Source organism: Streptomyces sp. NPDC046122 (assembly GCF_056429965.1).
Genome location: NZ_JBWKLQ010000019.1, coordinates 1 through 54726 on the forward strand (window position 1 = coordinate 1; position 54726 = coordinate 54726).

Here is a 54726-nt window from a genome sequence, read left to right on the forward strand (position 1 = left end):
GGCAGATCTTCCGCAGATCCCGCATCAGCCCGAACCGCATGACCGTCATCACCAAAGCCGTCCTCACCCTGGAGCGGCAACACTGAAAACGCTCACTACTTGCATCAATGAACGGCCTAGGAGGCGGGACATGCATGTGCTCTTCGTGAAGCTCGCATGGGTAGCGGGAGCTGCATTGGTCGGCGAAATGATCAAAGCGGGCGTCGAGATTGCTGAGGATTGCGGGAAAGAGGTTCCCGGGTGGCTCAGCCGACTGCCCGGCCAGATTGAGGAGCACGCTCCTGGCGTGGTTGGCACGTTGGTGGGCAGGGGGCCGGAGCTTCGTGAGGCATACCGCTCTGCGCAGGGTCGCAAATAGGTGTGTGCAGGGAGGTTGCCTACTGGCTTGTTGAGTGGTCGGTAGCCATCCCCGTGAGCTGGAAAAGGCCCGTCCCTTCAAACCTTCGTCTCGATACTTGGCGCCTAGATCTTTTGGCCAACTGAGACGGGAACTGAGACGGAAAGGGCATAGGGCGGCGCCCCGAAAAGGGTGCCGCCCTATGTCTTGCCTGGTCAGGCGAGGGAGGCCGTGGCGGGAATCGAACCCGCGTAACTCGCTTTGCAGGCGAGTCCCTGAACCACTCGGGCACACGGCCGTGTGCTGATGTCACGACCGTAGGGCGGCCCGGGACGGCTCATCAAGGGATCCGTCCGCGCCGCAACGCGACTGCCACACCGCGTTCACAGGCCGCCTGCGGTCGTACGACCAAAGGCCGACCGCACGGTGGACCGAAGACAGGGTTCAAGAGCCGGTATGCCCCTTACTCTGGGCCAATGACCGCCCTGGAGCCACGCGACGCCGAGGTCGCGCCCGAAGCCGACGAGATACCCGGCGATCCCGCGGAGCGGAGCGGCGTCCTCGGCCGAGCCCATCGCGCGCTCAGCATCGGCATCATCGCCGTGGTGCTGCTCATCGCGTTCGAGGCGACCGCCGTCGGTACGGCGATGCCGGTCGCGGCGCGCGAGCTGAACGGCGTCTCGCTCTACGCGTTCGCCTTCTCCTCGTACTTCACCACCAGCCTCTTCGCCATGGTCCTGTCCGGGCAGTGGGCCGACCGCCGCGGTCCCCTCGCCCCGCTCGCCGCCGGCATCAGCGCCTTCGGGGCCGGGCTGCTGCTCTCCGGCACCGCGGACGCGATGTGGCTGTTCATCCTCGGCCGGGCGGTCCAGGGACTCGGCGGCGGACTGGTGATCGTCGCGCTGTACGTCGTCGTCAGCCGCGCGTACCCCTCCCGGCTCCAGCCCGCGATCCTGGCCGCCTTCGCCGCGAGCTGGGTGGTGCCGTCCGTCGTCGGCCCGCTCGTGTCCGGGACGGTCACCGAGCACCTCGGCTGGCGGTGGGTGTTCGTCGGCATCCCCGTCCTGGTCGTCTTCCCGCTCGCCATCGCCCTGCCCGCGATACGCCGCACGGCGGCGGGCCCCACCGACCCGGACGCCCCCGTCCCGGCCTTCGACCGCCGCCGCATCCGCCTCGCGCTCGGCATCTCGCTGGGCGCGGGCCTGCTCCAGTACGCGGGCCAGGACCTGCGGTGGCTATCGCTGCTCCCGGCGGCCGTGGGCGGTGCGCTGCTGGTGCCGGCCGTGCTCGGGCTGCTGCCGCGCGGCACGTACGTCGCGGCGCGCGGGCTGCCGTCGGTGGTGCTGCTGCGCGGGATCGCGGCGGGGGCGTTCGTCGCCGCCGAGTCCTTCGTACCGCTGATGCTGGTCACCCAGCGCGGGCTGTCGCCGACGCTGGCCGGGTTCTCGCTCGCGGCCGGCGGGGCGACGTGGGCGCTGGGTTCGTACGTACAGTCCCGGCCGCGCGTGGAGCCGTACCGCGAGCGGCTGGTGCCCGCCGGGATGGCGCTGGTAGCGGCGGCCATCGCGGCCGCGCCCAGCGTCCTGATCGCCGCCGTGCCGGTGTGGGTGGTCGCGGTCGCCTGGGGCGTCGGCTGCTTCGGCATGGGTCTGGTCATCGCCTCGACGAGCGTGCTGCTGCTCAAGCTGTCGGCCCCGCACGAGGCCGGATCGAACTCCGCCGCCCTGCAGATCTCGGACGGGCTGTCCAACGTCATGCTGCTGGCCGTCGGCGGCGCGGTCTTCGCGGCGCTGGGCGGGGGTGCGGTGGGCCACACCGTAGCTGCCCCCGGGGCGTCCGGGTCCCACCCGGCGGCCTTCGCGGCGGTGTTCCTGCCCATGGCCGGGGTGGCGCTGGTGGGGGCCTGGGTGGCCACGCGGCTGAGCGTGCGCGACGCCTGAGACACGGCGCGGGCCGGCCCGCGCGCAGGCCCGCGTGCCGGGGTGTGAGGTGGGTCCCACCAGGGGGTGGCCCGGGAGCGTTCAGCCGGATCGCGACCGGGCCACCGGTAGGGTGGCCCGGTTGTCTTACGTACCCCTGTGACCCAGAGAGCCCACCCGCCGCCCGCCGCCGCCCTGTCCGACGCGCTGCGCGCGGCCCCGAGGATTCCACCGGAGACCGTGACTACTACCGCCTCCCACCACCTCTCACCCGCCTTCCCCGGCCGCGCCCCCTGGGGCACCGCCAACAAGCTGCGTGCCTGGCAGCAGGGGGCGCTGGAGAAGTACATCCAGGAACAGCCGCGCGACTTCCTCGCCGTCGCGACGCCCGGCGCCGGCAAGACGACGTTCGCGCTGACGCTCGCCTCGTGGCTGCTGCACCACCACGTCGTGCAGCAGATCACCGTCGTCGCGCCGACCGAGCACCTCAAGAAGCAGTGGGCCGAGGCGGCGGCCCGCATAGGCATCAAGCTCGACCCGGACTACAGCGCCGGACCGCTCAGCAAGGAGTACCACGGGGTCGCCGTCACCTACGCCGGTGTCGGCGTGCGCCCGATGCTCCACCGCAACCGGTGCGAGCAGCGCAAGACGCTGGTCATCCTCGACGAGATCCACCACGCCGGCGACTCCAAGTCCTGGGGCGAGGCGTGCCAGGAGGCGTTCGACCCGGCGACCCGGCGCCTGGCCCTGACCGGTACGCCGTTCCGGTCCGACACCAACCCCATCCCCTTCGTCGCGTACGAGGAGGGGAACGACGGGATCCGGCGGTCCTCCGCCGACTACACCTACGGCTACGGGAACGCCCTGGCCGACGGCGTCGTGCGGCCGGTCATATTCCTCTCCTACAGCGGCAACATGCGCTGGCGCACCAAGGCCGGTGACGAGATCGCCGCCCGGCTCGGCGAGCCGATGACCAAGGACGCCATCGGCCAGGCGTGGCGCACGGCGCTCGCGCCGACGGGGGAGTGGATCCCCAACGTGCTCGCGGCCGCCGACACCCGGCTGACCGAGGTGCGAAAGGGAATCCCGGACGCCGGCGGGCTCGTCATCGCCTCGGACCAGGACACCGCCCGCGAGTACGCCAAGATCCTCAAGAAGATCACCGGCGACCGGCCGACCGTCGTCCTGTCCGACGAGAAGGCCGCCTCGAAGAAGATCGACCAGTTCAGCGCGGACGACTCCCGGTGGATGGTCGCGGTCCGCATGGTGTCCGAGGGCGTCGACGTGCCGAGGCTCGCCGTCGGCGTGTACGCCACGACCATCTCCACGCCGCTGTTCTTCGCCCAGGCCGTCGGGCGCTTCGTGCGATCGCGCAGACGCGGCGAGACCGCGTCGGTGTTCGTTCCCACGATTCCGATGCTCCTCGAGTTCGCCAACGAGATGGAGGTCGAGCGGGACCACGTCCTCGACAAGCCCAAGAAGGGCAGCGACGAGGAGAATCCCTTCGCGGAGGAGGACAAGCTCCTCGCCGACGCGGAGAAGCTGGAGGACGAGGAGACCGAGGACCAGCTGCCCTTCGAGGCCCTCGAATCCGACGCCGTCTTCGACCGCGTGCTCTACGACGGCGCGGAATTCGGCATGCAGGCCCACCCGGGCAGCGAGGAGGAGCAGGACTACCTCGGCATCCCGGGTCTGCTCGAGCCCGACCAGGTGCAGCTCCTGCTCCAGAAGCGCCAGACCCGGCAGATCGCGCACAGCCGCCAGAAACCGGCCGCCGAGGCGGATCTGCTGGAGAAGCCCGCCGAGTCGCGGCCCGTGGTCACGCACAAGCAGCTGCTGGAACTGCGCAAGTCGCTCAACACCATGGTCGGGGCGTACGTCCACCAGACCGGCAAGCCGCACGGCGTGATCCACACCGAGCTGCGGCGCGTCTGCGGCGGCCCGCCGAGCGCCGAGGCCACGGCCGGGCAGCTCCAGGAGCGGATCAAGAAGGTCCAGGAGTGGGCCACCCGGATGCGGTGAATTCCGTACGGGAGAAGTGCGAGCGGGGCCTGGAGGATCGTCTCCGGGCCCCGCTTCCGCGTGGAGGCGGAACCTCCAGATCCACGCCCGTCCCGATTCGGGGCCGAATGTGGATCAACTCCGCAGGCGCGCCCGGATTCTGGACGAGGTCTTCCGCTGAGCGGAGTCGATCGCTACCTTTCCCGCAACGCATACGCCCCGTGGCAGAGCCGCCCCGGAGCGCAGCCGGTGCCATGGCCTGCCGGCGGCCTCTGCGCGCGACGCCGATGGGACCGGCGACGCACAGCGTGAGAGAGCCGCCGCACTCACCACAGAGGAGTGGGCGTCGTGACCGCGGAAACCTCCCAGACGCTCGACCGGGGACTTCGTGTCCTCAAACTGCTTTCCGACACGGACCACGGTCTGACCGTCACCGAGCTGTCCAACAAGCTCGGTGTGAACCGCACCGTCGTCTACCGGCTGCTCGCCACCCTGGAGCAGCACGCGCTCGTACGCCGTGACCTGGGCGGACGTGCCCGCGTCGGCCTCGGCGTCCTGCGCCTGGGCCGGCAGGTCCACCCGCTCGTACGGGAGGCCGCCCTGCCCGCGCTGCGCTCGCTCGCCGAGGACATAGGCGCCACGGCACACCTGACGCTGGTCGACGGCACGGAGGCGCTCGCGGTCGCGGTCGTCGAACCGACGTGGACCGACTACCACGTGGCGTACCGCACCGGGTTCCGCCACCCCCTCGACCGGGGTGCGGCCGGCAAGGCCATTCTGGCCGCCCGCCAGGGCGCCCTCGCGGCTGACGGTTTCACCCTCACCCACGGCGAGCTGGAGGCGGGCGCCAGCGGCGCCGCGGCTCCGCTGGTCGGCATCACCGGTCTCGAGGGCAGCGTCGGCGTCGTCATGCTCGCCGACTCCGTGCCCGAGCGCGTCGGACCGCGTGTGGTCGACGCGGCCCGGGAGGTCGCCGACGCCCTGCGGTGAGGCAGGGCCCGGCGGCCGGCCCGCGAAGCGGTGCGGGAGGCGCACGGGGGGGAAAGTGCGGGCGCCCACTAGATTGGGGGCGTGCTCACACGCCTCTCCCGCCCCCGTGTCCTCGCCCTGTGCGCGGCCCCCGTGCTCGCGCTGTTCGCCGTGGCCGTCTTCGCGCCGCTGCCGTACGTCCTGGCACAGCCCGGCAGTACCGCGAACGTCCTGGGTGACGACAAGGGCAAGCCGGTGATCACCATCACCGGGGCGCCGGTCCGCAAGACCACCGGGCAGCTGCGGATGACGACGATCGTGGCGACCGGGCCGTCGGTCGACGTCGACCTGGGGCAGGTCGTCGACGCCTGGTTCCGCACCGACCGGGCCGTCCTGCCCAAGGAGGCGGTCTACCCGACCGGCGGCACCGACGCCGAGATCGAGAAGCACAACGTCGCCGAGATGGAACAGTCGCAGGAGACCGCCGTAGACGCGGCGCTCGGTTACCTCGGCAAGAGCCCCGACCAGGTGGAGGTCGACCTCAACCTCGCCGACATCGGCGGCCCCAGCGCCGGCCTCCTCTTCTCGCTGGGCATCGTGAACAAGCTCGACGGCGACGGCGCGGGCGGCGACCTCACCGACGGCCGCACCATCGCCGGTACGGGCACGATCACCTCGGACGGCGAGGTGGGCCCCGTCGGCGGCGTACCGCTCAAGACGCAGGCGGCCCGGCGCGACGGGGCGACGGTCTTCCTCGTACCGGAGGACGAGTGCGGGCAGGCTCAGGCCGAGCTGCCCGACGGGCTGCGGCTGGTGCCGGTGACCACCCTCAAGGACGCGGTGCGGGCTCTGGACGCCCTGGGGACGAAGGGCGCGAAGGTTCCGAGCTGCTGACCGACGCGGCGGCCGGTACGGTGTCCATCGCCCGCCAGGACGGGAAGAGCGCCGGGCTCAGCGTCGCCAGGAAGTACGCTCCGCCCATCACCAGCAGCGCCGTGACGAGCCCCGCCTCCTCGACGAGCAGCCCCGCCGCGAGACCGCCCAGCGGCATCGTCAGCTCGCAGCCGGCCGTGGACACGCCGCCGACGCGGCTGCGCAGCTCCTGGGGAACGCGCTCGTACGTCACCGTCGTCAGGATGGGGTTGAGCATCCCGGCGGCCAGGCCGCCCGCCGCCATCGTGACGGCCAGCGCCAGCGTCCCGTCCGCCAGCGCGGCGACGACGAAGCGCGGCAGCCCGCAGATCAGGAACGCGACGGTGAAGACGGCCCGGCGAGGGAAGCGCTCGCCGACCGCGCCGTAGAGCAGGGCGCCGAGCAGCGCGGACCCGCCGAAGACGGCGGCGAGCAGGCCGAGGTCGGTCGCGCCCCCCAGGTTGTCCTTGGCGTGGACGGGCAGGAGGACCGAACTCCAGCCCTGGTCGAGACCGTTGGTGAGCATCACCATCAGGACGACGGCGAGCAGGAGACGGTGGCGCAGCAGGAAGACGTACCCCTCGCGCAGTTCCGCGCGGTAGGTCGCGAACGACACCGGCGCCGCCGCCTTCTGCGGCTCGGCCGCCCGTACGCCGCGTACTCCGCCCGCGACCAACAGCGCCGACACGGCGAACGTGGCCGCGTCGAGCAGCAGCACCGCCTCCGCTCCGAGCACCGCGATCAGTACGCCCGCGAGGGCGGCGCCGATCATGCGGGCCCCGCGCGAGACGCCCTCGAAGAGGCTGGCGGCGCGGGCGAGGGTGGTGCCGGCGTGGGCGGCGAGGTCGGGGACCAGGACGTAACGGGCGGTCATGCCGGGCGTGTGGGCGAGGCCGCCCAGTGCCATCAGGGCGCAGAGCATCCAGAACTCCAGCACCCCGGCCCAGTGCAGCAGCGGGATCGTGCCGACGGCGAGCCCGCACACCAGGTCGGAGGCGACGGAGACCCGGCGGCGGCCGATCCGGTCGATCAGCGGGCCGCCGACGAGCGCGGCGACGACGACCGGCAGCGTCGCGCAGAAGGCGACGACGCCTGCGCGCCCCGCGCTGCCCGTGGTGTCGAGCACGAACCACGGGACGCCGATCATCGTGAGTGAGGTGCCGGCTGTGGAGATGGTGTGGGCGGCCAGTACGGACGCGAACGGTTTTCGTCCCCCCGGGGCGGTCATGCGATACGGGCCGACCGGGCGGGAGGGTGCTGGGCGAGGCGCAGGCCCAGCTCGACCATGGTCCAGCCGAGGCGGGCGCGCAGGACGCGGCGGGGTGCGGGGCGGGGACCACGGCTGTACTCGGCGGCCTGCGCGTGCAGTTCGGCGGCGCGCTGGTGGTGGAGGCGCAGGTGGGTGTCGGGGTGCATGACGGGTGGGTTCCTCTCAGTCCGTGGAGCGGCGGGGGAACGAGTGTGTGTGCAGGCGGACTTGGGCTGATCCCTCGTCGGACAGCCCGTGGTAGCCGACGATGAGCTCGTGGATCTTCTCGTTCAGCTCCCTCAGCTGCTCAGGGGTGAGCTGGAGCGTGAAGTCGCTCATGTCGGAGCTGGCGGCCCATTCCTCGGGCCATTCGCGCGAGGTGGCGAGCCAGGTGCCGAGCTCCTGGGTGTGGATGTTCGCGATCTCGTGCAGGAAGAGGTCGGCGGCTCCGCGTACGGCGGGATCGGGGCTGCGGTGCAGCTCCCTGCTGAAGGTGGTCCCTTCCTGGGCCGCCTTCCACCACCGCTCGCGGCCCTTGCCGCGCTCGGGGTCGTCCTCGACGAACCCGTGGGCGGCGAGCTGGCGCAGGTGGTAGCTGGTGGCGCCACTGGATTCGCCGAGGCGCTCGCCGAGTTGGGAGGCGGTGGCGGGACCGTCGTGCCGGAGGGACTTCAGGAGCTGGATGCGCAGGGGGTGGGCGAGGCCGCGCAGGGAACGGGCGTCCAGGACGCGGGACTTGGCCGCCTCGGGGTCGGGGTGCGGGGCGGGCTCGGGCTCGGGCTCGGTGGGCATGCTCCGACCCTAGGCTTGCAAAGACAGCTTTGCAAGCACTCCATTGCAAGCTTTTCTTTGCATGCCTCGGCGATGTCTGCGATGTCGGTGGTGTGGCGATCCCGGTGATCCCGGTGACGCTGGTGATGCCCGTGCCGCCCGTCCCGCGCGTCAGCCCGTCCCGTCCGCCGCGGCCTGTTCCACCAGCGGGATGATCCGCAGGGGCACCGGGTTCTCCATGACGATCGCCGTGGACGCCCGCACGATGCCCTCGAACCCGACGACCCGGTCGATCACCCGCTGCAGATCGGCGTTCGAGCGGGCGACCAGGCGGCAGAGCATGTCGCCGTGCCCGGTGGTGGTGTGCAGTTCCAGCACCTCGGGGACCGTCGCCAGGTGCGCCCGTACGTCCGCCCCCTGGCCCTGTTTGATCTCCAGTGTCGCGAACGCCGTCACCGGGTAGCCGAGGGCGGCCGGATCGACGTCCGGTCCGAAGCCGCGGATCACCCCTTTGGACTGAAGCCGGTCCATCCGTGCCTGGACCGTCCCGCGCGCCACGCCGAGGCGGCGCGAAGCCTCCAGGACGCCGATGCGCGGCTCGCGTGCGAGCAGCACGATGAGCCGGCCGTCGAGTTCGTCGATACCGTCGGTGGACATGGGCGCCGCCTGCTTCCCGAACCTCGCGATGACCCTGGTCATCCTGTACAGATCGCCCCTCCATTCTGGCGTTCCGCTGGTCAGATTGCCCAGCGTTTCAACGAACTATTGCGCAGCTTGCGATACGGAGAGACTCTGCCGCCATGACTGAGACCACGCAGCACACCACCCCCAGCACCGCGCGCGAGGCCGACCCCTTCCCGGTCAAGGGAATGGACGCGGTCGTCTTCGCCGTCGGCAACGCCAAGCAGGCCGCGCACTACTACTCGACCGCCTTCGGCATGAAGCTCGTCGCCTACTCCGGACCGGAGAACGGCAGCCGCGAGACGGCCAGTTACGTACTGACCAACGGCGCCGCGCGCTTCGTCCTCACGTCCGTCATCAAGCCCTCCACCGACCGGGGCCGCTTCCTGGCCGACCACGTCGCCGAGCACGGCGACGGCGTCGTCGACCTGGCCATCGAGGTCCCGGACGCCCGTGCGGCGTACGCCTACGCCGTGGAGCACGGGGCGCGCGGCATCGAGGAGCCGCACGAGGTCAAGGACGAGCACGGCGTCGTCGTGCTGGCCGCGATCGCGACGTACGGCAAGACCCGGCACACCCTGGTCGACCGCTCCGGTTACGACGGCCCGTACCTCCCCGGCTTCGTCGCCGCCGACCCGATGGTCGAGCCGCCGGCCAAGCGCACCTTCCAGGCGATCGACCACTGCGTCGGCAACGTCGAGCTCGGCAAGATGAACGAGTGGGTCGCCTTCTACAACAAGGTCATGGGCTTCACCAACATGAAGGAGTTCGTGGGCGACGACATCGCCACCGAGTACTCCGCCCTCATGTCGAAGGTCGTCGCGGACGGCACCCTGAAGGTGAAGTTCCCGATCAACGAGCCCGCGATCGCGAAGAAGAAGTCGCAGATCGACGAGTACCTGGAGTTCTACGGCGGCGCCGGCGTCCAGCACATCGCGCTCGCCACGAACGACATCGTCGCCACCGTGCGCAGCATGCGGGCGAATGGCGTCCGGTTCCTCGACACCCCCGACTCGTACTACGACACCCTCGGCGAGTGGGCCGGCGAGACCCGCGTCCCCGTCGAGACGCTGCGCGAGCTGAAGATCCTCGTCGACCGTGACGAGGACGGCTACCTGCTCCAGATCTTCACCAAGCCGGTCCAGGACCGTCCGACCGTCTTCTTCGAGATGATCGAGCGCCACGGTTCGATGGGCTTCGGCAAGGGCAACTTCAAGGCGCTCTTCGAGGCGATCGAGCGCGAGCAGGAGAAGCGCGGCAACCTCTAGCGGAAACCGCCACCCGGCCGCCACGACACGGCATTCGGGGCATCCGTCACCGCCTTCCGGGCCTGGTGGATGCCCCTGTCGGGCTCCGATGATCTCCCCGGTACTCTGGCCGCTCGCACGAGTCACGGGGGAGCCGCGATGCCGGGGAGCGGAAGCATAAATGTCGAGCCGTCGGAGCTGCGGGCCTCCGCCGGCGCCGCCGACGCGGTGGGCAACGGCCTGCGCGCGCCGGTGCGGAAGGCCGAGACCGACGCCAGGTCGGCGTCCGTCTCCATGAACAAGTGGTCGATAGCCGCCGAACTTGAACGCGTGGCGAACGACTGGGGCACGGCCCTGAACGATCTGCGCAAGAGCATCGGCGGCGAGGGTGGCGACAGCGAGGCCGAGCGGCTGCGGCGCACCGCCGACGGCCACGAGTTCAACGAGGACCTGACCGCCCGTTCCTTCGCGGCGGTGTGACGTGGCCGCCCGGTTCAGCGTTCTCATGAAGCAGGACTTCTCCGACCTCGAAGCGGCTGCTGACTCCTGGCGGGCCCTGGCCGAGAAGCTGGAGGCCGCCCAGGTCCAGCACCGGCGCCAGGTCACCGGGCCGCTGCACGCGTCCGGCTGGGAGGGCACCGACGCCACGTACGGCTTCATGATGATGGAGGACAACGAGCGCAAGCTCGGCAACTCCCAGTCGCAGGCCGGTTCCATCGCCACGGTCCTCAAGGGCACGCACGAGAAGATGCAGCTCGCGCAGCAGAATCTGCGCAAGGCGGTCCGAGAGGCCGAGGCCGACCGGTACGCCGTCGACGACGACGGCTGGGTCTCGGACCCCACCGACGACAACATGTCCTCGGCGGAGCGGCACGACCCCGACTACCAGCAGTCCCGGCAGGGGCGCAGCGGTCCGCTCGGCGAGTACCGGGCCCGTATCGAACAGGCGGTCGCCGACGCCGAAGCCGCCTCGAACGAGGGCAAGGCGCTGCTCCATCAGATCGACACCTTCGACCTCGACAAGGTGTACGGCTCCAAGAGCGCCCAGGACGACGCGAAGCTGGTGGCCGGCTCGTACGGGATCGACGAGAAGGACATCCCGAGCGACAAGGACCCCAAGAAGAACGCCGCCTGGTGGAAGAGCCTCACCCCCGAGCAGCGGCAGATGTACATGGACGCCTACCCGCAGAAGGTCGGGTGGCTCGACGGCATCCCTTCGGCGGACCGCGACGAGGCCAACCGCAAGTCCATCGAGCTCTCGCTGGGCGCCTACCGCGAGAAGGAGCAGGCCGGCCAACTGGGCATCCACGACGACCGCCAGTACTCGGGCCTGCTCAAGCTCCAGGACGAACTCGACAAGGCGGACGGCGCCACCCGCCCGAGCGACGAGCTCTACGTGCTGGGCATCGACGCCGAGAAGGGCGACGGCCGGGCGCTGGTGGCCCGGGGCAACCCGGACACCGCCGACAACACGGCAATCCAGGTGCCGGGGACCGGCAACGACCTGACGAACATCGACGACCAGATCAACCGTGCCGGCCGCCTCCAGGGAGCGGCTATGAAGGCCGATCCCGCTGCCAGCACTTCCGTCGTTGCCTGGCTCGGTTACGACGCCCCCGAAGCCGACGGCAGTGTGGTGACCACCGGGCGTGCCGAGGACGGTGCCCAGGATCTGCGCGGCTTCACCCACGGGCTGCGCGAGTCCCACCAGGGCGAGCCCACCCATATGACGGTGCTCGGGCACAGCTACGGTTCGACGATGGTGGGCGCGGCGGCGTCGGGCGGCGGGGGCCTCGGCGCGGACGACGTCGTGGTCGTCGGAAGCCCGGGTATGACGGTCGACCACGCGTCGGACCTCAACATGGACGCCGACCATGTGTGGGCCGGGTACGCGGAGGACGACCCGGTCACCGAGGAATTCTCCGACCTTACGCTCGGGGAGAACCCGGCGCAGGAGGAGTTCGGGGGCCGGGTGTTCGACGTCGACACCGAAGGCCACAGCGGTTACTGGGACGAGGGCAGCGAAAGCCTCCGCAATCAGGGAAGGATCATCGTGGGGCAGCCGCCCAGCGAGGGTCAGCACCGGGAGAACGACTAGCGTGCCCGGGTACTCGCCCCGGCCGGGAGCCTGCTGAACATGCCCATACACATGAAGCGCCGCCGTACCGTCCTGCCCGGACTGACACTCCTGGCGCTGCTCGCTACTGGAGGATGCATGACCGACAACGGCAAGAACGCTCCGCTCCCCGTGAAGAGCCAGCAGAAGGCCGAGTACGAGGTCCGGGCCCTGATTGATCTGCTGGCCGAGGAGATCGGGTCCGAGGTCGATGCCAAGTCGGTCGACAAGCGATTCCGGGACTGCATCGGCAAGAACAACGAAACCGCCAACGACGGGCGGTTCGACCTGGACTACACGGCTCAGGCTCCGCTGCCCCGCCCGCAGTACAACACCGCGCTCGGCAAGCTGAAGAAGAGGCTGAAGGCCGAGGGGTACAAGGTCACCAGCTACCGCGAGGGCGACTGGCGGCACATCCTGCTGTACGCGAAGGGCGGTGACACCAACTTCTTCGTGTCGGTCGGTGCGATGAAACCCCCGTACGACCGGATGATCCTCAGCGTCACCACCCCCTGCTTCCTTCCGCCGGAAACGGAGCAGGAAGTGGTGTCCGCCCCGCTTCCGCGCCCGCAGCGCGAGTCTGTGCCGATTGCCGCTCAGGCTCCGGCTCAGAAACGGCCCGCGATCCAGCGCCCCACGGGAGCCGGTGACTTCGGCTGAGTACGGGCGTGGCGCGAGGGGCTGCTTGTGCTGCGTGCGCGGGGTCGCGCGCCCCTGCCCTGTGGGGCCGATGCTCGCTACCGTGAGTCATGGCCATGACTAGCGTCAGTGCGAGTACGAGTGACGAGCGCATCGACTTGGCGGTGCCGTCCAGAAGATGGCACTGGAAGAGGCAGCTCGCGCACACCACCGTTCTGCAGTCCTTCGCCTTCGACGAATCCCGGCAGCGCCTGTACGTCCTCCAGGTCATGCAGGGGGGCATCAGACTCCCGGGCGAGTCCCGCGCGTACAGCGGCACGGAGCGGCGGCAGCGCGGCGACATGTGCCTGAACCGGCTCGACCTCAAGGGCGCCCGGCTGGGTCGCATGTTCCTGCTGGGGCACGGGCACGGCGTCGGCATGGGCGTCGAGCGCGACGCCTCCGGTGCGGCCTGGATCTGGACCGAGTCGGACGGGCGGACCGCGCAGAGCGGGGCGTTCGGGCGCGGCATCACGCGCTTCCGGTTCGTGGACCGCACGGTGCGCCGCAGTTCGGCCGAGTCCACCCGCTACCCGGTCGCCGGCTCCACCGCGAACCAGCCGTCCGTCGACATGAGCCGCAAGCGGATCGCCGTCCGCCACCGCCTCGACGGCGAGATCCGCTACCGCGTCTTCTCGCTCGCCCACGCCGTCGCCGGCGACTTCTCCAAGCCCCTGCACGACTTTCCGCAGGCCCCCGCGCACCCCGACCCGGACATCGACTTCCAGGGCTTCGCGCTGTACGGCAACTACCTCTACCAGCTCGCCGGGGAGCCGTACGGGACCGGCAATCCGCGCTCCGGCCGGGGCAACACGTACGTCTCCTGCATCGACGTCCGCACCGGCGACATGGTCCAGCGCACCCGTACCAAGGCCGGTTACTCCCTCGACTACCGGGAGCCGGAAGGTCTCGCCGTGCGGCGCGCCGGCAAGCCGCGGCTGTGCATGGGCTTCGCGTCGGGAGAAGCGGGCGCGCGCAGGTACTCGATCTACTACAAGCAGCACGGGGGATCCGCATAGGCTGCCGTGCATGGCCAGGATGAACGACGTGGGCGGCATGCAGGGCTTCGGGCCCGTCGACACCACCGACGACACAGCGCCCTTCCACGCCGACTGGGAGGCCCGCGTCTTCGCCCTGAACGGCGCCCTCATCGCCCAGAAGGTCTACAACCTCGACGAGTTCCGCGACGCCGTCGAGTCGATGCCGCCCGCGGAGTACCTCGCGGCCTCCTACTACGAGCGGTGGCTCTTCGCGATCCGCACGCTGCTGGAGCGCAAGGGCGTCGTCGCGGCGGGCGAGCTCGATGACTGACGACCGTTACGCACCGGGCGCGCGCGTCCGCACCGTCGACCACGACCCGCCGCACCACACCCGGCTGCCCCGGTACGCCCGGGGCAAGCGCGGCACGGTCGTCGAGGCGGAGGGGCACGCGCCGCTCGCCGACGTACGGGCTCAAGGGCGCACGGACTGCCCCGTGGAACAGGTGTACGCCGTGCGGTTCGCGGCGCGGGACCTGTGGGGCGAGGGTGAGCATCACGTGGTCCTGGACCTGTTCGAAAGCTATCTGGAGGACGACGAACTGTGAGCGCAGCCCATTCCGACGCGCTGATCTCCCGCCGGGTCCGGCGGCTGGAGACGCTGCTGGAGGAGCGCGGCATCGTCACCGGCGCGGCGGTCGACGAGGCCGTCGACGCGTTCCTCAGGGGCGCCTCGCCGGCCGGGGGCGCGCGCGTCGTCGCCCGGGCCTGGACCGACGCGGGGTTCCGGGAGCGACTGCTGGCCGACGGGACCGCGGCCGTCGCGGAGCTGGGGCTCTCGGCGGGGGGCGTGCAGCCGCAGCGGCTGCGGGTCGTCGAGAACACGGCCGGCACGCACAACGTGGTGGTCTGCACGCTCTGTTCCTGCTACCCGGTCCGGCTGCTCGGGCCGTCGCCCAGCTGGTACAAGAGCGAGGCGTACCGGTCCCGGGTGGTGCGGGAGCCCCGGGCGGTGCTGGCGGAGTTCGGCCTGACACTGGCGCAGGACGTCGCCGTGACGGTGTGGGACTCCACGTCGGAGACCCGATACATGGTCCTGCCGCGCCGGCCCGCGGGCACGGAGGGCCTGGACGAACCGGCCCTGGCCGCCCTGGTCACCCGCAACGCCCTGATCGGCACGGCGGCGCTGTAGCCGGTGCGGCGTCCCGGCCGCGAGCCGGTCCGCGGGCCGGGGGCCTCCCCGGGCGTCGGAGGCCGCGTCACGGGCCCGGTGCGCGGGGCCTTCGCTCACCGGCGGGGGCCCCGGTGCGCGGGCTCGCCCAGGGCGTGGAGGGTTTCGCGGGCCTTCGGCGCCAGGAGCGGCGAGAACGCCGGGTTGATCCGCAGCGCCTCCTCGACGTGGCGCCGTGCCGCGCCGTACTTGCGCACGCCCCGCTCGATCTCGGCCAGATGGTAGAAGAACTGCGCGTCGCGCAGGCCCTGTTCCGTGGCCTTGCGGGCGTACTTCAGTGCCTCGGCGCCGTTCTTCGCGCCGCCCCGGCGGTGCAGGGCCCACGCCAGCCCGTCCGCGACGTACGCGTTCGGATGGCGCCGCCACTCCGCCCGCAGCCGCCGCACCGCCGCCGCCGGATCGCCGTGGTCCGCGTCGAGCCGCCCGAGGATCACCTCGTCGCGCGCGCCGCCGCGCTCGCGGTTGAGCGACACCGCTTCGCGCACGAGCGCGTACTGCTCCTTCGCCTCGCCCGCGCGCCCCAGGGACTCCAGCAGCTCGCCGTACTCCAGGTGGAACTCCGGCAGGGGCACGTCGGCGAGCGCCGCGCGGTAGTCGACCTCCGCGTCGGCCGGCCGGCCCAGCGCCGCCATCACGCGGGCGCGTCCCGCCCGGGCCCTGCCGTAGCCGGGGTCGGTGCGCAGGGCCGCCTCGTAGTGGCGCAGGGCCTCCTCCGGCTCGCCGCGCTCCCACGCCAGCTCACCCATGCCGTGCAGGCCCGTCACCCTCTCCGCGGGCGAGCCCGCGAGCGCCGTCGCGTCGGCCAGGGTCGCCGCCGCGTCCTCCCGCCAGCCCCGGCTGCGGTAGACCTCCGCCGCCAGCCGCCGCGTCGCCGCGCCGGGGCGCAGCGCCTCCAGCTTCTCCACCGCCCGGGTGGCCGCCGCCTGCTCGCCGAGCCGCGTGTACGCGCCGATCAGGACCGGGTACACCGTCCAGCGCCTCGGTGACCGCTCGCGCACCGCCTCGGCCCACTTCTTCGCGGCGCGGTGGTCGCCACGGGCGTGCGCGAGCGCGGCGAGACCGACGAGGGCGTCCGGGTTCGCCTGCGGCCGTACGGACAGCGAGTGGCGCAGCGCCATCTCCGCCCGGGGGAAGTCGGCGGCGTCGGCCGTCCAGCGGCCCCGCTCCAGGTACGCCGAGCCGAGCACGGACCAGGAGCGCTCGTCGTCCGGGTGCGCGCGCAGCCAGGACTCGCGTTCGCCGATGAGCGCGGTCAGGTCGGCGGGAGACGCGGGCACCCCGGCCCCCACGGCCTCCACCGCGGCCATCGCACGCCCGACGGGGCCGGGCGCCGGCGCCGGGCGTCCGTTCAGCCACTCCGCGGTGAGGACCCCCGCGACGACCAGCACCGCCACGCCCGCGAGCACCGCGCGGGGCCACCGCCGCTTCGCCTGCTGTTCGGTCTCCATGCCGCTCACTGTGCGCCAGTGCTCCGAGCGGGTCGCCGGTCGCGAAGCGGATCGGCGACGGGTTCACACCGATGGCCCCGAGTGACACGCTGGGACCATGGACGATCTTCTCGAACGGCTGCGCGCGGGCCTCCCGGCAGAGGCGTTGATCACCGATCCGGACATCACGGCCTCGTACGCCCACGACATGGCAGGGTTCTGCGCGGCGGGAGTCCCGGCCGTCGTCGCCCTGCCCCGCACGGTCGAGCAGGTCCAGCACGTCATGCGCACCGCGACCGCGCTGCGCGTGCCGGTGGTGCCGCAGGGCGCGCGCACGGGGCTCTCGGGCGCGGCGAACGCCACCGACGGCTGCGTCGTGCTGTCCCTGGTGCGGATGGACCGGATCCTGGAGATCAGCGCGGTCGACCGGATCGCCGTGGTCGAGCCCGGCGTGATCAACGCCGTGCTGTCGCGGGCGGTCGCCGAACAGGGGCTGTACTACCCGCCGGACCCGTCGAGTTGGGAGATGTGCACCATCGGCGGCAACATCGGCACCGCCGCGGGCGGCCTGTGCTGCGTGAAGTACGGCGTGACCGCCGAGTACGTGCTGGGCCTGGACGTCGTACTGGCCGACGGCCGACTCCTGCGCACCGGGCGGCGCACGGCCAAGGGTGTCGCCGGGTACGACCTCACCAGGCTGTTCGTCGGCGCCGAGGGCACGCTCGGAATCGTGGTCGGGGCGGTGCTCGCGCTCAAGCCCGCCCCGCCGCGCCAACTCGTCCTCGCCGCCGAGTTCCCGTCGGCGGCGGCCGCCTGCGACGCGGTGTGCGAGATCATGGCGCGCGGCCACGCCCCCTCGCTGCTGGAGCTCATGGACCGTACGACCCTGCGCGCCGTGAACAAGATGGCCGGCATGGGCCTTCCCGAGTCCACCGAGGCGCTCCTGCTCGCCGCCTTCGACACCCCGGACCCGGCCGCCGACCTGGCCGCCGTCGGTGAACTGTGCACCGCCGCCGGCGCCGCCGCGGTGGTCCCCGCCGACGACGTCGCCGAGTCCGAACTTCTGTTGCACGCAAGGCGGTTGTCCCTGACGGCGCTGGAGGCGGTGAAGTCCGCGACGATGATCGACGACGTGTGCGTGCCGCGGTCGAAGCTCGGCGCGATGCTGGAGGGCACCGCCGTCATCGCGGAGAAGTACGACCTCGTCATCGGCGTCTGCGCGCACGCCGGCGACGGCAACACGCACCCGGTGGTGTGCTTCGACCACCTGGACGAGGACGAGTCGAGGCGCGCCCGCGAGTCCTTCGACGAGATCATGGCGCTCGGCCTCGAGCTCGGCGGCACGATCACCGGCGAGCACGGAGTCGGCGTACTGAAGAGGGAATGGCTCGCACGGGAACTGGGGCCGGTGGGACTGGAGTTGCAGCGCGCGGTGAAGGCGGCCTTCGACCCGCTCGGCCTGCTCAATCCGGGCAAGGTCCTCTGAGGCCCGTGCGGGGGCGTGCCGCCTCACACCTCGCCCTCGGCGGACTCGTCGGACGGCCAGGGGGCGCGCAGCCACAGGTCGTCCGGGGTCGGGGCCAGCAGCCGGGCCAGCGCCTCGTCCATGCCGAGCCGCGCGGACTCCGTCCCCGGCGGGACCACCACCAGCGTCCGCTCCAGCCAGGCGGACACCAACGGCGACGGGGCCTCCAGGAGGGCGTCCCCGTCGGGCGACGTCAGTGCCACGCAGACCACGCCGCGCGAGTCGATCTTGGTGGGCCAGACCCGCACGTCACCGTGGCCGCACGGCCGGAAGACGCCCTCGACCAGCAGTTCGCGGGCGAAGGTCCAGGTGACCGGGGCGTCCGAGCCGACGTGGAAGGTGATGTGCACGGCGTACGGGTCGTCCGTGCGGTAGGCCAGCAGGGCCGGCACGGGGACACTGCGCTCGGGCGAGAGCACCAGGTTGAGTTCGAGTTCGCGTTCCACCACGGTGTGCATGACGTTTCCTCTCCGGCCGGGCGGCCCTTCGCGCGGGCCTCACCCCCAGAGAGGGGGTTCGGGCGCGTTCATTACGCGACTTCGGGCAATTCGTCGGGGAGATGCGGGGGATGGGGCGGGGATACCACGAACAGGCACTGGGGATGCCCGGAAAGAAGTGCTTACCTTGGGAGAGGCCCGGCGCGTCGCGGCGGTCTGATAGATGTGGACCTCGATAACGAGGCCATCGACTAGATACGGGACACGGTGATGAGCGCCCCCACCCCGGCCAGCGGCGACAGCAGCCCCACTCCTGGCTACTATCCCGACCCGTCCATCCCCGGCTACGTCCGGTTCTGGAACGGGGCCTCATGGGTGCCCGGAACCAGTCGCCCTGCCCCGGCGGACGGCGAGGGGGTGCCTGCCGCACCGGCGGGCGCGGCCGCGCCCGCCCCTGCCCCGGCCCCCGTTCCCTCCGTCGAGGAGACCGGTCCCCTCTTCTTCGACGAGGAACCCGAGGGCGCGCACCTGCACGGCAGCACCCCGGAACCGGCGTCGGCCTGGCAGGCGGACACGTCCCGTCAGACCGGCTTCGGCGGCGACCTCGACCGCCGCGTCTCCTGGGGCTCCCCGGCCGCCGACGCCACCGGGCCGTCCGCCTCCGGCGCCGCGTCCGCCCCCGGTCACGGCGGTACGCCGGCCTCCGGCGCGGCGTCCGCCCCCGCTTCCGGCACTCCCGGCGGTACGCCGGGTTCCGCTACCGGCGGGTCGGCGGACCCCCGGCGCACAGGGGGGAACCAGCGCCGCGGGGCCGGCGGAGTCGACTTCCGGCGTACGGGCGCCGCCGCGCCGGAAGCCGCCCCGGAAGCCGCCCCGGACGCGGCGCCCGGCGTGGCGCCGGGTGCCGGCGAGCGCGACCCGCGCGGGGCCGGGGACGACCCCAGCGGGGGTGCGCTGCCCGGCGTCCGCAAGCCCGGCCGGGCGTCGCCTCCCGACGACGGCACGGTCACCATCCGCGCCCTGCGCCGGGGTGGGGCGGAGTCTGCGCGCACGGCCCAGGCCGACGGCACGATGGCCATCAGGACCATGACTCCGGGTGCCGGCCGCCCCCAACTCCCGGACCAGAACCGCACGCAGCCGCCCGCCCAGGGCCGCGAGCCGGCGGGGCAGGCCCCCGCCCAGGGCAACGTCCCGGGCCAGGCGCAGTCCTCCGGTCCGGGGCGTGCTCCCGGCCAGTTCCAGGCCCCCGGCCAGGGGCACGCCCCCGCGCAGGGCCAGGCTCCCGGACCGGTCGGTGCGGCGGGGCAGGCGGGCGGCCAGGGGCCCGTCGCAGGCCAGGGCGGCGCGGGCGTCGCTCCCGTCTCGGCGGGGGCAGGCGGCGGGGCCGCCTCCTGGGCGCAGCAGGTGCACCAGCTGGCGCAGCCGGACCAGGACGAGGCGGGCGCGCCGCCCGTCGTGCCGTGGAAGCCACCGGTCAGCGACCCGTTCCTGCAGGCCGCCCAGGCCCAGGCCGCGGCCCGGCCCGCCGGGCTCGCCAAGCGGCTGACGGCACGGCTGATCGACACCGTCGTCCTCGGCGGCGCCGTCGCCGCGGTCGCCGTACCGCTCGTGTCGGCGGCGCTCGCCCACATCGACGACAAGATCCAGGCGGCGAAGCTCTCCGGCGAGACCGTGACCGTGTGGCTGCTCGACGGAACGACCGCCGGCTACCTCGGCATCGTCCTCGGCGCGTACCTCCTCGCCGGAGTGCTGTACGAGGTGCTGCCCACCGTCAAGTGGGGCCGTACGCTCGGCAAGAAGCTGTGCCGCATGCACGTACGGGACATCGAGGCGCACGAGCCGCCGACGTTCGGCGCCGCGCTGCGCCGCTGGCTCGTGTACGGCGTGCTCGGCGTGCTGGCGATCGGGATCGTCAACGCCGCGTGGTGCCTCTTCGACCGCCCGTGGCGCCAGTGCTGGCACGACAAGGCGGCCCGCACGTTCGTCGCGGGGGACTGACGGGCAGCCAGGTCCCCCGAACGGCACCCGACCGGATGCGGGCGGCGGGCGGGCGCGGTCGACTGCCGTTATGAGCACCGACCAGCCGCCGCCCGGCCAGCCGTCCGATGACGACCCGTTCCGCAAGAAGCCCCCGCCGGACCAGCCGCCGTCGACGCCGCCCCCGCCACCGCCCCCGTCCGGCGGCGGCCCGTACGACACGGGGGGCCCGTACGGCACAGGCGGGGCAGGCGGAGAAGGGGGCCCGGGAGGCCCGGGTGGTCCGGGTGGTCCGGGTCCCGGCGGCGGATCGCCGTACGGTGACTCCCCCTACGGCGGCACCCCGTACGGCACCCCGCCCCCGCCCTACAGCGGCGGCGCCGCCGATCCGCTCGCCGGAATGCCGCCACTCGCCCCCACCGGCAAGCGCATCGCGGCCCGTGTCGTCGACGTGCTCATCGTGGGCGTGCCGCTGGCGCTCATCGGCTGGCTGCTCGGCATGTTCGACAGCTACAACAGCGACGACTGGGACGAAGTCACCACCATGTCCGACGGCAAGTCGCTGATCTGGCAGCTCGTCACGATGGTCGTCTACGTCGGCTACGACACCTACCTGACGGCGAAGGACGGCCGGACCGTCGGCAAGCGGCTGATGAACATGCGCGTGGCGATGCTCAACAACGGCATGGTGCCGCAGACGAACGCGTCGCTGCTGCGCGCCATCGTCCTGTGGGTGCCGGCCCTGATCTGCTGCTTCTGCCTGTGGTGGCTCATCAACCTGGTGATGATCCTGGTCGACAAGCCCTACAGGCAGGGTCTGCACGACAAGGCGGCCAAGACGGTGGTGGTGTCAACCGCGTAGCGAGGAGTGCCCGCCGACCGCCGAGTGGGCGCGTGAGGACCGCGCGGAGACGGAGCGGGGGCCGGGCACCCGCGCCCCGGCGGCGTGCTGGTCCGTGGATCCGGCGGGCTCGGCGGAGCCGGTGACCGTCCCGGAGGCGGCCGCATCGTTCGCACCGCGAACCGTGCGCGCCGCCTTCGCCGTAGGCACCCTGAGCGAGACCAGCAGGCCGAGGGCCAGCGCCGCGAGGACGATGACGACCACGCCGGCGACCGAGGCCGTGCCGGACAGCAGCAGCAGGACGAGGGCCGAGAAGACGACGGTGGCTGAACCGTATGCGAACTGTGCGGCAGTCGGACGCGGCATGGCGTTTTCCGTCCTCGGAGCAGCGGTAGGGGGTCTGTCTCAACCGGGTCGCACTTCGGGCGACTCTACGACGGTGAGTGCCCGCACGGAACCGGCAGTAAGCGTGACCTAACCCACGGTGCCGGTGCATCGGGGGCGCACGGAGTCATTTCGCGTCCCAAGGAATGGGATCGACGCGCCCTGAGGCCGGATCGCAACGAATCCATAACGTCCGGTATCCGGATCTGGACACCTGCATAGTGCACTTGAGCTGTCCAAGTCAAGATCTGTCTTTTCTTCCCCAACTCCGGTCGAATGTCGTCACTTGAGACGCGCGCCGCGCCCGGAATACCCCTCACCCTCTTCCGTGCTGACGCGGCCCGCGGGGGAGGACATCATCAAGTGACCACCAACCGAGGGCGGATCAGAGCCGCCGCCGTAGTCGTCGCCATGGCCGCGACCGCCGCGACGGCCTCTGCTTTCGCCACCGCCCAGGCTGACGAGAAGCCTGCGGGCACGGCGGACAGTGCCGGGATCGAGCGCCGTGACCCGGCGCCCGCCAAGGGCCATGTCGAGCACGACCTCGAAGGACCGTTCAGCAAGCAGCAGGAGCTGGAGCGCAAGGCGGCGCTGGAGCAGGTCATCGCCGGGGACGCCACCGTCCAGAAGCGCGGCGCCTCCAAGGTCGTCAAGCTGGACGACAAGAAGTACGTCGAGCTGGGGCGCGAGAAGACCGACAAGATCTTCACGATCCTCGTGGAGTTCGGCGACAAGGTCGACGACACGACCATGTTCGACCCGGACGGCGACGGCCCCGAGCCGCCCGTCAAGAAGTACGGCGGCGAGCCCGGCCCCGCGCACAACGAGATAGCCGAGCCGGACCGTTCCGAGGACAACTCGACGGCCTGGCAGAAGGACTACGACCAGAAGCACTTCCAGGAGCTGTACTTCGGCGAGGGCAAGGGCAAGGACTCCCTCAAGACGTACTACGAGAAGACCTCCTCCGGCCGCTACTCGGTCGACGGCGAGGTCTCCGACTGGGTCAAGGTCGACTACAACGAGGCCCGTTACGGCTCCAACTACTGCGGCGACAGCAACTGCGCCAACGTGTGGGACACCGTCCGCGACGGTGTGAGCGCCTGGGCCGCCGACCAGAAGGTCAAGGGCAGGACGGACGCCGAGATCAAGGCGCAGCTCGCCGGTTACGACCAGTGGGACCGCTACGACTTCGACGCCGACGGCAACTTCAACGAGTCCGACGGCTACATCGACCACTTCCAGATCGTCCACGCGGGCGAGGACGAGTCGGCGGGCGGCGGCGCGCAGGGCGAGAACGCCCTGTGGGCGCACCGCTGGTACGCGTACGGCACGAACGCCGGCAAGACCGGCCCGGCGAACAACCCGGCCGGCGGCACCGAGATCGGCAAGACCGGCATCTGGGTCGGCGACTACACCATGCAGCCGGAGAACGGCGGCCTCGGCGTCTTCGCCCACGAGTACGGCCACGACCTCGGCCTGCCCGACCTGTACGACACCTCGGGCAAGGGCGAGAACGGCGTCGGCTTCTGGTCGCTGATGTCGGCCGGTTCCTGGCTCGGCAAGGGCAAGACCGAGATCGGCGACCTGCCCGGCGACATGACCGCCTGGGACAAGTTCCAGCTGGGCTGGCTCGACTACGACAAGGCCAAGGCCGCGACGAAGTCGAAGCACAAGCTGGGCGTCTCGGCGTACAACACCAAGAACCCGCAGGCGCTCGTCGTCGAGCTGCCGAAGAAGGCCGTCACCACCTCTGTCGTGAAGCCCGCCGAGGGCTCCAAGCAGTGGTGGAGCGACATGGGCGACGACCTCAAGAACACCCTGACCCGGTCGGTCGACCTGACCGGCAAGGCCAAGGCCGAGCTGTCGCTGCAGGGCTGGTGGGACATCGAGGCGAACTACGACTGGCTGTACGCCGAGGTCTCGACCGACGCGGGCAAGACGTGGACCGCCGTGGACGGCACCGCCGACGGCAAGGCGCTGCCGCGCGACGCCGCCGACAAGCCGGGCCTGACGGGCGTGGGCGGCGCGTACAAGAAGCTCGCCTTCCCGCTGGACGCGTACGCCGGCAAGAAGTTCGAGCTCCGGTTCCGCTACCAGACGGACGGCGGCGCGGGCGGCAAGGGCTTCACGGCCGACGCCATCACGCTGACCGCCGACGGCAAGCCGGTGTTCACGGACAACGCCGAGGGCGACGACAACGGCTGGACCGCCAAGGGCTTCACCCGCGTCGGCGAGTCCTTCACCAAGGAGTACGAGCAGTACTACCTGGCCGAGAACCGCCAGTACGTGTCGTACGACAAGACCCTCAAGGTCGGCCCGTACAACTTCGGGTTCGCTCCCACCCGGCCGAGCTGGGTCGAGCACTACCCGTACCAGAACGGCCTGCTGATCTGGCTGTGGGACACCTCGCAGAAGGACAACAACACCAGCGCCCATCCGGGCAAGGGTCTGATCCTTCCGGTGGACGCGCACGCCAAGCCGCTGAAGTGGGCGGACGGCAAGCTGCTGCGGAACAAGATCCAGTCCTTCGACGCGACCTTCGGCAAGTACCGCACCGACGGCTTCACGCTGCACAACGCCAACGTGCCGCAGAAGCTGGCGTCGCAGAAGGGCGTACCGGTCTTCGACGACCGCAAGGGGACGTACTGGTACAAGGAGAACGGGACCGGTGGGGTGGACGTTCCTGACACCAACACCCGGATCTCGATCATCAGTGAGCCCAAGAGCGGCTCGACGATCACCGTGAAGGTCGGTCCCTCGACCAAGTAATTCGTAACATCGCAGGTCAGAGCATGATCGGCCGTCGCCCTCTAGCGGGCGGCGGCCGATCACGTTTAGATGCCTCTTGACCAGCTCTTGTTGACACGACGTCTTATGGGGGATTGATCGGCATGTCCGGTGGAGGTTTCGTACGGCTGCCCGGCGGCAGCGTGGTGGTGGCGCTCACGCTGCCCAGCCCGGAGACGGAGGGCCGCAAGGTCCGCGTCCTGGTGCACTCGGCCAATCGCGCCCGCGCCCTGACCAGGCTGCGGAACCACGGTCTGCGCGCCGTCTACCTGCGGGGCAACGCCCACCCGCCGACGCCGGACGAGATCACCGCCGTCCTGCACCACCCGGACGGCCTGCTGTGGCGTACGGCGCCGCAGGAGACGGTCGAGCTCTGGCACCCCATACGGGCGCTGCTCAGGCCCGTACGCCCGGCGTAGGGCGGCCGGGGCGGGCGAGGGCGCCCCCGAGGGGCAGCCGGCCCGGTCCGCGGGGCGGGCCGGCTAGACCACCGGCTTCCCCGACAGCTCCACGCCCGCCCCGCGCATCTCCTCCAGGGCCCGCTCCGTCGTCGCCTCGGAGACGCCCGCCGTCAGGTCGAGCAGGACGTGCGTGGTGAAGCCCTCGCGGACCGCGTCCAGGGCCGTCGCCCGTACGCAGTGGTCCGTGGCGATGCCGACCACGTCGACCTCGGTCACCCCGCGCTCCCGCAGCCAGTCGGCCAGCCCGGCGCCGTTCTCGTCGCCGCCCTCGAAGCCGCTGTACGCCGCCGCGTGGGCGCCCTTGTCGAAGACCGCGGCGACGGCGCCCGAGGCGACCGCCGGCGCGAAGTTCGGGTGGAAGCCCACACCCTCCGTACCGGCGACGCAGTGCACCGGCCAGGAGTGGACGTAGTCCGGGTTGGCGGAGAAGTGGTCGCCGGGGTCGACGTGGTGGTCGCGGGTGGCCACGACGTGGCGGTACCCGGCCGGGGCCGCCCCGATCAGCTCGGTGATGGCGGCGGCGACGTCGGCGCCGCCCGCCACCGCGAGGCTGCCACCCTCGCAGAAGTCGTTCTGAACGTCCACGACGATCAAGGCGCGGTGCATGGCGGGGCCCTTCGGTGGGGGTGCGGCGGCGGGGGGTTGAGTGTGCTGTTGTGCGGGCGATGGTTCGAGAGTAGAGATTCCAACGGCCTTGCGGCAGGGGGCATTTGGCTGCTAGAAGGCCGACGGTGCCCGGAGCGCCCGGCCTCTGGCCTGCCGCTGCCCGCTCATGCCGCGTTCATGCGTACTCGGTGGGGATCACCGGCTCGCCCCGGGACAGCTGCACCGCCGACATCGGCAGGCTCCCGCGGGCGGCGATGTGCCGCTGCCGTACGTCGTCCAGTGGCTCGCGCGCCACCACCTCGCCGCCCTTGACCAGCTCGATCTGCAGCTGCCGGCCCGCCAGCCCGGGCGGTACGGGCCCGGTGCCCACGACCTCGGCCTCCGCGACGCCGTGCGCGTCCGGGCGGCGGGCCGCCCACTTGCGGCCGCCGATCGAGGTCTTCCCGCCGGTCGACTTCTTGGCCACCGGGTGGAGCGGGGCCTGCGGGTCCGCCGAGGCGGCCCGGGCGACCAGCTTGTAGACCATGGAGCAGGTGGGGTGCCCGCTGCCCGTGACGAGCTGGGTGCCGACGCCGTACGCGTCCACCGGGGCCGCCGCGAGCGAGGCGATGGCGTACTCGTCCAGATCGCTGGTCACCACGATCCTCGTGCCGGTGGCGCCCAGCTCGTCGAGCTGGTCGCGCACCCGGTGTGCGACGAGGAGCAGGTCCCCGGAGTCGATGCGCACCGCCCCGAGGCCCGTCCCGGCCACCTCGACGGCGGTACGGACCGCCTCCTCGACGTCGTACGTGTCGACCAGGAGCGTCGTTGCGCTGCCGAGGGAGGCGACCTGGGCCCGGAAGGCGTCGCGCTCGGTGTCGTGGAGCAGCGTGAAGGCGTGCGCGCTGGTGCCGACGGTGGGGATGTTGTAGCGGAACCCGGCCGCCAGGTCCGAGGTGGAGGTGAAGCCGCCGACGTACGCGGCGCGCGCCGAGGCGACGGCGGACAGCTCGTGCGTACGGCGGGCGCCCATCTCGATCAGCGGCCGGCCGCCCGCCGCGGAGGCCATCCGGGAGGCGGCCGCCGCGATGGCGGAGTCGTGGTTGAGGATCGAGAGGATCACGGTCTCCAGCAGCACGCACTCGGCGAAGCTGCCCTCGACGCGCAGGATCGGCGACCCCGGGAAGTAGACCTCGCCCTCGGGGTAGCCCCAGATGTCGCCCGTGAAGCGGTACGACGCGAGCCACTCCAGCGTCGGCTCGTCGACGATCGCGTGCTCGCGCAGGAAGCCGAGCACGCCGGCGTCGAAGCGGAAGTTCTCCACGGCGTCCAGAACGCGCCCGGTGCCCGCCACGACGCCGTAGCGGCGCCCCTCGGGCAGCCTGCGGGTGAAGACCTCGAAGACGGAGCGCCGGTCGGCGGTGCCCGCCTTGAGGGCGGCCTGCAGCATCGTGAACTCGTACTGGTCGGTGAAGAGCGCCGTCGACGGAACGTCCACCGGCAGCCCAAGGTCCGCAGTGTTCATGGCAAAGATGCTACCTCCTAATCTCGTCAGAGTGACGATTTCTAAGTGGCCGTTTGTGCGACGGCACGTCACGGGTGGCACCATGGGACGAGTGAGTACGGCTCCCGCAGAGATCGAACGCCCGGAATCGGCCGAGGAAACCTCCGCCGTCCCCGAACCCGACGTCCCCTGGGTGACGCTGGTCCACAACGACCCCGTCAATCTCATGAGCTACGTCGCGTATGTCTTCCAGACGTACTTCGGCTACTCCAAGGACAAGGCGCACAAGCTGATGCTGGACGTTCACCACAAGGGCCGCGCGGTCGTCTCCAGCGGCAGCCGCGAGGAGATGGAGCGCGACGTGCAGGCGATGCACGGTTACGGACTCTGGGCGACGCTCACGCAGGACCGCGGCTGATGGCCGGGCTCTTCGAGGGGATCCCCGGGGGCGGCGCGGCCGTCGCGCTCGACGAGGTCGAGATCTCCATCCTGCGCAGCCTGGCCGTACAACTGCTCGAACTGGTCGGACCGGGCGACCAGCCGGCGGCGGGCGAGGACCCGCTGGCCGCGCTGTTCGCCGAGGGCCCCAGCGAGGCGCCGTCCGACCCCGCCCTCGCCCGGCTCTTCCCCGACGCGTACGGCGACCCGCAGGCGCACCCCGACGACCCGCGGGAGCAGGAGGTGCGCGCCAACTCCGCCGAGTTCCGCCGTTTCACGGAGAACGACCTGCGCGAGCGCAAGCGCGAGGACGCGCTCGCCGTCGTACGCAGCCTCGACGCGCTCGCCACCGGGGGCGAGGGGGGCGCCGTGCTCAAGCTGGCGGACGACGAATGCAGGCGCTGGCTCGGCACGCTCAACGACCTGCGGCTGACCATCGGCACACGCCTGGAGGTCACGGACGACGACGACGGTGGGGGGACCGGCGAGCTGTACCGGCTGCCGGACTCCGACCCGCGCAAGCCGATGGTGATGGCCTATCTGTGGCTCGGCGCCCTCCAGGAGAGCCTCGTCGAGACGCTCATGCCCTGACTGTGCCCTGACCTGTCCGGACATGTCGAACCATGGCGTTCGCTCAACGGACACTCAAATCCGGATAACGATCGCATTAACGCCTGGGGCTCCTTTGCTGCCCCAGGCGTCTTTTGTCCCTTTTCTCCGTGGCGCGCGCCACATGGGGCGCAGTGGATCAGCGGTGTGTGCGTGATAGATCTTCACGACCGCCCGGGGACGCCACCCCTGTACCCCGGGGGCGCTGAAGCCGGCTGACCGCCGGTACGCACTCCATTCCACATCCGGGGGCTCGCCCCTAAAGGATCGTCACAGTCGATCCGAGCCGTTCGAGGCCGGGTCGGCATGGAGAAAGGCGCGACACACCATGACCTCAGTGCAGGTCGACAAGCAGCACGACGGCAGTGAGGCCGAAGGCGCGACATCCGGCGAGGGTTACCAGCGCGGACTCGGGGCCCGTCAGATCCAGATGATCGCGATCGGCGGCGCCATCGGCACCGGCCTCTTCCTCGGCGCGGGCAAGGGCATCTCCATCGCGGGACCCAGCCTGATCCTGGCCTACGCCATGGCCGGCCTCGTCATCTTCTTCATCATGCGGGCGCTCGGCGAGCTCCTCATGTACCGCCCGGTCTCCGGTTCCTTCTCGGAGTACGCCCGCGAGTTCGTCGGCCCCTTCGCCGGCTTCGTGACCGGCTGGACGTACTGGCTCTTCTGGGTCGTCACCGGCATCACCGAGGTCACCGCGGCCTCCGAGTACATGCAGTACTGGACCAAGGGCACGGACGGCTGGACCGACCAGCCGCAGTGGGTCTTCGCCCTGGTCTTCACGGTCCTCCTCTTCTGCGTGAACCTGATCTCCGTGAAGCTCTTCGGCGAGCTGGAGTTCTGGTTCTCGATGATCAAGGTGACCGCGATCGTCGGCATGATCCTGATCTGCGCCGGCATCCTCACCCTCGGCTTCTCCGACGCCGGCGACACGGCCTCGGTGACCATGCTCTGGGACCAGGGCGGCTTCTTCCCCAACGGCATCGGCCAGACGCTGATGACCCTCCAGCTGGTCATGTTCGCCTTCCTCGCCGTCGAGCTGGTCGGCGTCACCGCGGGCGAGGCCAAGGACCCGGAGACGGTCCTGCCCAAGGCCATCAACACCGTCCCGTGGCGCATCGCCGTCTTCTACGTCGGCGCGCTGATCATGATCCTTTCGGTCGTCCCGTGGACCCACTTCAAGCCGGGCATCTCGCCGTTCGTGGCGGCGTTCGAGAAGATGGGCCTCGGCGTCGGCGCCGCCATCGTCAACTTCGTGGTCCTCACCGCCGCCCTGTCCTCCTGCAACTCGGGCATGTACTCCACCGGCCGCATGCTGCGCGACCTCGCGCTCAACGGCCAGGGCCCGAAGTTCTTCACCAAGCTGACCAGGAACGGCCTGCCCCTGGTGGGCACCTCGTTCTCCGCCGCCCTGATGCTGGTCGGCGTGTGGATCAACTACCAGTGGCCGGGCGAGGCGTTCAACTACGTCGTCTCCTTCGCGACCATCTCCGGCATGTGGGCCTGGATCATGATCCTGGTCAGCCAGATCCGCTACCGGGCCAAGTCCGACCGCGGCGAGCTGCCGAAGTCCTCCTTCCGGGCCCCGGGAGCGCCGTACACGAGCTGGTTCGCCCTGCTCTTCATCGGCATGGTCGTCGTGATGATGGGCATCGGCGAGGACACGCGGATCCCGCTGTACTGCGCACCGTTCTGGGCGCTGCTGCTGGGCGTGTCCTGGCTGGTGCTGAAGAAGCGCAACAACGGGCCGTCGGCCGCCGAATCGAGCTGATCCCAGCATGTGGTCCCGCCCGTACCATCCCTCGGTACGGGCGGGGCCCTTTGCATATCCTGGGGCCCATGCTGACCCTTTCCCAGGCCCTCTACGACCAGATCGTCGCGCACGCCCGCGCCGACCACCCCGACGAGGCGTGCGGCGTGGTCGCGGGTCCGGCCGGGTCCGGGCGCCCCGAGCGCTTCATCCCGATGCTGAACGCCGCCCGCTCGCCCACGTTCTACGAGTTCGACTCCTCGGACCTGCTCAAGCTGTACCGCGAGATGGACGACCGGGACGAAGAGCCCGTCATCATCTACCACTCGCACACGGCGACCGAGGCGTACCCGTCCCGTACGGACATCAGCTACGCCAACGAGCCCGGCGCCCACTACGTCCTGGTCTCCACCGCCGACACGGACGACGCGGGCCCCTTCCAGTTCCGCTCGTTCCGCATCGTGGACGGCGTGATCACCGAGGAAGAGGTCACGGTCGAGGCGTAGTCCCCGCCGGCCGCGCCCGCCGGTGAGGGCGCGCCGCGTACGCGGGCGGGTCCCGGGCTCCGGTGGCCCGCACGATCACCGCCCGCGACGCAGTGACACACTGTGCACGACCCGGGCGGCAGGACCCAGGAAGCCGGTGCGAATCCGGCACGGTCCCGCCACTGTGACCGGGCATCGCGAGCGCCACGGCCCTAGCCATGCCCGGAAGCCAGGAACTGACCTGCCGCCTCCCGCACCACCGACCAGGGGACGAGGACATCCCCCGGAGGAGGCACCACCGTGTTCCGTACCCGGCGATCCCGCCGCGCCCTCGTGGCCGCCGCGCTGCTCTCCCTCACCGCCTGCACCACGGCCGCGGAGCAGCCCGAGCCCGGCGCGAAGGCGGCCGACGGCTTCCCGTACACCGTCACCAACTGCGGCGTGAAGACGACCTACAAGGCACCGCCCACCCGCGTCGTCACCATGAACCAGCACGTCACCGAGGTGATGCTGGAACTCGGCCTCGCGGGGTCCCTCGTCGGCACCGCCTACCTCGACGACAAGGTGCTGCCCGCGTACGAGAAGGACTACCGGGCCACCCCGGTGCTCTCCAAGGAGTACCCCTCCTACGAGAGGCTGCTCGCCGCCAACCCGGACTTCGTGTACGGCGGTTACGCCTCCGCCTTCTCCGCCGGCGACGGCCGCAGCCGAGAGACCCTGCGGAAGGCCGGCATCAACTCCCGCCTGAACACGGAGTACTGCGCCGACGGCAAGACGTCGATGGACGCCCTGTACCAAGAGATCCGCGAGGTCGGCCGGACCTTCGGCGTGCCGGACCGCGCCGAGCGCTGGATCGACGGGGCCGAGGCCACGAACGCCGCCACCGCGAAGCGGCTGGCCGGCGCCGACCCCGTCCCCGTCTTCGTCTACGACGGTGGCGACAAGACGGCCTCCACCATCGGCGGCGCCGGCATCGGCCACGAGATGGTCAGGCGCGCGGGCGGCGAGAACGTCTTCGCCGACCTCCCGAAGCCGTTCGCCGACACCTCCTGGGAGACCGTCGTCGACCGCGCCCCCGAGGCGATCGTCATCCTCGACTACGGCTCCACCACCGTCGCCCAGAAGAAGCGGCGGCTCCTCGACGACCCGGCCCTCGCCGACGTCCCCGCCGTGAAGAACAAGCGCTTCGCCGTCCTCCCCCTTTCCGACATGGTCCTCGGCGTCCGCGCCCCGGCCGCCGTCGACAAGCTCGCGCGCCGGCTGCACCCCGAGCTCAAGAAGTAGCGGGGGCGGCCGTGAGCTGCGAGACCCCCGCCTCCCGGGGGCGGCTGCGCTACACCCTCCTCGTCGCCGCTCTCGCCGCCCTGCTCGCGGGCGCGGCGGTCGCGGGACTCGTCCTCGGCTCGGTACGCATCCCCGCCCCGCAGGTCCTGCAGATCCTCGGCGGTACCGCCGAGCCCGGCCCGTACCGCACGATCGTCCTCGACGTACGGCTGCCCCGCGTCCTGCTCGGCGCCGTCGTCGGCGCCGGGCTCGCGGTCGTCGGCACCGTGCTGCAGGCCCTCGTGCGCAACCAGCTCGCCGACCCGTTCCTGCTCGGAGTCTCCTCCGGGGCGTCGGTCGGCGCGGTCGGCGCCATCGTGCTCGGCATCGGCGCCGGCGCGGGCATCGCCACCACCCTGACCGTCCCGCTGGCCGCCTTCGCGGGCGCGCTCGGCTCCCTCGTCCTCGTGTACGGGCTGGCACGCGGCGGCGGCGCCATGACCACCGGGCGGCTCCTGCTCGCCGGAGTGGCCGTCTCGTACATCCTGTCCGCCCTGACGAGCCTCCTGATGGTCACCTCGGCCCGCGCCGACCACCTGAAGGAGATCCTCCACTGGACGCTCGGCGGGCTCGGCAGCGCCCGCTGGGACATGCTCGCGCTGCCCACGACCGTCCTCGCCGCCGGCACCGCCGTCCTCGTCACCCTCGCCCGGCCGCTCGATCTCCTCCTGGTGGGCGAGGAGGGCGCCACCGTCCTCGGCCTCGACACCGGCCGCTTCCGCGCCGCCGTCTTCGTCCTGGCCTCGCTGCTCACCGGCGTGCTCGTCGCCTTCAGCGGGGCGATCGGCTTCGTCGGCCTGATGGTCCCGCACGCCGCCCGCATGGCCGTCGGCGCCGGGCACCGCAGGCTGCTGCCCGTCGCCGCGCTCGGCGGGGCGGCCTTCCTGGTCCTGGCCGACCTGGCGGCCCGTACCGTCGCCGCGCCCCAGGACATCCCCGTCGGCGTGCTCACCGCGCTCACCGGCGGCCCGTTCTTCCTGTGGATGCTGCGCCGCCGGCCGTACGGAACGACCGAAGGAGCCGCCGCATGACGACCCTCACCGCGCAAGGGCTCTCGTACGGCGTCGACGGCCGCCACCTCGTCGACGACGTCACCCTGACCGCCGCCGACGGCGAGACCGTCGGCCTGGTCGGCCCCAACGGCAGCGGCAAGACGACCCTCCTGCGCTGCGTGTACGGGACCCTGCGCCCCACCCACGGCCGGGTCCTCCTCGACGGCGAGGACCTGCACGCCATGAGCCCCAAGGCCAGGGCCCGGCGCATCGCGACCGTCCCCCAGGACAGCGGTGCCGCCTTCGAACTGACGGTCCGTGAAGTGGTCGCCATGGGCCGTTCCCCGCACAAGCGCTTCTGGGAGCAGGACACCGGGGCCGACGACGCCCTCGTACGCGAGGCCCTCGACCGGGTCGGCATCGCGGACCTCGCCGCCCGGGCCTTCCCGTCGCTCTCCGGCGGCGAACGCCAGCGGGCCCTGACGGCCCGCGCCCTCGTCCAGCAGCCGTCCCTCGTCGTACTCGACGAGCCGACCAACCACCTCGACATCCGCTACCAGCTGGAGATCCTCGGCCTCGTGCGGGGCCTGGGCGCCACCAGCCTCCTCGCGCTGCACGACCTGAACCTCGCGGCGTACTACTGCGACCGGATCTACGTACTGGACCGCGGCCGGGTCGTCGCGTCCGGCGCGCCGAAGGACGTCCTCACGGTGGACCTCCTGCGTGCCGTGTACGGGGTGTCCGCCGAGGTCAGCGTCCATCCGACGACCGGCGCACCGACCGTCGTCTACCTGCCGGTGTCCACGTGACGAGCACTTTTCGACCACGATGTGAGATCACATACCGGCAACCGGTCCGGGAATCTATACGATGACCGCATGGTTCCCCACGACGTGAGCGAGACGACGCCGAGCACCGTGCTGCTCGTGGCGCGCCTGCACGTCGACCTGTGCCGGCTCGCCAGCGCAATCTGTACGCCTACGGCCTGAGCCACGGGCCAACCAGCACTCGTACACACGCTTGCCCCAGCGCGGGGGACGAACTGCCGCGCGCCTTTCACGCCACCCTCCTGACAGGAGTCGACAGCCATGGCCATCGAGGTCCGCATCCCGACCATCCTCCGCACCTACACGGACGGCGCCAAGGCCGTCGAAGGCAACGGCGACACGCTCGCCGACCTCTTCGCCGACCTGGAAGCCCGCCACACCGGCATCCAGGAGCGCATTGTCGACAACGGCCAGCTGCGCCGCTTCGTGAACGTCTACCTCAACGACGAGGACGTCCGCTTCCTCGACGGCATCTCCACCAAGCTCGCCGACGGCGACAGCGTCACCATCCTCCCGGCCGTCGCCGGCGGCATGGTCTGATGAGGTACGACTCCCCGCTGGCGGCGGTCGGCAACACGCCGCTCGTCCGCCTCCCCAGGCTGTCCCCCTCGGAGGACGTCCGCATCTGGGCCAAGCTGGAGGACCGCAACCCCACCGGCTCGATCAAGGACCGCCCGGCGCTCCACATGGTCGAACAGGCGGAGAAGGACGGCCGGTTGACGCCGGGCTGCACCATCCTCGAGCCCACCAGCGGCAACACCGGCATCTCGCTCGCGATGGCGGCCCGCCTCAAGGGCTACGACATCGTGTGCGTCATGCCGGAGAACACCTCCCAGGAGCGGCGCGACCTGCTCGCCATGTGGGGAGCGAAGATCATCTCGTCGCCGGCGGCAGGCGGCTCCAACACGGCCGTACGGGTCGCCAAGGAGCTCTCGGCGCAGAACCCGTCCTGGGTGATGCTCTACCAGTACGGCAACCCGGACAACGCCGGGGCGCACTACGCCACCACCGGGCCGGAGATCCTCACCGACCTCCCGACCATCACGCACTTCGTCGCGGGCCTGGGCACCACGGGCACGCTCATGGGCGTCGGCCGCTACCTGCGGGAGAACCTCCCCGACGTCAAGATCGTCGCTGCCGAGCCCCGCTACGACGACCTGGTGTACGGCCTGCGCAACCTCGACGAGGGCTTCGTCCCCGAGCTGTACGACGCGTCCGTGCTGACCACCCGCTTCTCGGTCGGCTCGGCGGACGCCGTGACACGGACGCGGGAACTCCTCCAGCAGGAGGGGATCTTCGCGGGCGTCTCCACCGGGGCGGCGCTGCACGCGGCGATCGGGGTCGGGAACAAGGCGGTCAAGGCGGGGGAGCGGGCGGACATCGTGTTCGTCGTCGCCGACGGCGGCTGGAAGTACCTGTCGACCGGCGTCTACACCGCCGAGACGACCGAGGCGGCCATCGAAACGCTCCAGGGCCAGCTCTGGGCGTAGGGCCCTCCGCGCCGGACGGGCCGGACCGCGCCCCCGGGCGCCTTCGGCCCCTCCGGCGTTCGCGTACCCGGCCCCGGCGCGCCGGAGCCGGGGAGCGCCCCGCGCGGCGGCCGTGCGTCAGCGCGCCAGGTGCCGGACCCGGTCCCACACCGCGGGATCCGCCGCCCCGACCCGCCGCCGGAACTCCCGCACCGCCACGTCCCGCAGCTCGTCCGTCTCCAGGAAGCTCGGCCGGCCACGAGCGTCCCCCACCGCCCCCGGCGGCAACGCGATCACCCCGGGCCGCTCCTCGTGGTGCTTGCTCGTGATCTTCGCGATCAGCGCGCTGTCCCCCCGTACGGACAGCACCAGGCAGGGCCGGTCCTTGGACCCGGGCCCGTCCTCGTACGGCACGTCGGCCCACCAGATCTCCCCGGCCCTGGGCCCCCCGGACACCTGCGGTGCCCGCGGCCCGCGCTCCGGCCGCCGCGTTCCCTGAGGCCGCCCCGGGGGCCGCGCGCGCCCCCCGGGGCGGCGCCGGGGAGACCGCCCCCGGCCGTCCACCACGGCCGCGACCAGCGCGAGTACCACTACGGCGGCCAGCGCCGCCCACCAGGACGTGTCCATCCCCCGACGGTACCGGCGCTCCGGCCGCCCCGCGCGCCCCCGCCCGAACCGGTGACAGTGCAGGTGAGTTCCCCCACAACCCCCCGCCATCGAGGAGCGACCTGCTCCGTCGCGCCTTACGCTCGACGAACCCGCACGAACCCTCCCCGTCCCTGTTACGGAGGTTCACGCTCCATGAAGCTCACCGTCGTCGGCTGCTCAGGGTCGTTCCCGTCCGCGGAATCGGCCTGCTCGAGCTACCTCGTCGAGGCCGACGGCTTCCGGCTGCTTCTCGACCTGGGCAACGGCGCCCTCGGCGAGCTGCAGCGCCACGTCGGTCTCTACGACATCGACGCTGTCTTCCTCAGCCACCTGCACGCCGATCACTGCATCGACATGTGCGGCTACTTCGTCGCCCGCTACTACCGGCACGAGGGCGGTCGCGCCCCCGCGATCCCCGTGTACGGCCCGGAGGGCACCGAGCAGCGCCTCACGACGGCGTACGCCGACACCCCGACCGAGAGGTCGATGGCCGAGGTCTTCGACTTCCACACGCTCAAGCCGGGCGTGTTCGACGTCGGTCCCTTCACGGTGCGCACGGAGAAGGTCGCGCACCCGGTCGAGGCGTACGGCATCCGCGTCGAGCACGGCGGCAGATCCCTCGCGTACTCCGGCGACACCGGGACGTGCTCGGCCCTGCACGAACTGGCCCGCGAGGTCGACCTGTTCCTGTGCGAGGCGTCCTTCACGTACGGCAAGGAGGACATCCCGGGCCTCCACCTCAACGGCCGCGAGGCCGGCGAGTGCGCCGAGCGGGCGGGCGCCCGACGGCTGGTCCTCACGCACATCCCGCCGTGGACGGACCCGCAAGTGAACCTGACGGACGCGCGGGCGGTCTACACCGGCCCGGCGGAACTCGCGGTCGCGGGCGCGGAGTACGAGATCTGACGTACGGGGGTCCGGCACGGGACCTCACGTACGCCGGGTCCGGCACGAGACCTGACGGGGGCGGGACACGGCAGAGGGCCCCGGACCAGTACCACGGTCCGGGGCCCTCGCGCGTACGGCCGCGGCCTACTTCGCCTCGGCCTTCTGCAGCTCGGCGATCTCCTCGTCGGACTCGCGGCCCGGCGTCGGCAGGTTGAACTTCGTGATCGCGAAGCGGAAGACCACGTAGTAGACGGCCGCGAAGCACAGGCCGACCAGGACCAGCATCCACGGCTTCGTCGCGATGCCGAGGTTCAGGCCGAAGTCGATCGCGCCGGCCGAGAAGCCGAAGCCGTCCTTCATGCCGAGGCCCCAGGTCAGAGCCATGGAGACACCAGTCAGCACCGCGTGGATGGCGTACAGCACCGGCGCGATGAACATGAACGTGAACTCGATCGGCTCGGTGACGCCGGTGAAGAACGACGTCAGCGCGAGGGAGAGCATCATGCCGCCGACGACCTTGCGCCGCTCGGGACGGGCGCAGTGCACGATCGCCAGGCAGGCCGCCGGGAGGGCGAACATCATGATCGGGAAGAAGCCGGTCATGAACTGTCCGGCGGACGGGTCGCCGGCGAGGAAGCGCGCGATGTCGCCGCTCTTGCCCTCGTACGTACCGGCCTGGAACCACGGGAACGAGTTCAGCAGGTGGTGCATGCCGACGGGGATCAGCGCGCGGTTGGCGACGCCGAAGATGCCCGCGCCGACGGCGCCGGAGCCGACCAGCCACTCACCGAAGTTGTGCAGGCCCGTGCCGAGGACCGGCCAGATGAACCCGAAGACGATGCCCACGACCAGGCCGGCGAAGGCGGAGAGGATCGGGACGAGACGGCGGCCGCCGAAGAAGCCCAGCCAGTCCGGCAGAGTCTTGCGGTAGAACTTCTGGTAGAGCAGGGCGACGACGATGCCCATGACGACGCCGCCGAGCACCTTGGCGTCGACCGGGGCCTCCGTCATGACGATCTTGTTCTCGACCACCTTCGCCACCTTGGGCAGGTTGGGGTCGGTGAAGGTCGCCAGGACGTTCTTGAAGACGAGGTAGCCGGTGACGGCCGCGAGGGCGGTCGAACCGTCCGACTTCTTCGCGAAGCCGATCGCGATGCCCACGGCGAACAGCAGCGCCATGTTGTCGAGGATCGCCCCGCCGCCGGCCGCCATGTAGCCCGCGATCTTGGTGATGAACTCGGGATACGATTCCCGGCCGAGCATGTCGGCGTTGCCGAGCCGGACCAGGAGCGCCGCCGCGGGCAGCACCGCGACGGGCAGCATCAGGCTGCGGCCGATGCGCTGCATGACAGCCATCGCGCCGGCGCCCTTCTTCTTGGGGGCCGCGGGGGCGGCGGTGTCCGTGGACATCATTTCCTCCATGGGGCAAGGCGCCGCCAGGGGGAACCGGGGGACGGCGGCGTCTTCGGGATCAACGCGGCGCGTCGCCACGTGGTCTACACCACTCAGTGGTGTAGACCAGTTTTAGCATGGTGAAGCGCGGATAAGGAACCCCGATTCCCGTGCTGCGGAACACACCCCTCCACACACGGCGAAAGCCCCCGGACCGGGCGGGTCCGGGGGTCTCGCGCAGGGCTTCGGGGTCCTACTTGGTGCTCTCCTCCTCGACCTCCTTCTCCACCTCCTCCGGTTCGCGGCCCGGAGTGGGAATGTCGAACTTCGTGATCACGAAGCGGAAGAGCGCGTAGTACACGACGGCGAAACACAGGCCGATCGGAATGATCAGCCACGGTTTGGTGCCCAGGTGCCAGTTGACGACGTAATCGATCAGACCGGCCGAGAAGCTGAATCCCGCGTGCACGCCCAGCGCCCAGGTGATCGCCATCGAGGCGCCCGTCAGGAGTGCGTGCAGTCCGTACAGCAGCGGCGCCGCGAACATGAACGAGAACTCCAGGGGCTCGGTCACGCCCGTGACGAACGAGGTGAGGCCCACCGAGATCATCAGGCCCGTCACCCGCTTGCGGTGTTCCGGGCGGGAGCAGTGCGCGATGGCCAGGGCGGCCGCCGGAAGGCCGAACATCATGATCGGGAAGAAGCCCGACATGAACTGCCCGGCCGACGGGTCCTCGGCGAAGAACCGGGTCAGGTCGCCCTGGACGATCTTGCCGTCCGCCCCCTTGAACTCACCCGCCTGGAACCAGAAGAAGGTGTTCAGGAACTGGTGCATGCCGATCGGGATCAGCAACCGGTTCGCGACGCCGAAGATGCCCGCGCCCCACGCGCCCAGATCGATCAGCTGCTTCGAGAACCAGGTCAGCGCGTCGCCCACCGGCTCCCACAGCAGGCCGAACAGCACCCCGAGGATCACGCACAAGAACGCCATGATGATCGGTACGAGCCGCCGGCCGTTGAAGAAGCCGAGCCAGTCCACGAGCCGGGTCCGGTGGTAGCGCTGCCAGACCACCGCGGTCAGCAGCCCGATCAGGATGCCGCCCAGTACGCCCGGATTCTGCGGCGTACCCTCCGGCAGCTTCTCGGTGACCGAGCCGTCGACGGGAAACGCCTTGAGCACGTTGCTGTAGACCAGGAAGCCCGCGACCGCCGCCAGCGCCGTCGAACCGTCGGCCTTCTTCGCGAAGCCGATCGCCACCCCGATGCAGAACAGCAGCGGCAGACCGAACGCGCCGTCCAGGATCGACGTGCCCCCAAGGGTCAGCACCTTCGAGGTCTTGTCCCAGAACGCGCCGTCCAGGGAGGCCCCGAACAGGTTGCCGAGGCTGACGAGCAGACCGGCCGCCGGAAGGACCGCCACCGGGAGCTGGAGGCTGCGGCCGACCTTCTGCAGCCCCTGGAACAAGCCGTTCCGCCATCTCCGCCGCGTCTCCTGCTGTGGCGCGGTCCCGCGGTCCGAACTCATCGGCGTCCTCCCGGAACTAGCCAGTTTGGCGGGCGTCGCATACTGGTGTAGACCAGTTGCGGTACGGTCCGGAGCCCGGCCGGAAGACAGGGCACCGGTGATCGCCATCATTCGGTACAGGGCGGTTACTCGCCCGCGAAGTTGGGCCAACCGTGAGTTACCGTGGCAAAGCGGCCACGGTGGGCCGAGACTTCCGCTTGGAACCAACAGGGAGAAAGACATGGCCAGCAAGGCTGAGAAGATCGTCGCCGGGCTCGGCGGAATCGACAACATCGACGAGATCGAAGGCTGCATCACCCGCCTTCGCACCGAGGTCCACAACCCGGACCTGGTCGACGAGGTCGCTCTCAAGGCCGCCGGCGCCCACGGCGTCGTCAAGATGGGCACCGCGATCCAGGTCGTCATCGGCACGGACGCCGACCCGATCGCCGCGGACATCGAAGACATGATGTGAGTCGCCCGTGACTCCGCCGTGAGGGGCCCCTCCCGGAAGCCCGCGCTTCCTTTCCAGCCAAGCGCGGACCACGTACCGGAATGGGCCCCTCACGCATGGGCGCGCCCGGCCGCTAGGCTCCACCCCATGTCTCGAATCGACGGCCGCACCCCCGAACAGCTCCGCCCGGTCACCATCGAACGCGGATGGAGCAAGCACGCCGAGGGCTCCGTCCTCATCTCCTTCGGCGACACCAAGGTCTTCTGCACCGCCTCCGTCACCGAAGGCGTCCCGCGCTGGCGCAAGGGCAGCGGCGAAGGCTGGGTCACCGCCGAATACTCGATGCTGCCCCGCTCCACCAACACCCGCGGCGACCGCGAATCCGTACGCGGCAAGATCGGCGGCCGCACGCACGAGATCTCCCGCCTCATCGGCCGGTCCCTGCGCGCCGTCATCGACTACAAGGCCCTGGGCGAGAACACCATCGTCCTCGACTGCGACGTACTCCAGGCAGACGGCGGCACCCGCACCGCGGCCGTCACCGGCGCCTACGTCGCCCTCGCCGACGCCATCGCCTGGGCCCAGGCCAAGAAGATCGTCAAGCACGGCCGCAAGCCGCTTATCGGCACCGTCGCCGCCGTCAGCGTCGGCATCGTCGACGGCGTCCCGCTGCTCGACCTCTGCTACGAGGAAGACGTCCGCGCCGAGACCGACATGAACGTCGTCTGCACCGGCGACGGCCGCTTCGTCGAGGTCCAGGGCACCGCCGAAGCCGAACCCTTCGACCGCAAGGAGCTCAACGCGCTCCTCGACCTCGCGAGCGGCGGCTGCGCCGACCTCACCGCGATCCAGGTCAAGGCGCTCGACTCCACGCTCTGACCCGAGAGCAACCGCGGACGCCCCCGCGCGCGTCTGTCATGACACGGGCGTACGGGCCGAACCGTACGCCCGTCCGCACCTTCGTTCGTGTACCTGGGGGAGGACCCGCTCCATGCGCCGTCGCCGTAGTAGCCGCATCGCACTCGCCGTCGCCACCGCCGCCGCGCTCACCGGGCTCGTCGCCGGCTGCGGAACCCTCGACAAGGCAATGGACTGCGTCAAGACCGCCGACGCCATCGCCACCAGCGTCAACAAGCTGTCCACGGCCGTGTCCACCGCCGCCGACGACCCCACCCAGCTGAACGAGGCCCTGAACGACATCGACCAGGAACTCTCGAATCTCGACGACACCACGGACAACGCCGACCTCTCGAAGGCCGTCGACGACCTGAACAAGGCGGTCGACAACGTCCGCACCGCCGTCGAGAAGGGTGACGAGACCCCGGACATCGGTCCCGTCACCGACGCCGCCACCGAGATCGGCAAGGTCTGCACCCCGTAGCCGGCACGGATACTGGGGGCATGACCCGCCTGATCCTCGCCACCCGCAACGCCGGGAAAATCACCGAGCTGCACGCGATCCTCGCCGACGCAGGTCTCCAGCACGACCTCGTCGGCGCGGACGCCTACCCCGAGATCCCCGACGTCAAGGAAACCGGCGTCACCTTCGCCGAGAACGCGCTCCTGAAGGCCCACGCCATGGCCCGCGCCACCGGCCTGCCCGCCGTGGCCGACGACTCCGGCCTGGCGGTCGACGTCCTCGGCGGAGCCCCCGGCATCTTCTCGGCCCGCTGGTCGGGCACCCACGGGAACGACAGGGCGAACCTCGACCTTCTCCTCGCCCAGCTCGCCGACATCGACACCCCGCACCGCACGGCCCACTTCGCCTGCGCGGCGGCCCTGGCCCTCCCCGACGGCAGGGAACGTGTGGTCGAAGGCCGCCTCCAGGGCACCCTGCGCCACACCCCGGCCGGCATGAACGGCTTCGGCTACGACCCCATCCTCCAGCCGGACGGCTACGACGTGACCTGCGCCGAACTGACCCCGGCGGAAAAGAACGCCATCAGCCACCGAGGCAAGGCCTTCCGCGCCCTGACCCCGGTGCTACGGGAACTGCTGGGCTGAGGCTGCGGGGACCCGATCGCCGCGGACATACGAACGGCCTGCGCACCGATGCTTCGATACGCAGGCCGTTCATGGTGCGGCGGAAGGGATTCGAACCCTCAAGCCGTTTCACGGGCCACAGATCCTAAGTCTGCTGTGTCGCCAGTTGCACCACCGCCGCTAGCCGCCTGCCATGGTACCGGGCGGCGGCCGCCGCGTTGTCCGGTCACCCTCAGGCGATGGACTCTGCCCTCGGCCGGCGGTTACGGCACCATGTGGCGGTCAGCGCGTGGCAGTTGGGGCAGAGGTAGCGCAGGTTTTCGGCCCGGTTGTCGAGCCAGTCGCCGCTGATGTGGTCGATCTGCAGGGTGATCGGCTGCCCCAGCCACTCGCCGCCGTTCCCGCACGAGGAGCAGCGGTACGGGACGTCGATTTCCTGGAGCGCCCGGTGCAGACGCGTGCGGTGCGGTCGTGACGAGCCCGGCGCCAGCACCACCAGGACGTTCGCCGCGACGGGCTTGCGCTCGCTCACCCGCACGGCGCCCCAGGCGCGACGGGTGAAGCGGCTGGTGTCGAGCCCGATTTGCGCCGTCCTGCGGCGTACGCGCCGGTGGTTGGTGTCGTCCACGGAGAGGCCGAGGGCTCGTACGACGTCGGCGAAACTCGTGGCGGCGGGAACCGCCGTGCGCAATGCCTGCTCCGAGATCACGGGCCGCGCGTTGCGGAAGTGCGCGGTGTCGACGCCGCGCCGCTTCATCAGCGCCGCCAGCGCCGCGCGTGAGCGGCTGTCGTCCGCCACCCCGAGGTGGCGGGCCACGCCGCGGACGCTGTTTGTGGACGCCGCCGCGGTCGCGAGTTCCTCGGTGGTGAAGTACGCGTCGAACGAGGGGCGGGCCATGCCGGGGAAGTGGCCGGTGTCGATGCCGGCGGCGGCTATGCGGCGACCGATGTGCGCCATGGTGCCCGTGGCGGGCGCGGCCCCTAGCTTCGTCACGACCTCGCGCAGCGTCGCCGAGGAGGCCACGGCGGCAGCGATGGCCTCGTCCGTGTACTTGCGCCACGGGCGCGTCGAGCCGGTGGCTGTGGCACCAGCTCCACAGATGGCGAATGAGCATCCCGAAGTGGGGCGAAAAGTAACATTATGGAAGGCGGAAGGTCGGCTGTCACCCGGGTGTGGTGTGGGTGGTGTCCGTGGGCGGCCGCATGGTGGTGTCGCGCCAACCACCGTCGTCGCACCCACCGACCCTTGAGCGCTCGGGACGGCCCGAGAACCACCTCCCCAGAAGCAACCAGTGGTCCCCCGGGCACCAAGACCCCCGCTCCCTGCCCTCCCCTCCCGGCCCGCAACTGCCCCTCAGAAGCTGGGTTCGCGGGTGCGGGATTCGATCAGTTCTGCCGCTTCCTGCTTCGTTTCCACCGACGGTGGGGAGCCCGCCAGTGGCTTCTGGGCCGTTTCCTTCATGCAGGCCACCGCGATGACGCCGATCAGTGCCGCCGCCATCCAGCAGCGGCTTGCGGCCGAAGCGGTCGTTCAGGCGTCCGACCTGGCTGATGACCGCCATCAGGCAGACCATCGTGGCGAGCAGGATCAGCAGGCCGTGCGTCTCGCTGTAGCCGAGTTCGTCCGAGAGGTACGTCGGCATGTAGGAGAGCAGCATGTAGTCGGTGACGTTGTACGCGCCGACGAGGGCGATGCACAGGATCAGCGTCGGCCAGTACTGCCGGAAGATCTTCGCCAGGTCGCCCTTGGCCGTGCTCTCCACCGTGTCGGCGGCGGCCTGGGACGTGCGGGCGTTTTCGCTCTCCAGCTTCTGGAAGGCGGGGGTCTCGTCCAGGCGCAGCCGCAGGTAGAGGCCGGCGAGGCCGAGCGGGCCGGCGACCAGGAACGGGATGCGCCAGCCCCATGCCTCCATGGCGTCGGAGCCGAGCCAGGCGGTCAGCGCGGTCACGAGCCCGGCGGCGCCGGTGTAACCGGCCAGGGTTCCGAACTCGAGGAAGCTGCCGAAGAAGCCGCGGCGCTTGTCGGGGGCGTACTCCGCGATGAACGTCGAAGCGCCGCCGTACTCGCCGCCGGTGGAGAAGCCCTGCACCAGCCGGAAGAGGATCAGCAGGACCGGCGCCCAGAAGCCGATCGTGGCGTACGAGGGGATCAGGCCGATGGCGAAGGTGCCGACGGCCATCCGGATCATGGTCAGCGCGAGGACCTTCTTGCGGCCCAGCCGGTCGCCCATGGGACCGAAGACCATGCCGCCGAGGGGGCGCACCAGGAACGCCACCGCGAAGGTGGCGAAGGAGGAGAGGAGCTGGGCCGTGTCGTTTCCGGGTGGGAAGAAGACGTGGCCGATCGTCACCGCCAGGTAGCTGTAGATGCCGAAGTCGAACCACTCCATGGCGTTGCCGAGCGAAGCCGCTTTGACGGCCGTTCGACCGCCGCCTCGTCGGTGATCGTGATGTCGGAGCGGCGCAACGGCGGGTTCTGGCGTCTCCTGGCGGCACGGAAGAGCGTGCGGTGTCGCTTGAGCGCTGCGGGGTCGGCCCTGTGGTCGGGGCCAGTGGCCGCCATGGCAGATTCCTTTCCTCGGACGTGTTTCCGCTGTCCAAGGGGAACCTCTGCCTTCTATTTCATGCTGCAAACCAAGGTCCCCGGTTCCGGGACCTTGGTCACAGCGTCCCGGTGCCGGGGTGCCCGGGCTCAGACGACCGGGATGCCCAGGTCCTTGATGATCTTCGCGACGTGACCGGTGGCCTTCACGTTGTAGAGGGCCCGCTCCACCTTGCCGTCCTCGTCCACGACGACGGTCGAGCGGATGACGCCGGTGACCGTCTTGCCGTACAGCTTCTTCTCGCCGAAGGCGCCGTACGCCGTGAGGACCTCCTTGGACGGGTCGCCGACGAGCGTGACCTTGAGGTCCTCCTTGTCGCGGAACTTCGCGAGCTTCTCCGGCTTGTCCGGGGACACGCCGATGACGTCGTATCCGGCGCCGGCCAGCAGCTCGAGGTTGTCGGTGAAGTCGCACGCCTGCTTGGTGCAGCCGGGGGTGAGGGCGGCGGGGTAGAAGTAGACGATGACCTTGCGGCCCTTGTACGCGGCGAGGGAGATCTCGGTTCCGTCGGCGTCGGGCAGGGTGAAGTCGGGGGCGGTGTCGCCGGGCTGGAGTCGCTCGCTCATCGGTCTCGGTCTCCTCGTGCGGGGGTGGTGCGTGTCGGTTGTGCGGATACGGTCCCGAGCGTAATGGGGGTGCCGTGGGGTAGGGGACGGGCCGAACTGACAGACTGTCGATGAAGGACTACCGGATTCGGCCCACGACCACGGAGGCAGCGCAGTGTCGGATGCCAGGACCCCTGCGCAGATCGAGGCGGACATCAAGAGCCGGCGTGACCGGCTGGCGGTCACCCTCGACGAGATCGGGGTGCGGCTGCACCCGAAGACGATCGTCGGCGACGCGAAGGCCAGGGTCGCTTCGACCGTGGACCACACCGCGGGCCGGGCGTTCGTCGCGGTGAACCGGACGGTGTCCGACGTGAAGGCCCAGTTCGTGGACGAGGACGGTTCGCCGCGCCTGGAGCGGCTCGTTCCGGTAGCGCTGGTGGCCGTGGGGCTCGTGGGGCTGCTCGCCCTGTCCACGCGGCGCAAGCGCGGCTGACGTCGCGGCCGATGGCGGGCGCGGGCGCGGGGACAGGTAGGTTCGGAGCGTGAGCGAGAACACCACGCACGACAAGCTGCCCATCCGGATGCTGCACGACCGGGTGCTGGTCAGGTCGGACAGCCCGGAGGGCGAGCGCCGCTCGGGCGGCGGCATCCTGATTCCGGCGACCGCCGCGGTCGGCAAGCGGCTGGCCTGGGCCGAGGTCGTCGCGGTCGGCCAGAACGTACGGACCGTGGAGCCGGGTGACCGGGTGCTGTACGACCCGGAGGACCGGGCGGAGGTCGAGGTGCGCGGCATCCCGTACGTGCTGATGCGCGAGCGCGACCTGCACGCGGTGGCTTCCGAGCGGGTCTCGGAGGACTCGACCGGGCTGTACTTGTAGCGCCGGTAGGCGGACCAAGCGCCCCAGGTCAACAGACACATCAGACGGGTGGAGCGGCCGCAGGGCCGTTGCAGCGTGGGGCCGGTGATCGAGGTCACCGGCCCCTTTCGCTGCCCTTTGCTATGTTGGGAAGCACCCCGACGAGACGCGCCGTACCGGGTAGTCAACGCAAAGACGACGCATCCCGATGTACCGCTGTTTCCGCGTTTCGTTTCGGAGGTGCCCGTCGTGGCCTGGGTTCTGCTTGTCGTCGCCGGTCTGCTCGAGGTCGGCTGGTCGATCGGGATGAAGTACACCGACGGTTTCACCAGGCTGTGGCCCAGTGTGTTCACGGGCGCGGGCATCGTCGCGAGCATGCTGCTGCTGTCGCACGCCGCCAAGACGCTGCCGATCGGCACGGCGTACGGCGTGTGGGTGGGCATCGGCGCGGCCGGGGCGGCGGTGCTCGGCATGGTGGTGCTCGGTGAGCCGGTCACTGCCGCCCGGATCTTCTTCGTGTGTCTGCTGCTGGTCGCCGTTGTGGGGCTGAAGGCGACCTCGGGGCACTAGGCGTCCCGCCGGGGCGGCGTCAGGTCCGGCCGCGGGAGCCGTTCAGCAGGCCGTCGCCGGGCGGCCCGGTGCTCCCGCCGGTGTCGCCGCCGTCCGTGCCTCCGGTGTCCGCCGTTCCGCCGTCCGCCGCGCCACCGGTGTCGGTCCCGCCGTCTCCGCCGCCGGTGTCGGTGCCGCCGCCGTCCGTGCCGCCGGTGTCGGTCCCGCCGCCGGTGCCTCCGGTGTCCGTGGGGCCGCCGTCGGTGCCGGGGGTGCCGTCCGTGCCGCCGGTGTCGGTGCCGCCGTCGGTGTCCTGGCCGCCGGTCGTGGGTTCGCGCGTGGGGCCGTCCGGGCTCTCGCTCGCCGGCGGCTGGGCGGACTCGTCGGGCTCCCCGGTTCCCGGCTGCTCGGACGACGGCGGGGCCGACTCCTCCGATCCGGCCGCGGTCTCCAGGTCGAACTCCTGCACCGGCTTGCCCTCCAGCGCCGCGGCCGTGAACTGGCCCCAGATCTGGGCGGGCGCGCCGCCGCCGTTGATGCGCTGCTGCCCCAGCGCCCCGTACAGCGGCTTCTGCACGCCGGTCTCCGGGTCCTGTCCCATCACCGCGACGACCGTCGCCAGGTCGGGCGTGTAGCCCGCGAACCACGCGGCCTTGTCCTCCTCGGCGGTGCCGGTCTTGCCCGCCGCCGGGCGGCCGGCGGACTGGGCGGCCGTGCCGGTGCCGCCGTCGACGACGCTGCGCAGGATCGAGGTCGTGGTGTCGGCGGCCTCGCGGGAGACGCCCCGACCGGAGCCCGGACCGGTGTCCGCACCGGCGTCCGACGGGGGCAGGGTGATGTACTGGCCGTTCTTGGTGATCTTGTCGACGATCGTGTACGTGCCGTGCCGGCCGTGGTTGGCGAGCGTCGCGTACGCCTCCGTCATGTCGAGGACGCTGGCGGTGGCGACGCCGAGCGCGATGGACGGGTACGCGTCGAGGCTCGGGGTGCTCTCGGGGATGCCGAGGGCGACGGCGGTGTCCTTCACCTTGGCCGGGCCGACGTCCTGCGCCATCTGCGCGTACACGGAGTTGATGGACTTGTCGGTGGCCGTGCGGACGCTCACCGGTCCGTACGAGTGCTGGTCCTCGTTCTCGGGGGCGTAGCCCGTGGGGCCGTTGGGGCCTTCCACCGTCCGCTTGTTGGTGCCGTCGTAGACGGTGTTCGGGGTGATCTGGACGCCGTCCTGGGTGGTGGAGCCGTTCTCGACGGCGGACGTGAAGACGAACGGCTTGAAGGTGGAGCCGACCTGGTAGTCACGGCGCGTCGCGTTGTTGACGTACTGCTTCGTGTAGTCGATGCCGCCGTACATGGCGACGACCCTGCCGCTCGCCGGGTCGATCGAGGCGCCGCCGACGCGGACGTTGCGGTCGGCCTTGCGGTCCTTGCTCGTCTGCGACGTCACCTTGTCGTCGACGGCTTCGGCGAAGGCGTCCTGCTTGGACTTCTCCAGGGTCGTGGTGATGCGGTAGCCGCCGGTGGCCAGGGTGTCCTCGTCGAGGATGTCGTTCTTGGTCAGGTAGTCCTCGACGGCCTGCACGATGTAGCCGCGCTGTCCGGAGAGCCCGGAGGCGGGCTTCGCCTCGTGCGGCGGGGGGAACTTCACGGCGGCGCGGTCGGCGGCGCTGAGCCAGTTCTCCTTCACCATGCCGTCGAGCACGTAGTTCCAGCGGCTCTGGGCCGCGGCCCGGTTCTCGGGATGCGTGGTGACGTCGTACGCGCTGGGGGCGTTGAGGAGCGAGGCGAGGTAGGCGCCCTCGCCGGTGGTGACCTCGTCGATGTCCTTGCCGTAGTACGCCTGGGCCGCGGCCTGGATGCCGTAGGCGTTGCGCCCGAAGTAGCTGGTGTTCAGGTACCCCTCGAAGATGTCGTTCTTGCTCTCCTCGCGGTCGAGCTTGATCGCGATGAAGAACTCCTTCACCTTTCGGGTGACGGTCTGCTCCTGCGCGAGGTAGTAGTTCTTGACGTACTGCTGCGTGATGGTCGAGCCGGACTGCTTGCCCTTGCCGGTGACGGTGTTCCAGCCGGCGCGGAGCATGGCCTGGGGGTCGACGGCGCGCTCGGAGTAGAAGTCGCGGTCCTCGGCGGCCAGTACGGCGTGCTGGACGGTCTTGGGGACCTGGGCGAGCCTGACGTTCTCGCGGTTGACCTCGCCGTCGCGGGCGAGCTGGGAGCCGTCGGCGTAGAGGTAGACGTTGCTCTGGGAGGTCGCGGCGCTGTTGGCCGGCGGGATCTTGACCAGCGTGTAGCCGGCGAGGAAGGCGCCCATCAGGAGCAGGGCCAGCAGCAGGAACGCACCGAGCAGCATGCGCCAGGTCGGGATCAGACGGCGCAGGCCGGTGCGCCGGGGGCGGATCTTCTTGCCGTTCTCGTCCCGCTTGCCGTTCTTGCTCTTCCTGGCCTGTGTCCCCCCGGTGGCCGTGGGGTCGGAGGGGTCCCGGGGCGCCCACCCCTGGGGCTGCTGTGGCTCGTCGCTCATGCTGGTGGAGACTCCCTGGGCGTGGCCAGAGGTTCATTCTCCGGCATAACGGTGTCGTATCGGGCGATTCGGCTGTATGCCCATAGTGCACGCACCCGGCGGCAGCTCCTCGAAGCGCCGGACCAAAATGCCTGCGGCGGCTGACCCCATTGGGCTAGGGTCGGGCGTTTTGGGGCGTGGGCCAATCCAGGGGGTCGGAGTGCGGGTGTACGCGGTGGTCGCCGCCGGTGGCTTCCGTCGTCACGCCACGTACCGGGTGGCCACGGCGGCCGGGGTCTTCACCAACACCGTCTTCGGTTTCATCGTCGCCTACGCCTTCACGGCCCTGTGGGACGAGCGCCCGCAGCTCGGCGGGTACGACCTCTCGCAGGCCCTCACCTACGTGTGGCTCGGGCAGGCGCTGCTGATGACGGCCGCCATGATGGGCGGCGGCTTCGAGACGGAGCTGATGGAGCGGATCCGTACCGGCGACATCGCGATCGACCTCTACCGCCCCGCCGACCTCCAGTTCTTCTGGCTGGCGAGCGATCTGGGGCGGGCCGCCTTCCACCTCCTGGGGCGCGGCGTCGTCCCCATGGCGCTCGGCGCGCTCGCCTTCGATCTGGCACTGCCCGCCGATCCGTTCGTGTGGGCCGCCTTCCTCGCCGCCGTCGCGCTCGGCGTCGTCGTCAGTTTCGCCATCCGGTTCCTGGTGGCGCTGTCGGCGTTCTGGCTGCTCGACGGCGCGGGTGTGGCGCAGCTCACCTGGCTCGTCGGCCTCTTCTTCTCCGGGATGGTGCTTCCGCTCACCCTCTTCCCCGGTGAACTCGGCTCACTCGCCCGGGTGCTGCCCTGGTCCTCGCTGCTCCAGATCCCGGCCGACGTCTTCCTCGGCAAGCACACGGGCTGGGGCCTGGTCCGCGCGTACGCCTTCCAGATCGGCTGGGCGGCGGCGCTGCTGACGGCCGGGCGGCTGCTCCAGTCCGCCGCGACGCGCAGGGTGGTGGTGCAGGGTGGCTGAGGTCACGGAGATCACGGCGGCGGGCCGGGCCGCCGGAATGGGAGTGGCGCTCGGGCCCGTCGGGCAGCTGCGGGCCGGGGTGCGGGCGTACCGGATGATCGCGGCGATGTGGATCCGGTCGACGATGGCGTACCGCGCGTCCTTCGCGATGGCGGCCTTCGGCAACTTCGCGGCGACCGGCCTCGACTTCGTGGGCATCCTGCTGATGTTCGCCCACGTGGACACGCTGGGCGGCTACACCCTGCCGGAGGTGGCCTTCCTGTACGGGACGGCGGGCGCGGCCTTCGGCCTGGCCGACCTGGTGATGGGCTCGATGGACCGGCTGGGCCGCCGGGTGCGCGACGGCACGCTCGACACCCTGCTCGTACGCCCCGTCCCGGTCCTCGCGCAGATCGCGGCCGACCGCTTCGCGCTGCGCAGGCTCGGCCGGATCACGCAGGGCCTGCTGGTGCTCGGGTACGCGCTGGTGGTGCTGGACATCGCGTGGACGCCACTGAAGGTGCTCATGGTGCCGGTGATGATCCTCAGCGGCGCGTTGATCTTCGCGTCGGTGTTCGTGGCCGGGGCGGCGTTCCAGTTCTGGGCGCAGGACGCGTCGGAGGTGCAGAACTCCTTCACGTACGGCGGCACCACCCTTCTGCAGTACCCGCCGACGGTCTTCGCGAAGGACCTGGTGCGCGGGGTGACGTTCGTGCTGCCGCTGGCCTTCGTCAACTGGCTGCCGGCGCTGTACGTGCTGGACCTGCCGTACCCCCTGGACGTGCCGCCTTGGCTCGCGTTCCTGCCGCCGCTGGTGGCGGCCGTGTGCTGCGCGCTGGCCGGGGCGGCGTGGCGGGTGGGCCTTCGTTCGTATCGCAGCACGGGGAGCTGATCGCCGGATGGAAAGCGACTTCATCGCGCTGGACGGCGTCGAGAAGGTTTTCGACGTACGCCGCAGGACGGGCCGGCTGCGGCGCGAGAAGACGCGGGTGCGGGCGGTCGACGGGATCAGCTTCACCGTGCCGCGCGGCGAGATGGTCGGCTACATCGGCCCGAACGGGGCGGGCAAGTCGACCACCATCAAGATGCTCACCGGCATCCTCACGCCGAGCGGCGGGCGCGTGCGGGTCGCGGGCATCGACCCGGCGCGGGAGCGGACGCGGCTGGCGCGGCACATCGGGGTGGTGTTCGGGCAGCGGACGACCCTGTGGTGGGACCTGCCGCTGCGCGACTCGTACCGGCTGATGCACCGGATGTACCGGATCCCGGACGACCGTTTCGCGCTGAACCTGGCGCGCTGCGTCGAACAGCTCGACCTGGGCGAGCTGCTGGACGTGCCGGTACGGCAGTTGTCGCTGGGGCAGCGGATGCGGGGCGACATCGCGGCGGCGCTGCTGCACGACCCCGAGGTGCTCTATCTCGACGAGCCGACGATCGGGCTCGACGTGATCTCGAAGGCCAAGGTGCGCGACTTCCTGCGGGACCTGAACGCGGAGCGCGGCACGACGGTCCTGCTGACGACGCACGACCTGACCGACATCGAGCAGTTGTGCAAGCGCGTGATGGTGATCGACCACGGGCGGCTGGTCTACGACGGTGCGCTGTCCGGGTTGCACGAGGTGGGCGAGAGCGAGCGGACGCTGGTCGTCGACCTGGAACGCGAGCTGCCGCCGGTCGAGGTGGCGGGGGCGCGGGTGACGAAGGTCGAGGGGCCGCGTCAGTGGCTGGCGTTCCCGGCGTCGGTTTCGGCGGCGCCGCTGGTGGCGGCGGTGGCGCAGCGGTATCCGCTGGTGGACCTGTCGGTGCGGGAGCCGGACATCGAGGCCGTGATCGCGAAGATGTACGCGGACCGGCCGACGCTGTGAACCCGGGGTGCCGAACGCGTACCCGTAACGCTGGGACGGCGGCAGCCAGTTGACTAGTGTGGACGTATGACCAGTGGACTTCCGGAAATGCGCGCCTCCGACGCCGAGCGTGAGCGGGTCGCCGAGGTGCTGCGCGAGGCGGTCGCCGAGGGGCGGCTGGACATGGAGGAGTTCGACCAGCGCCTGGACGCCGTCTACAAGGCGCGTACGCACGGCGAGCTGGAGCCGCTGGTGCGCGACCTGCCGGTGCCCGGCGCGGGCGCTGCCGCGACCCCGGGCCTTGCCGTCTCCTCCGGTACGACGGGCTCCTGGGCAGGACGGATCGGCGGCCCGGCCACCTCCAGGGGCGGGTTCGCCTTCTGGGGCGGCTTCGGCCGCAAGGGCACCTGGACGGTGGGCCGCAGGTTCACCGGGTTCGCGATGATGGGCGGCGGCGAGATCGACCTGCGCGAGGCCCGCTTCGAGGAGCGCGACACCGTGATCCGCTGCTTCACGATCATGGGCGGCATCGCGGTCACGGTGCCGCCCGGCCTGGACGTGAACGTCAAGGGCGTCGGCTTCATGGGCGGCTTCGGCGACCTGACGACGCAGTCGACGGAACCGGTGGCGCCGGACTCGCCGCGCGTGACGGTCACCGGGTTCGCGCTGATGGGCGGGGTCGGCGTCGAGCGCAAGATCACCCGCGCCGAGAAGCAGCGCCTCAAGGAGGCGCGCAAGCGGGAGAAGCTGGAGAAGAAGGCGGGGTCGGGGTCCGGGGCCATCTCAGGGTCCACATCCGGGGCCTCGTCCGGGTCCGGGGCCGGGTCCGAGTCGGAGCCAGGGGCCGATTCCTGGCAGGGTTCCGGTTCCGGGTCCGACTGACCGCACGGAGCTCGACCGCGGCCCGGCCGGCCCGTGCTCACATCCCGGCCGGCCCGCTCACACCCCGGCCGCGTCCGCGCTCCTGTTCAGGCTCGCGAGGTCGAACGCCGTGCCCATGCGCCGGTAGCCCTCGTCGCTCGGGTGCAGGTGGTCGCCCGAGTCGTACGCCGGAAGCAGCCGGTCCGGGGCGTACGGGTCGCGCAGCGCCGCGTCGAAGTCCACCACCGCGTCGAAGATGCCGCGCGTGCGGATGGCCTCGTTGACGCTGTCCCGTACCGCTTCGAGCCGCGGGTTGTGCACGCGCGTCCCCTCGAACGGCATGATCGTCGAGCCGACGACCCGCAGCCCGCGTGCCCGTGCCCGGGCCGCGAGGTCCTCCAGGCCCATGGTGATGCGCGCCGCGTCGAGCTCGTGCGGCGGTCGCAGGATGTCGTTGATGCCGAGGACGACGACGACCGCCTTCACGCCGGAGCGTGAGAGCACGTCACGGTCGAAGCGGGCGAGACCGCTGGGGCCCGTGCCGTCGCTCAGCAGCCGGTTTCCGCTGATACCGGCGTTGAGGACGCTGTAACGCCCGTCGAGGCGGTCGGCGAGGACGTCCGTCCAGCGGCGGTTCGCGCCGGCCGTGGATGTGACGCCGTCGGTGATCGAGTCGCCGATGACGACGACGGCGCCCTCCGCCCGGCCGCTGAGGACGTCGACGGCGGTGAGGTAGCGCCAGTACGGCGTCTGCCCGGTGTAGGCGGTCCCCAGCAGGTCCTCGGTGCGGTCCCCGTTGGCGACGTACGACGTCTGGCGGGCGCGCGGATGGTGCGTCACCGGGCCGCTGGGCGTGGGGGAGTAGGTGGTGACCAGCAGGTCCGCGTCGTACGGCACCTTCAGCAGGGCCGGGTCGCTGACGACCTGTCCGCCGGGCGGGATCACGACCGAGGACGAGCCGCCGAAGAGCAGGCGGCGCATGGTGCCGTTCGCAGCGGTCGGCGCGCCGGGGGTGGCGGCGACGGCGATCGAGGCGTGCGTGATGCGCAGTGGCTGTACGCCGAAGAGGTTGGAGAGGGTGATGCGGGCACTGGTGCCGCCGATGCTGGTGTGCACGACGTTACGAATCGAACGCCCGGGGAAACCTTGCTCCGTACCGGGCTCCGCGAACGCGGGCGCGGAGGACCAGGTGCCGATCCAGGAGGCGGAGGTGGCGGGCGCCGCGGAACGGAGCGGCGTACGGGGACGGGCCTGTGTGTCATCGTCAGGGCCGTGACCGCCGAGCGTCGCTCCGGCGAATATGGCCCCCGAAATGAGGACAACCACCGCGGCGAGCGCGGCGAGCAAGGCATAACCGTTGCGCTTGGTCATGCTCGGTGTATCTCCTCGGGCGCAGGGAGCCCGGGGCTCCGTTCGAACTCACTCCATGATGCGCCATTGCACCCCCCTGGTAGACGCCGGGAACTCCTCATGCGTTCCACGAGTAGGTCAGGTAGGGAAAATCGGGTACGAGACGGTGCGTACGAGGCGGACGGGTGGAGCGGATGGATCGCACGACGACGGGAACTGACGACATGTCCGACCAGGAGGTTTCCGGGTCCTCGGCCGCCCCGCTCCCGGCCTTCGCGTACAGCGCGGCCGACGAGGAGAAGCGCCGGGGCGTACGCCGTATGAAGGCCACGGCGACCGGCCTGCTGCTCCTGGTCGCTGTGATTTATGTCCTGGCCACCTGGGCGGAGCGGTCGGGCGTCGACGGCTGGCCGGCGTACGTCGCGGCGGCCGCCGAGGCCGGCATGGTGGGCGCGCTGGCGGACTGGTTCGCCGTGACGGCCCTCTTCAAACGCCCGATGGGGCTGCCCATCCCGCACACCGCCATCATCCCGACGAAGAAGGACCAGCTCGGCACGACGCTGGGGTCCTTCGTCGGTGAGAACTTCCTCTCGGCGGACGTCGTACGCACCCGCCTGCGGGCCATCGGCATCGGCTCGCGGGTCGGCGCATGGCTCGGGGAGCCGGACCATGCCGACCGGGTGACGGACGAACTGTCCACGGCCCTGCGCGGCGCGCTGACCGTCCTGCGCGACTCGGACGTCCAGGCGGTCGTCGGGGAGGCGATCACGCGGCGGGCTGACGCCGCGGAGGTCGCCCCGGGGATCGGCAGGGCGCTGGAGAACATCGTCGCG

The 54726-nt window shown here is 71.0% G+C and carries 56 protein-coding genes, 2 tRNA genes, 2 pseudogenes and 2 riboswitches (1 of these 62 only partly in view); of the genes and pseudogenes, 41 read left to right on the top strand and 19 right to left on the bottom strand.

Features of this window, described 5'->3' with window-relative positions; all coding sequences use genetic code 11:
- Positions 1–86 (top strand): annotated as a pseudogene (locus AC07FK_RS31060) (IS5/IS1182 family transposase); the annotation flags it as partial.
- Between the two features lie 477 nt (positions 87–563).
- Here the strand turns inward: AC07FK_RS31060 and AC07FK_RS31065 are convergent.
- Positions 564–635 (bottom strand) — tRNA-Cys (locus tag AC07FK_RS31065).
- A 178-nt stretch (positions 636–813) separates the two neighbouring features.
- On the opposite strand from AC07FK_RS31065, the gene AC07FK_RS31070 reads away from it, so the two are divergent.
- The 4 genes from AC07FK_RS31070 (at position 814) to AC07FK_RS31085 (ending at position 6120) form a co-directional block, all read left to right on the top strand.
- Positions 814–2277, top strand: coding sequence for an MFS transporter (locus AC07FK_RS31070; protein ID WP_479108265.1), 1464 nt, complete (start codon positions 814–816; stop codon positions 2275–2277).
- 219 nt (positions 2278–2496) lie between these two features.
- Positions 2497–4278 carry a DEAD/DEAH box helicase gene (locus AC07FK_RS31075; RefSeq protein WP_479108340.1) on the top strand — a complete coding sequence of 594 codons (1782 nt, stop codon included), beginning with the start codon at positions 2497–2499 and terminating at the stop codon, positions 4276–4278.
- Positions 4279–4605: 327 nt separating this feature from the next.
- The gene (locus AC07FK_RS31080; RefSeq protein ID WP_479108266.1) at positions 4606–5247 is read left to right on the top strand and encodes an IclR family transcriptional regulator; all 642 of its coding nucleotides are present in this window, start codon (positions 4606–4608) and stop codon (positions 5245–5247) included.
- A gap of 81 nt (positions 5248–5328) precedes the next feature.
- The gene (locus AC07FK_RS31085; protein ID WP_479108267.1) at positions 5329–6120 is read left to right on the top strand and encodes a S16 family serine protease; all 792 of its coding nucleotides are present in this window, start codon (positions 5329–5331) and stop codon (positions 6118–6120) included.
- Here the strand turns inward: AC07FK_RS31085 and AC07FK_RS31090 are convergent.
- From AC07FK_RS31090 to AC07FK_RS31105, 4 genes are all read right to left on the bottom strand, one after another.
- The gene (locus AC07FK_RS31090) at positions 6056–7366 is read right to left on the bottom strand and encodes an MFS transporter (RefSeq protein ID WP_479108268.1); all 1311 of its coding nucleotides are present in this window, start codon (positions 7364–7366) and stop codon (positions 6056–6058) included. The genes AC07FK_RS31085 and AC07FK_RS31090 overlap by 65 nt on opposite strands.
- On the bottom strand, positions 7363–7554 hold the full coding sequence (locus AC07FK_RS31095) for a hypothetical protein (protein ID WP_479108269.1): 192 nt from the start codon (positions 7552–7554) through the stop codon (positions 7363–7365). Before AC07FK_RS31095 ends, AC07FK_RS31090 begins: the two co-directional genes overlap by 4 nt.
- A gap of 16 nt (positions 7555–7570) precedes the next feature.
- The gene (locus AC07FK_RS31100; protein WP_479108270.1) at positions 7571–8179 is read right to left on the bottom strand and encodes an ArsR/SmtB family transcription factor; all 609 of its coding nucleotides are present in this window, start codon (positions 8177–8179) and stop codon (positions 7571–7573) included.
- A 150-nt stretch (positions 8180–8329) separates the two neighbouring features.
- Positions 8330–8815, bottom strand: coding sequence for an Lrp/AsnC family transcriptional regulator (locus tag AC07FK_RS31105; protein WP_479108271.1), 486 nt, complete (start codon positions 8813–8815; stop codon positions 8330–8332).
- A gap of 143 nt (positions 8816–8958) precedes the next feature.
- Here AC07FK_RS31105 and hppD point away from each other — a divergent pair, with 143 nt between their 5' ends.
- From hppD to nthA, 8 genes are all read left to right on the top strand, one after another.
- Positions 8959–10107 (top strand): 4-hydroxyphenylpyruvate dioxygenase, encoded by a 1149-nt coding sequence (gene hppD / locus AC07FK_RS31110; RefSeq protein WP_386713253.1) that lies wholly within the window; start codon positions 8959–8961, stop codon positions 10105–10107.
- A gap of 138 nt (positions 10108–10245) precedes the next feature.
- The gene (locus AC07FK_RS31115) at positions 10246–10566 is read left to right on the top strand and encodes a hypothetical protein (protein WP_479108272.1); all 321 of its coding nucleotides are present in this window, start codon (positions 10246–10248) and stop codon (positions 10564–10566) included.
- 25 nt (positions 10567–10591) lie between these two features.
- Positions 10592–12184, top strand: coding sequence for an alpha/beta hydrolase (locus tag AC07FK_RS31120; protein WP_479108273.1), 1593 nt, complete (start codon positions 10592–10594; stop codon positions 12182–12184).
- Between the two features lie 39 nt (positions 12185–12223).
- Positions 12224–12862, top strand: coding sequence for a hypothetical protein (locus AC07FK_RS31125; protein ID WP_479108274.1), 639 nt, complete (start codon positions 12224–12226; stop codon positions 12860–12862).
- Between the two features lie 89 nt (positions 12863–12951).
- Entirely contained in the window at positions 12952–13899 is a 948-nt protein-coding gene (locus AC07FK_RS31130; RefSeq protein WP_479108275.1) for a phage baseplate protein, read from the top strand.
- A gap of 10 nt (positions 13900–13909) precedes the next feature.
- Positions 13910–14191 (top strand): hypothetical protein, encoded by a 282-nt coding sequence (locus AC07FK_RS31135; RefSeq protein ID WP_479108276.1) that lies wholly within the window; start codon positions 13910–13912, stop codon positions 14189–14191.
- Positions 14184–14465, top strand: coding sequence for an SH3-like domain-containing protein (locus AC07FK_RS31140; RefSeq protein WP_479108277.1), 282 nt, complete (start codon positions 14184–14186; stop codon positions 14463–14465). The genes AC07FK_RS31135 and AC07FK_RS31140 overlap by 8 nt, the downstream gene beginning before the upstream one ends.
- Complete coding sequence (nthA, locus tag AC07FK_RS31145) at positions 14462–15049, top strand: nitrile hydratase subunit alpha (protein ID WP_479108278.1); 588 nt, start codon at positions 14462–14464, stop codon at positions 15047–15049. The genes AC07FK_RS31140 and nthA overlap by 4 nt, the downstream gene beginning before the upstream one ends.
- 95 nt (positions 15050–15144) lie before the next feature.
- Here the strand turns inward: nthA and AC07FK_RS31150 are convergent, their stop codons facing one another.
- Entirely contained in the window at positions 15145–16536 is a 1392-nt protein-coding gene (locus AC07FK_RS31150; protein ID WP_479108279.1) for a tetratricopeptide repeat protein, read from the bottom strand.
- 97 nt (positions 16537–16633) lie between these two features.
- Here AC07FK_RS31150 and AC07FK_RS31155 point away from each other — a divergent pair, with 97 nt between their 5' ends.
- Positions 16634–18001: an FAD-binding oxidoreductase gene (locus tag AC07FK_RS31155; protein WP_479108280.1), complete on the top strand. Its 1368-nt coding sequence runs from the start codon at positions 16634–16636 to the stop codon at positions 17999–18001.
- Positions 18002–18024: 23 nt separating this feature from the next.
- On the opposite strand, the gene AC07FK_RS31160 is transcribed toward AC07FK_RS31155, so the two are convergent.
- Positions 18025–18498 carry an SsgA family sporulation/cell division regulator gene (locus tag AC07FK_RS31160; protein WP_479108281.1) on the bottom strand — a complete coding sequence of 158 codons (474 nt, stop codon included), beginning with the start codon at positions 18496–18498 and terminating at the stop codon, positions 18025–18027.
- 249 nt (positions 18499–18747) lie between these two features.
- Between AC07FK_RS31160 and AC07FK_RS31165 the strand changes: the two genes are divergently transcribed.
- Together AC07FK_RS31165 and AC07FK_RS31170 are read left to right on the top strand one after the other, a co-directional pair.
- Positions 18748–20475, top strand: a complete 1728-nt coding sequence (locus tag AC07FK_RS31165) for an RDD family protein (RefSeq protein WP_479108282.1) — start codon at positions 18748–18750, stop codon at positions 20473–20475.
- Positions 20476–20545: 70 nt separating this feature from the next.
- The gene (locus AC07FK_RS31170; protein ID WP_479108283.1) at positions 20546–21316 is read left to right on the top strand and encodes an RDD family protein; all 771 of its coding nucleotides are present in this window, start codon (positions 20546–20548) and stop codon (positions 21314–21316) included.
- Here AC07FK_RS31170 and AC07FK_RS31175 read toward each other — a convergent pair.
- The gene (locus AC07FK_RS31175) at positions 21305–21661 is read right to left on the bottom strand and encodes a hypothetical protein (protein WP_479108284.1); all 357 of its coding nucleotides are present in this window, start codon (positions 21659–21661) and stop codon (positions 21305–21307) included. The genes AC07FK_RS31170 and AC07FK_RS31175 overlap by 12 nt on opposite strands.
- A gap of 429 nt (positions 21662–22090) precedes the next feature.
- On the opposite strand from AC07FK_RS31175, the gene AC07FK_RS31180 reads away from it, so the two are divergent.
- Positions 22091–24448, top strand: a complete 2358-nt coding sequence (locus AC07FK_RS31180) for an immune inhibitor A domain-containing protein (protein ID WP_479108341.1) — start codon at positions 22091–22093, stop codon at positions 24446–24448.
- A gap of 122 nt (positions 24449–24570) precedes the next feature.
- The gene (locus tag AC07FK_RS31185; RefSeq protein WP_479108285.1) at positions 24571–24885 is read left to right on the top strand and encodes a hypothetical protein; all 315 of its coding nucleotides are present in this window, start codon (positions 24571–24573) and stop codon (positions 24883–24885) included.
- 63 nt (positions 24886–24948) lie between these two features.
- On the opposite strand, the gene AC07FK_RS31190 is transcribed toward AC07FK_RS31185, so the two are convergent.
- Complete coding sequence (locus AC07FK_RS31190; protein WP_479108286.1) at positions 24949–25533, bottom strand: isochorismatase family protein; 585 nt, start codon at positions 25531–25533, stop codon at positions 24949–24951.
- A 175-nt stretch (positions 25534–25708) separates the two neighbouring features.
- The gene (locus AC07FK_RS31195; protein ID WP_479108287.1) at positions 25709–27037 is read right to left on the bottom strand and encodes a nicotinate phosphoribosyltransferase; all 1329 of its coding nucleotides are present in this window, start codon (positions 27035–27037) and stop codon (positions 25709–25711) included.
- An 82-nt stretch (positions 27038–27119) separates the two neighbouring features.
- Between AC07FK_RS31195 and clpS the strand changes: the two genes are divergently transcribed.
- The 10 genes from clpS to AC07FK_RS31245 all read left to right on the top strand — a co-directional run bounded on the left by clpS (position 27120) and on the right by AC07FK_RS31245 (position 34936).
- Positions 27120–27434, top strand: coding sequence for an ATP-dependent Clp protease adapter ClpS (gene clpS / locus AC07FK_RS31200; protein ID WP_344497713.1), 315 nt, complete (start codon positions 27120–27122; stop codon positions 27432–27434).
- On the top strand, positions 27434–28045 hold the full coding sequence (locus tag AC07FK_RS31205) for a DUF2017 domain-containing protein (protein ID WP_479108288.1): 612 nt from the start codon (positions 27434–27436) through the stop codon (positions 28043–28045). The genes clpS and AC07FK_RS31205 overlap by 1 nt, the downstream gene beginning before the upstream one ends.
- A gap of 346 nt (positions 28046–28391) precedes the next feature.
- A complete protein-coding gene (locus tag AC07FK_RS31210) occupies positions 28392–29840 on the top strand; it encodes an amino acid permease (RefSeq protein ID WP_479108289.1) in 1449 nt (482 codons plus the stop codon).
- 68 nt (positions 29841–29908) lie between these two features.
- The gene (locus AC07FK_RS31215) at positions 29909–30325 is read left to right on the top strand and encodes a M67 family metallopeptidase (RefSeq protein ID WP_479108290.1); all 417 of its coding nucleotides are present in this window, start codon (positions 29909–29911) and stop codon (positions 30323–30325) included.
- A 126-nt stretch (positions 30326–30451) separates the two neighbouring features.
- A riboswitch (cobalamin riboswitch) is annotated at positions 30452–30543 on the top strand.
- 61 nt (positions 30544–30604) lie between these two features.
- Positions 30605–31588 (top strand): ABC transporter substrate-binding protein, encoded by a 984-nt coding sequence (locus AC07FK_RS31220; RefSeq protein ID WP_479108291.1) that lies wholly within the window; start codon positions 30605–30607, stop codon positions 31586–31588.
- A gap of 11 nt (positions 31589–31599) precedes the next feature.
- Entirely contained in the window at positions 31600–32658 is a 1059-nt protein-coding gene (locus tag AC07FK_RS31225) for a FecCD family ABC transporter permease (RefSeq protein ID WP_479108292.1), read from the top strand.
- Positions 32655–33428, top strand: a complete 774-nt coding sequence (locus AC07FK_RS31230) for an ABC transporter ATP-binding protein (RefSeq protein ID WP_479108293.1) — start codon at positions 32655–32657, stop codon at positions 33426–33428. The genes AC07FK_RS31225 and AC07FK_RS31230 overlap by 4 nt, the downstream gene beginning before the upstream one ends.
- Positions 33429–33497: 69 nt before the next feature.
- The gene (locus AC07FK_RS31235) at positions 33498–33608 is read left to right on the top strand and encodes a putative leader peptide (protein ID WP_341870216.1); all 111 of its coding nucleotides are present in this window, start codon (positions 33498–33500) and stop codon (positions 33606–33608) included.
- 99 nt (positions 33609–33707) lie between these two features.
- Complete coding sequence (locus AC07FK_RS31240) at positions 33708–33986, top strand: MoaD/ThiS family protein (protein WP_479108294.1); 279 nt, start codon at positions 33708–33710, stop codon at positions 33984–33986.
- The gene (locus AC07FK_RS31245; protein ID WP_479108295.1) at positions 33986–34936 is read left to right on the top strand and encodes a PLP-dependent cysteine synthase family protein; all 951 of its coding nucleotides are present in this window, start codon (positions 33986–33988) and stop codon (positions 34934–34936) included. The genes AC07FK_RS31240 and AC07FK_RS31245 overlap by 1 nt, the downstream gene beginning before the upstream one ends.
- A gap of 117 nt (positions 34937–35053) precedes the next feature.
- Here the strand turns inward: AC07FK_RS31245 and AC07FK_RS31250 are convergent, their stop codons facing one another.
- Positions 35054–35542: a type II toxin-antitoxin system PemK/MazF family toxin gene (locus tag AC07FK_RS31250; protein ID WP_479108296.1), complete on the bottom strand. Its 489-nt coding sequence runs from the start codon at positions 35540–35542 to the stop codon at positions 35054–35056.
- Positions 35543–35716: 174 nt separating this feature from the next.
- Between AC07FK_RS31250 and AC07FK_RS31255 the strand changes: the two genes are divergently transcribed.
- On the top strand, positions 35717–36469 hold the full coding sequence (locus tag AC07FK_RS31255) for an MBL fold metallo-hydrolase (RefSeq protein ID WP_479108297.1): 753 nt from the start codon (positions 35717–35719) through the stop codon (positions 36467–36469).
- Positions 36470–36595: 126 nt separating this feature from the next.
- Here the strand turns inward: AC07FK_RS31255 and AC07FK_RS31260 are convergent, their stop codons facing one another.
- On the bottom strand, positions 36596–37861 hold the full coding sequence (locus AC07FK_RS31260; RefSeq protein WP_479108298.1) for a PTS transporter subunit EIIC: 1266 nt from the start codon (positions 37859–37861) through the stop codon (positions 36596–36598).
- A gap of 235 nt (positions 37862–38096) precedes the next feature.
- Positions 38097–39368, bottom strand: coding sequence for a PTS transporter subunit EIIC (locus tag AC07FK_RS31265; RefSeq protein WP_479108299.1), 1272 nt, complete (start codon positions 39366–39368; stop codon positions 38097–38099).
- Positions 39369–39588: 220 nt separating this feature from the next.
- On the opposite strand from AC07FK_RS31265, the gene AC07FK_RS31270 reads away from it, so the two are divergent.
- From AC07FK_RS31270 to rdgB, 4 genes are all read left to right on the top strand, one after another.
- On the top strand, positions 39589–39822 hold the full coding sequence (locus tag AC07FK_RS31270; RefSeq protein ID WP_028813127.1) for a PTS sugar transporter subunit IIB: 234 nt from the start codon (positions 39589–39591) through the stop codon (positions 39820–39822).
- A gap of 126 nt (positions 39823–39948) precedes the next feature.
- Positions 39949–40680 (top strand): ribonuclease PH, encoded by a 732-nt coding sequence (gene rph, locus AC07FK_RS31275; RefSeq protein ID WP_479108300.1) that lies wholly within the window; start codon positions 39949–39951, stop codon positions 40678–40680.
- A gap of 112 nt (positions 40681–40792) precedes the next feature.
- Positions 40793–41182 carry a hypothetical protein gene (locus AC07FK_RS31280; protein WP_479108301.1) on the top strand — a complete coding sequence of 130 codons (390 nt, stop codon included), beginning with the start codon at positions 40793–40795 and terminating at the stop codon, positions 41180–41182.
- Positions 41183–41202: 20 nt separating this feature from the next.
- Positions 41203–41805, top strand: a complete 603-nt coding sequence (gene rdgB, locus AC07FK_RS31285) for an RdgB/HAM1 family non-canonical purine NTP pyrophosphatase (protein ID WP_479108302.1) — start codon at positions 41203–41205, stop codon at positions 41803–41805.
- 72 nt (positions 41806–41877) lie between these two features.
- Here the strand turns inward: rdgB and AC07FK_RS31290 are convergent.
- From AC07FK_RS31290 to bcp, 4 genes and pseudogenes are all read right to left on the bottom strand, one after another.
- Positions 41878–41965 (bottom strand) — tRNA-Leu (locus AC07FK_RS31290).
- 51 nt (positions 41966–42016) lie between these two features.
- On the bottom strand, positions 42017–42778 hold the full coding sequence (locus AC07FK_RS31295; protein WP_479108303.1) for an HNH endonuclease signature motif containing protein: 762 nt from the start codon (positions 42776–42778) through the stop codon (positions 42017–42019).
- 360 nt (positions 42779–43138) lie between these two features.
- A pseudogene (locus tag AC07FK_RS31300) lies at positions 43139–44347 on the bottom strand (MFS transporter).
- A 129-nt stretch (positions 44348–44476) separates the two neighbouring features.
- Positions 44477–44953: a thioredoxin-dependent thiol peroxidase gene (gene bcp / locus AC07FK_RS31305; protein WP_479108304.1), complete on the bottom strand. Its 477-nt coding sequence runs from the start codon at positions 44951–44953 to the stop codon at positions 44477–44479.
- 154 nt (positions 44954–45107) lie between these two features.
- On the opposite strand from bcp, the gene AC07FK_RS31310 reads away from it, so the two are divergent.
- The 3 genes from AC07FK_RS31310 to AC07FK_RS31320 all read left to right on the top strand — a co-directional run bounded on the left by AC07FK_RS31310 (position 45108) and on the right by AC07FK_RS31320 (position 46362).
- Positions 45108–45428, top strand: a complete 321-nt coding sequence (locus AC07FK_RS31310) for a DUF3618 domain-containing protein (RefSeq protein WP_479108305.1) — start codon at positions 45108–45110, stop codon at positions 45426–45428.
- A gap of 49 nt (positions 45429–45477) precedes the next feature.
- Complete coding sequence (locus tag AC07FK_RS31315; RefSeq protein ID WP_028811655.1) at positions 45478–45813, top strand: GroES family chaperonin; 336 nt, start codon at positions 45478–45480, stop codon at positions 45811–45813.
- Between the two features lie 114 nt (positions 45814–45927).
- A riboswitch (guanidine-III (ykkC-III) riboswitch) is annotated at positions 45928–45997 on the top strand.
- Positions 45998–46041: 44 nt separating this feature from the next.
- On the top strand, positions 46042–46362 hold the full coding sequence (locus tag AC07FK_RS31320) for a DMT family transporter (protein WP_479108306.1): 321 nt from the start codon (positions 46042–46044) through the stop codon (positions 46360–46362).
- 19 nt (positions 46363–46381) lie between these two features.
- On the opposite strand, the gene AC07FK_RS31325 is transcribed toward AC07FK_RS31320, so the two are convergent.
- Positions 46382–48859, bottom strand: coding sequence for a transglycosylase domain-containing protein (locus AC07FK_RS31325; protein WP_479108307.1), 2478 nt, complete (start codon positions 48857–48859; stop codon positions 46382–46384).
- Between the two features lie 199 nt (positions 48860–49058).
- Between AC07FK_RS31325 and AC07FK_RS31330 the strand changes: the two genes are divergently transcribed.
- From AC07FK_RS31330 to AC07FK_RS31345, 4 genes are all read left to right on the top strand, one after another.
- Positions 49059–49859 (top strand): ABC transporter permease, encoded by an 801-nt coding sequence (locus AC07FK_RS31330; protein ID WP_479108342.1) that lies wholly within the window; start codon positions 49059–49061, stop codon positions 49857–49859.
- A 37-nt stretch (positions 49860–49896) separates the two neighbouring features.
- The gene (locus tag AC07FK_RS31335; protein ID WP_479108343.1) at positions 49897–50730 is read left to right on the top strand and encodes an ABC transporter permease; all 834 of its coding nucleotides are present in this window, start codon (positions 49897–49899) and stop codon (positions 50728–50730) included.
- 7 nt (positions 50731–50737) lie between these two features.
- Complete coding sequence (locus AC07FK_RS31340; protein ID WP_479108308.1) at positions 50738–51703, top strand: ABC transporter ATP-binding protein; 966 nt, start codon at positions 50738–50740, stop codon at positions 51701–51703.
- 87 nt (positions 51704–51790) lie between these two features.
- Entirely contained in the window at positions 51791–52564 is a 774-nt protein-coding gene (locus AC07FK_RS31345; protein WP_479108344.1) for a DUF1707 SHOCT-like domain-containing protein, read from the top strand.
- Positions 52565–52621: 57 nt separating this feature from the next.
- Here the strand turns inward: AC07FK_RS31345 and AC07FK_RS31350 are convergent, their stop codons facing one another.
- On the bottom strand, positions 52622–53914 hold the full coding sequence (locus AC07FK_RS31350; RefSeq protein WP_479108309.1) for an SGNH/GDSL hydrolase family protein: 1293 nt from the start codon (positions 53912–53914) through the stop codon (positions 52622–52624).
- A gap of 203 nt (positions 53915–54117) precedes the next feature.
- Between AC07FK_RS31350 and AC07FK_RS31355 the strand changes: the two genes are divergently transcribed.
- Positions 54118–54726: the beginning of a DUF445 domain-containing protein gene (locus AC07FK_RS31355; RefSeq protein ID WP_479108310.1), read on the top strand. 699 nt of this gene lie beyond the right edge of the window; the window shows 609 of its 1308 coding nt (coding positions 1–609); the start codon lies at positions 54118–54120; the stop codon falls past the right edge of the window.

Bases quoted from the DNA above. Each gene is read 5' to 3' on its own strand.
- AC07FK_RS31185 (WP_479108285.1), top strand. From the start codon at position 24,571: ATGTCCGGTGGAGGTTTCGTACGGCTGCCCGGCGGCAGCGTGGTGGTG.
- AC07FK_RS31125 (WP_479108274.1), top strand. From the start codon at position 12,224: ATGCCCATACACATGAAGCGCCGCCGTACCGTCCTGCCCGGACTGACA.
- AC07FK_RS31155 (WP_479108280.1), top strand. From the start codon at position 16,634: ATGGACGATCTTCTCGAACGGCTGCGCGCGGGCCTCCCGGCAGAGGCG.
- AC07FK_RS31135 (WP_479108276.1), top strand. From the start codon at position 13,910: ATGGCCAGGATGAACGACGTGGGCGGCATGCAGGGCTTCGGGCCCGTC.
- AC07FK_RS31250 (WP_479108296.1), bottom strand. From the start codon at position 35,542: ATGGACACGTCCTGGTGGGCGGCGCTGGCCGCCGTAGTGGTACTCGCG.
- AC07FK_RS31210 (WP_479108289.1), top strand. From the start codon at position 28,392: ATGACCTCAGTGCAGGTCGACAAGCAGCACGACGGCAGTGAGGCCGAA.
- AC07FK_RS31325 (WP_479108307.1), bottom strand. From the start codon at position 48,859: ATGAGCGACGAGCCACAGCAGCCCCAGGGGTGGGCGCCCCGGGACCCC.
- AC07FK_RS31235 (WP_341870216.1), top strand. From the start codon at position 33,498: ATGGTTCCCCACGACGTGAGCGAGACGACGCCGAGCACCGTGCTGCTC.
- AC07FK_RS31095 (WP_479108269.1), bottom strand. From the start codon at position 7,554: ATGCACCCCGACACCCACCTGCGCCTCCACCACCAGCGCGCCGCCGAA.
- AC07FK_RS31070 (WP_479108265.1), top strand. From the start codon at position 814: ATGACCGCCCTGGAGCCACGCGACGCCGAGGTCGCGCCCGAAGCCGAC.
- AC07FK_RS31280 (WP_479108301.1), top strand. From the start codon at position 40,793: ATGCGCCGTCGCCGTAGTAGCCGCATCGCACTCGCCGTCGCCACCGCC.
- rph (WP_479108300.1), top strand. From the start codon at position 39,949: ATGTCTCGAATCGACGGCCGCACCCCCGAACAGCTCCGCCCGGTCACC.
- AC07FK_RS31345 (WP_479108344.1), top strand. From the start codon at position 51,791: ATGCGCGCCTCCGACGCCGAGCGTGAGCGGGTCGCCGAGGTGCTGCGC.
- rdgB (WP_479108302.1), top strand. From the start codon at position 41,203: ATGACCCGCCTGATCCTCGCCACCCGCAACGCCGGGAAAATCACCGAG.
- AC07FK_RS31230 (WP_479108293.1), top strand. From the start codon at position 32,655: ATGACGACCCTCACCGCGCAAGGGCTCTCGTACGGCGTCGACGGCCGC.
- AC07FK_RS31150 (WP_479108279.1), bottom strand. From the start codon at position 16,536: ATGGAGACCGAACAGCAGGCGAAGCGGCGGTGGCCCCGCGCGGTGCTC.
- AC07FK_RS31265 (WP_479108299.1), bottom strand. From the start codon at position 39,368: ATGAGTTCGGACCGCGGGACCGCGCCACAGCAGGAGACGCGGCGGAGA.
- AC07FK_RS31335 (WP_479108343.1), top strand. From the start codon at position 49,897: ATGGGAGTGGCGCTCGGGCCCGTCGGGCAGCTGCGGGCCGGGGTGCGG.
- bcp (WP_479108304.1), bottom strand. From the start codon at position 44,953: ATGAGCGAGCGACTCCAGCCCGGCGACACCGCCCCCGACTTCACCCTG.
- AC07FK_RS31195 (WP_479108287.1), bottom strand. From the start codon at position 27,037: ATGAACACTGCGGACCTTGGGCTGCCGGTGGACGTTCCGTCGACGGCG.
- AC07FK_RS31340 (WP_479108308.1), top strand. From the start codon at position 50,738: ATGGAAAGCGACTTCATCGCGCTGGACGGCGTCGAGAAGGTTTTCGAC.
- AC07FK_RS31115 (WP_479108272.1), top strand. From the start codon at position 10,246: ATGCCGGGGAGCGGAAGCATAAATGTCGAGCCGTCGGAGCTGCGGGCC.
- AC07FK_RS31165 (WP_479108282.1), top strand. From the start codon at position 18,748: ATGAGCGCCCCCACCCCGGCCAGCGGCGACAGCAGCCCCACTCCTGGC.
- AC07FK_RS31090 (WP_479108268.1), bottom strand. From the start codon at position 7,366: ATGACCGCCCCGGGGGGACGAAAACCGTTCGCGTCCGTACTGGCCGCC.
- AC07FK_RS31140 (WP_479108277.1), top strand. From the start codon at position 14,184: ATGACTGACGACCGTTACGCACCGGGCGCGCGCGTCCGCACCGTCGAC.
- AC07FK_RS31260 (WP_479108298.1), bottom strand. From the start codon at position 37,861: ATGTCCACGGACACCGCCGCCCCCGCGGCCCCCAAGAAGAAGGGCGCC.
- AC07FK_RS31240 (WP_479108294.1), top strand. From the start codon at position 33,708: ATGGCCATCGAGGTCCGCATCCCGACCATCCTCCGCACCTACACGGAC.
- AC07FK_RS31160 (WP_479108281.1), bottom strand. From the start codon at position 18,498: ATGCACACCGTGGTGGAACGCGAACTCGAACTCAACCTGGTGCTCTCG.
- AC07FK_RS31245 (WP_479108295.1), top strand. From the start codon at position 33,986: ATGAGGTACGACTCCCCGCTGGCGGCGGTCGGCAACACGCCGCTCGTC.
- AC07FK_RS31120 (WP_479108273.1), top strand. From the start codon at position 10,592: ATGAAGCAGGACTTCTCCGACCTCGAAGCGGCTGCTGACTCCTGGCGG.
- AC07FK_RS31270 (WP_028813127.1), top strand. From the start codon at position 39,589: ATGGCCAGCAAGGCTGAGAAGATCGTCGCCGGGCTCGGCGGAATCGAC.
- AC07FK_RS31100 (WP_479108270.1), bottom strand. From the start codon at position 8,179: ATGCCCACCGAGCCCGAGCCCGAGCCCGCCCCGCACCCCGACCCCGAG.
- clpS (WP_344497713.1), top strand. From the start codon at position 27,120: ATGGGACGAGTGAGTACGGCTCCCGCAGAGATCGAACGCCCGGAATCG.
- AC07FK_RS31105 (WP_479108271.1), bottom strand. From the start codon at position 8,815: ATGTCCACCGACGGTATCGACGAACTCGACGGCCGGCTCATCGTGCTG.
- AC07FK_RS31175 (WP_479108284.1), bottom strand. From the start codon at position 21,661: ATGCCGCGTCCGACTGCCGCACAGTTCGCATACGGTTCAGCCACCGTC.
- AC07FK_RS31170 (WP_479108283.1), top strand. From the start codon at position 20,546: ATGAGCACCGACCAGCCGCCGCCCGGCCAGCCGTCCGATGACGACCCG.
- hppD (WP_386713253.1), top strand. From the start codon at position 8,959: ATGACTGAGACCACGCAGCACACCACCCCCAGCACCGCGCGCGAGGCC.
- AC07FK_RS31130 (WP_479108275.1), top strand. From the start codon at position 12,952: ATGGCCATGACTAGCGTCAGTGCGAGTACGAGTGACGAGCGCATCGAC.
- AC07FK_RS31350 (WP_479108309.1), bottom strand. From the start codon at position 53,914: ATGACCAAGCGCAACGGTTATGCCTTGCTCGCCGCGCTCGCCGCGGTG.
- AC07FK_RS31205 (WP_479108288.1), top strand. From the start codon at position 27,434: ATGGCCGGGCTCTTCGAGGGGATCCCCGGGGGCGGCGCGGCCGTCGCG.
- AC07FK_RS31180 (WP_479108341.1), top strand. From the start codon at position 22,091: ATGGCCGCGACCGCCGCGACGGCCTCTGCTTTCGCCACCGCCCAGGCT.
- AC07FK_RS31255 (WP_479108297.1), top strand. From the start codon at position 35,717: ATGAAGCTCACCGTCGTCGGCTGCTCAGGGTCGTTCCCGTCCGCGGAA.
- AC07FK_RS31190 (WP_479108286.1), bottom strand. From the start codon at position 25,533: ATGCACCGCGCCTTGATCGTCGTGGACGTTCAGAACGACTTCTGCGAG.
- AC07FK_RS31215 (WP_479108290.1), top strand. From the start codon at position 29,909: ATGCTGACCCTTTCCCAGGCCCTCTACGACCAGATCGTCGCGCACGCC.